This window comes from Halobellus sp. EA9, assembly GCF_051195055.1.
GTDB classification, from domain to species: Archaea; Halobacteriota; Halobacteria; order Halobacteriales; family Haloferacaceae; genus Haloquadratum; species Haloquadratum rubicundus.
The window spans coordinates 1-47,187 of record NZ_JBNTJW010000014.1 but is presented as its reverse complement, the minus strand read 5'-3'; the positions used below and the strand labels follow the sequence as shown (position 1 = coordinate 47,187).

Annotated in this window: 30 protein-coding genes and 4 pseudogenes; 21 read left to right on the top strand and 13 right to left on the bottom strand. The window is 56.8% G+C overall.

Annotated features, from left to right (window positions below):
• Nucleotides 1–104: 104 nt before the first annotated feature.
• Nucleotides 105–446: a hypothetical protein gene (locus tag ACQUQ0_RS15625; protein WP_435186463.1), complete on the bottom strand. Its 342-nt coding sequence runs from the start codon at nt 444–446 to the stop codon at nt 105–107.
• Nucleotides 447–1,853: 1,407 nt separating this feature from the next.
• Between ACQUQ0_RS15625 and ACQUQ0_RS15620 the strand changes: the two genes are divergently transcribed.
• Nucleotides 1,854–3,083, top strand: coding sequence for a glycosyltransferase family 2 protein (locus tag ACQUQ0_RS15620; protein ID WP_435186466.1), 1,230 nt, complete (start codon nt 1,854–1,856; stop codon nt 3,081–3,083).
• 137 nt (nt 3,084–3,220) lie between these two features.
• Here the strand turns inward: ACQUQ0_RS15620 and ACQUQ0_RS15615 are convergent.
• Nucleotides 3,221–3,409, bottom strand: a pseudogene (locus tag ACQUQ0_RS15615) (type II toxin-antitoxin system PemK/MazF family toxin); the annotation flags it as partial.
• A gap of 16 nt (nt 3,410–3,425) precedes the next feature.
• Here ACQUQ0_RS15615 and ACQUQ0_RS15610 point away from each other — a divergent pair.
• On the top strand, nt 3,426–4,667 hold the full coding sequence (locus ACQUQ0_RS15610; protein WP_435186461.1) for an RNA-guided endonuclease InsQ/TnpB family protein: 1,242 nt from the start codon (nt 3,426–3,428) through the stop codon (nt 4,665–4,667).
• A 191-nt stretch (nt 4,668–4,858) separates the two neighbouring features.
• Nucleotides 4,859–5,119: a hypothetical protein gene (locus ACQUQ0_RS15605; RefSeq protein ID WP_435186459.1), complete on the top strand. Its 261-nt coding sequence runs from the start codon at nt 4,859–4,861 to the stop codon at nt 5,117–5,119.
• A gap of 145 nt (nt 5,120–5,264) precedes the next feature.
• Here ACQUQ0_RS15605 and ACQUQ0_RS15600 read toward each other — a convergent pair whose 3' ends face one another.
• The 3 genes and pseudogenes from ACQUQ0_RS15600 to ACQUQ0_RS15590 form a co-directional block, all read right to left on the bottom strand.
• Nucleotides 5,265–5,612 (bottom strand): hypothetical protein, encoded by a 348-nt coding sequence (locus ACQUQ0_RS15600; RefSeq protein WP_435186458.1) that lies wholly within the window; start codon nt 5,610–5,612, stop codon nt 5,265–5,267.
• 96 nt (nt 5,613–5,708) lie between these two features.
• Nucleotides 5,709–6,275 (bottom strand): metal-dependent hydrolase, encoded by a 567-nt coding sequence (locus ACQUQ0_RS15595; RefSeq protein ID WP_435186456.1) that lies wholly within the window; start codon nt 6,273–6,275, stop codon nt 5,709–5,711.
• An 820-nt stretch (nt 6,276–7,095) separates the two neighbouring features.
• Nucleotides 7,096–8,121 (bottom strand): annotated as a pseudogene (locus ACQUQ0_RS15590) (DUF1616 domain-containing protein); the annotation flags it as partial.
• Nucleotides 8,122–8,213: 92 nt separating this feature from the next.
• On the opposite strand from ACQUQ0_RS15590, the gene ACQUQ0_RS15585 reads away from it, so the two are divergent.
• The 8 genes from ACQUQ0_RS15585 to ACQUQ0_RS15550 all read left to right on the top strand — a co-directional run bounded on the left by ACQUQ0_RS15585 (nt 8,214) and on the right by ACQUQ0_RS15550 (nt 17,802).
• Nucleotides 8,214–8,489 (top strand): hypothetical protein, encoded by a 276-nt coding sequence (locus ACQUQ0_RS15585; protein ID WP_435186454.1) that lies wholly within the window; start codon nt 8,214–8,216, stop codon nt 8,487–8,489.
• Complete coding sequence (locus ACQUQ0_RS15580; RefSeq protein ID WP_435186452.1) at nt 8,490–9,554, top strand: DUF4350 domain-containing protein; 1,065 nt, start codon at nt 8,490–8,492, stop codon at nt 9,552–9,554.
• Nucleotides 9,547–10,560 carry an AAA family ATPase gene (locus tag ACQUQ0_RS15575; protein ID WP_435186451.1) on the top strand — a complete coding sequence of 338 codons (1,014 nt, stop codon included), beginning with the start codon at nt 9,547–9,549 and terminating at the stop codon, nt 10,558–10,560. Before ACQUQ0_RS15580 ends, ACQUQ0_RS15575 begins: the two co-directional genes overlap by 8 nt.
• Before the next feature lie 319 nt (nt 10,561–10,879).
• Nucleotides 10,880–11,617, top strand: coding sequence for an ABC transporter ATP-binding protein (locus ACQUQ0_RS15570; RefSeq protein ID WP_435186464.1), 738 nt, complete (start codon nt 10,880–10,882; stop codon nt 11,615–11,617).
• A 122-nt stretch (nt 11,618–11,739) separates the two neighbouring features.
• Nucleotides 11,740–12,837 carry an FtsX-like permease family protein gene (locus tag ACQUQ0_RS15565; protein ID WP_435186450.1) on the top strand — a complete coding sequence of 366 codons (1,098 nt, stop codon included), beginning with the start codon at nt 11,740–11,742 and terminating at the stop codon, nt 12,835–12,837.
• A complete protein-coding gene (locus tag ACQUQ0_RS15560; protein ID WP_435186449.1) occupies nt 12,834–14,063 on the top strand; it encodes an ABC transporter permease in 1,230 nt (409 codons plus the stop codon). The genes ACQUQ0_RS15565 and ACQUQ0_RS15560 overlap by 4 nt, the downstream gene beginning before the upstream one ends.
• Before the next feature lie 172 nt (nt 14,064–14,235).
• Nucleotides 14,236–15,504, top strand: a complete 1,269-nt coding sequence (locus tag ACQUQ0_RS15555; RefSeq protein ID WP_435186448.1) for an RNA-guided endonuclease InsQ/TnpB family protein — start codon at nt 14,236–14,238, stop codon at nt 15,502–15,504.
• Nucleotides 15,505–15,963: 459 nt separating this feature from the next.
• Nucleotides 15,964–17,802 carry a PGF-pre-PGF domain-containing protein gene (locus ACQUQ0_RS15550; RefSeq protein WP_435186446.1) on the top strand — a complete coding sequence of 613 codons (1,839 nt, stop codon included), beginning with the start codon at nt 15,964–15,966 and terminating at the stop codon, nt 17,800–17,802.
• 212 nt (nt 17,803–18,014) lie between these two features.
• On the opposite strand, the gene ACQUQ0_RS15545 is transcribed toward ACQUQ0_RS15550, so the two are convergent.
• The gene (locus ACQUQ0_RS15545) at nt 18,015–20,000 is read right to left on the bottom strand and encodes a hypothetical protein (protein ID WP_435186445.1); all 1,986 of its coding nucleotides are present in this window, start codon (nt 19,998–20,000) and stop codon (nt 18,015–18,017) included.
• Between the two features lie 192 nt (nt 20,001–20,192).
• On the opposite strand from ACQUQ0_RS15545, the gene ACQUQ0_RS15540 reads away from it, so the two are divergent.
• From ACQUQ0_RS15540 to ACQUQ0_RS15525, 4 genes and pseudogenes are all read left to right on the top strand, one after another.
• Nucleotides 20,193–21,638, top strand: a complete 1,446-nt coding sequence (locus tag ACQUQ0_RS15540) for a DUF58 domain-containing protein (RefSeq protein ID WP_435186444.1) — start codon at nt 20,193–20,195, stop codon at nt 21,636–21,638.
• On the top strand, nt 21,635–22,213 hold the full coding sequence (locus ACQUQ0_RS15535; RefSeq protein WP_435186442.1) for a hypothetical protein: 579 nt from the start codon (nt 21,635–21,637) through the stop codon (nt 22,211–22,213). Before ACQUQ0_RS15540 ends, ACQUQ0_RS15535 begins: the two co-directional genes overlap by 4 nt.
• Nucleotides 22,206–23,069, top strand: coding sequence for a hypothetical protein (locus ACQUQ0_RS15530; RefSeq protein WP_435186441.1), 864 nt, complete (start codon nt 22,206–22,208; stop codon nt 23,067–23,069). Before ACQUQ0_RS15535 ends, ACQUQ0_RS15530 begins: the two co-directional genes overlap by 8 nt.
• 317 nt (nt 23,070–23,386) lie before the next feature.
• Nucleotides 23,387–23,521 (top strand): annotated as a pseudogene (locus ACQUQ0_RS15525) (IS630 family transposase); the annotation flags it as partial.
• Between the two features lie 136 nt (nt 23,522–23,657).
• Here ACQUQ0_RS15525 and ACQUQ0_RS15520 read toward each other — a convergent pair.
• Nucleotides 23,658–33,479: a choice-of-anchor D domain-containing protein gene (locus tag ACQUQ0_RS15520; protein WP_435186440.1), complete on the bottom strand. Its 9,822-nt coding sequence runs from the start codon at nt 33,477–33,479 to the stop codon at nt 23,658–23,660.
• A gap of 185 nt (nt 33,480–33,664) precedes the next feature.
• Nucleotides 33,665–33,874: pseudogene (locus ACQUQ0_RS15515) on the bottom strand (IS1595 family transposase); the annotation flags it as partial.
• Between the two features lie 142 nt (nt 33,875–34,016).
• Here ACQUQ0_RS15515 and ACQUQ0_RS15510 point away from each other — a divergent pair.
• Nucleotides 34,017–34,592 (top strand): metal-dependent hydrolase, encoded by a 576-nt coding sequence (locus ACQUQ0_RS15510; protein ID WP_435186438.1) that lies wholly within the window; start codon nt 34,017–34,019, stop codon nt 34,590–34,592.
• Nucleotides 34,593–35,056: 464 nt separating this feature from the next.
• On the opposite strand, the gene ACQUQ0_RS15505 is transcribed toward ACQUQ0_RS15510, so the two are convergent.
• The 3 genes from ACQUQ0_RS15505 to ACQUQ0_RS15495 form a co-directional block, all read right to left on the bottom strand.
• Nucleotides 35,057–36,340 (bottom strand): tyrosine-type recombinase/integrase, encoded by a 1,284-nt coding sequence (locus ACQUQ0_RS15505; protein ID WP_435186436.1) that lies wholly within the window; start codon nt 36,338–36,340, stop codon nt 35,057–35,059.
• Nucleotides 36,341–36,556: 216 nt separating this feature from the next.
• A complete protein-coding gene (locus ACQUQ0_RS15500) occupies nt 36,557–37,015 on the bottom strand; it encodes a type II toxin-antitoxin system VapC family toxin (protein ID WP_435186434.1) in 459 nt (152 codons plus the stop codon).
• Nucleotides 37,015–37,284 (bottom strand): AbrB/MazE/SpoVT family DNA-binding domain-containing protein, encoded by a 270-nt coding sequence (locus ACQUQ0_RS15495; protein WP_435186432.1) that lies wholly within the window; start codon nt 37,282–37,284, stop codon nt 37,015–37,017. The genes ACQUQ0_RS15500 and ACQUQ0_RS15495 overlap by 1 nt, the downstream gene beginning before the upstream one ends.
• Before the next feature lie 269 nt (nt 37,285–37,553).
• On the opposite strand from ACQUQ0_RS15495, the gene ACQUQ0_RS15490 reads away from it, so the two are divergent.
• Nucleotides 37,554–38,375 carry a DUF7504 family protein gene (locus ACQUQ0_RS15490; RefSeq protein ID WP_435186430.1) on the top strand — a complete coding sequence of 274 codons (822 nt, stop codon included), beginning with the start codon at nt 37,554–37,556 and terminating at the stop codon, nt 38,373–38,375.
• An 18-nt stretch (nt 38,376–38,393) separates the two neighbouring features.
• On the opposite strand, the gene ACQUQ0_RS15485 is transcribed toward ACQUQ0_RS15490, so the two are convergent.
• Nucleotides 38,394–39,644, bottom strand: a complete 1,251-nt coding sequence (locus ACQUQ0_RS15485) for a HEAT repeat domain-containing protein (RefSeq protein WP_435186429.1) — start codon at nt 39,642–39,644, stop codon at nt 38,394–38,396.
• Nucleotides 39,645–40,147: 503 nt separating this feature from the next.
• Here ACQUQ0_RS15485 and ACQUQ0_RS15480 point away from each other — a divergent pair.
• From ACQUQ0_RS15480 to ACQUQ0_RS15470, 3 genes are all read left to right on the top strand, one after another.
• A complete protein-coding gene (locus ACQUQ0_RS15480; RefSeq protein WP_435186428.1) occupies nt 40,148–41,005 on the top strand; it encodes a ParA family protein in 858 nt (285 codons plus the stop codon).
• A complete protein-coding gene (locus ACQUQ0_RS15475) occupies nt 41,005–41,460 on the top strand; it encodes a hypothetical protein (RefSeq protein ID WP_435186426.1) in 456 nt (151 codons plus the stop codon). Before ACQUQ0_RS15480 ends, ACQUQ0_RS15475 begins: the two co-directional genes overlap by 1 nt.
• A gap of 395 nt (nt 41,461–41,855) precedes the next feature.
• Entirely contained in the window at nt 41,856–43,154 is a 1,299-nt protein-coding gene (locus ACQUQ0_RS15470) for a Cdc6/Cdc18 family protein (protein ID WP_435186425.1), read from the top strand.
• 388 nt (nt 43,155–43,542) lie between these two features.
• Here the strand turns inward: ACQUQ0_RS15470 and ACQUQ0_RS15465 are convergent, their stop codons facing one another.
• Entirely contained in the window at nt 43,543–45,204 is a 1,662-nt protein-coding gene (locus ACQUQ0_RS15465; RefSeq protein ID WP_435186424.1) for a sensor histidine kinase, read from the bottom strand.
• Between the two features lie 800 nt (nt 45,205–46,004).
• Here ACQUQ0_RS15465 and ACQUQ0_RS15460 point away from each other — a divergent pair.
• On the top strand, nt 46,005–46,925 hold the full coding sequence (locus ACQUQ0_RS15460; protein ID WP_435186422.1) for a DUF7342 family protein: 921 nt from the start codon (nt 46,005–46,007) through the stop codon (nt 46,923–46,925).
• The last annotated feature ends 262 nt before the right edge of the window (nt 46,926–47,187 follow it).

Genomic DNA, 47,187 nt, shown 5'->3' with positions numbered 1-47,187 from the left:
TCCCCACGCGGTCTACCACGATAACTTCGTCAACAGAGCGCTGTCTGTCGGTTTCTCCGCTTAACCGAACACGGATGCATTCACCTCCTCTTCGTTCTCTGAGTTCAGGTAGCCGTCGGCTTGCGATTTATCCTCTTATCCGAATACGAATGGTGTCGAAGGTATTCGTCTGCGTGCTCGTGCGTGAGAGACGGGGTGTATCGGCCTTCTTCTTCCCAGACCCACCGATAGAACTGATCCATTCGATTCGCACGAGATTTCACAGTCGTCTTGGCATATCCTTCGGTCTTTTCGGGGTCTTTCCCGAAGTGGAGAAGCCGGTCGAGAAACTGCTCTCGTTCCGTGCTATAGTCGATGAGCTGGCGCTCGTTGAGGTATGCTTTCGCTTTTCCTGTGACAAGATTAATATTTTCGGGGGTGTTCGTTGCCTGGTCGCTGTTCTTCATTGCCACCCCTCCATACCGGTACCCCGCTTCGATGCCCGGGTATTCTGCTGATCGCAAGACGGCAGTGGATTTTCTCGTATCAATTGTGTTGCCGCTGCTGGCCCTTCGGGCCGCCGCAGTCTTGCGTTTTTTTTTCACCTGTCTGAACTTGCTTGCCTTCTCTCATTCGAATATTCACTCCATTCCACGACCGAAAACTAAGGGAATGCGTTGGGTTTCAACTAGATCAGCTTGCGATTTTCAGGGTCTACGGCATCGAGCAGGCAAACCATTATGTTGGAAGATCTGAGTATATCGCTGTAATGCTAACCTTTAATATAGTTTCTTTAAACACTTCTTACAGACAGTTACGATTGGGGGCTGCCACGGTCCCGGGTGGATGCGGTGCCGGGGCTGTGGGGGTCGTGATCGCTGGGTGTGAGAATGGATAAGGGATCTTCGAATCTGGGGCAGCATCGTGGTGGGCAACGGCCGCACAGAGAGGCGACGCCAGCTATTGGAATTGATGCAGTGACGTCTGATGAGCGTCCGGAGGCGGTTGTTGAGACTGTACAGCGGGTAACGGGATTGGAGACGGAGGTGCTTGTCGCTGTCTCCGAGGACGCTCCGGAGCTGCGGCGGCGGTTGGAGAAAACCGATGCAGTGTTGGTTGAGGTTACTCCTGGCAGTGCAGGTGCGCGGCACGCGATTGCGGTGGCAGGGAAGCAACGCGGTGTGCCGGGGGTCGTGATGCATCCGCAACCAGGAACAGACGCGCGACTCGAGTTCGATGAGAGCGTGGCGACGTACCGGTGGTCGGACGCGTACGTGGTGACCGGGCACGTCAGCGAAGCCGATGCGGCGACACGACACGTCGGGGTCGTAATACGGTCTGAACACGATGCTGGCACGATCAGTGCGTTGCGGAGTGATCTGCACCAGTATATTGATGAACTCGTTGTAGTGACTGACGCCGAGGCTGACGGGACTGTGCCGGCGGCGGTGCAGTCAGGGCCCGGGGTGCCAGTGGAAGTTGTTGAAGCCGAACGGGATCGGTCTGGTGTGGCGGCTGGACTGGCGTTCGTGACGCGGCAGTACCCGGGGTGTGAAGCGGTTGCGGTTCTCGGCCCGGACACGAATTCGGGTGGTGTGGCATCACTGCCGGCGATGTTTGCTAGTCTCTCAGAGCACGATGCTGACCTGGTTGTGGGGCGTGAGGTGACTGGGTCGGTGGGTGACGACGGTAGTTCGGGGTTCGGGGCGCGGTTGCGTGAGGCGTTCGGGACTGGTGATGAAGCGCCGCGGTCCGATACTGAACTCGACCACGAGATTCAAGTGGTGACGCCGGAGGCGGCGCGGACGATCGAACGACACAACACGGCGACCGCGACGCGGCTGGGCGTGATCGATGCAGCGATTCGCAGCGACTTGACGGTGCAAGTCCACGAGTACGCGGCAGACGCGGTGGACCAGTCGGACACTGCTGCGGCGCCGTCACAGCCGGACAGTGTGCTTGTCGGCCGGGACAGCGACGTGCCGCCGACGGTCAGCGTTGTGATGCCGACGATGAATGAGGAAGAAGGGATCCGGGAGTGTATTGAACGGGTGAAACGTGCGGTGTCTCAGTCGGGTTACCGGACGGAAGTGGTTATTAGCGATGATTCGGATGACCGGACGCCGGAGATCGCGCGGGAGCTCGGCGCGATCGTTGTCGAACCTGACCAACCCGGGTACGGGTACGCGTACCGGTACGCGTTCGAACGGTGCCGCGGGGAGTACATCGTGATCGGGGATGCCGATACAACGTACGATTTCGAGCAGTTCCCGAGGTTGCTCGACCCGGTGGTGAACGGGGAGGCGGATATGGTGATGGGGAGTCGGCTTGACGGAGAGATCAAAGACGGGGCGATGCCAGCCCTCCATCAGTACGTGGGGAATCCGGCGTTGACACGGTTTTTGAACGTGTTTTACGACGCCGGGGTGAGTGATGCGCATTCGGGGTACCGGGCGTTCCGCGCCGGGATACTTGATGAACTGGAATTGAAGACTGATGGGATGGAGTTTGCCTCGGAGATGATTATGGATGCGGGGGCGCGGGATCTCACAATCGAGGAAATCCCGATTACGTACCACGAGCGGGAAGGGGAGGCGACGTTGGAGAGTTTCCGGGACGGGTGGCGGCACGTCCGGTTTATGCTGGTGAACGCGCCGGGGTACTTGTTCACCGGGCCCGGGATCGGGATGAGCGCGGTCGGCGTAGTCGTGATGCTGGCGGTGTTTGCTGGCGTAACTGTGAGTGGTGTGTCGTTCGGGATTCACACGTCGATCGCCGGGGCGTTACTCACGATCGTCGGGTATCAGGTGGCGAATCTCGGGGCGTTTGCGACGGTGGCGAGTGACCCGATTCAACGGTCCGAGGACGTGCTGACGACGACGCTGATCGACCGGTTGAATTTAGAGCGTATGGCGACGATCGGTGCCGGCGTGTGGCTGGCTGGCGTGGCGTACGCCGGGTGGCTCGTCGTCCAGTGGGCCGCGACCGGGTTCACGCAGTTACCGATGCGGACTGGTGACGTCATCGCGTTCACCGCCATCGTCATCGGGCTGCAAACCGTGTTCAACGCGTTCTTTCTTAGCACCGTGAGTCACAATCGGTAACACTCCGACTCGTCACCGCGGGACGAGTCAAGCGTCACCGTCGAGTAACTCGCAAGTGGATAGTCGGTGCAGACTATTCATCCCCCCTCTCGCTTCGATCCGTTCAGTTCAGGCGATACACTGACCGAACTTTTCGCTCAAATGCCGAGGCTATTTTTGATTGCCGAGTCGATTTGCACCATATCTGATGGCGGGACAGATCCAATGTTCTTTGTTACACGTTCGTCGATGTCGACAACCCGGATTTGACTGAGATCTGCCACCGAATCGTGATCGAGAGCGGTATCCGAAGCTAGTACTTCTACCTCGAACGGGTAGGTGTCTCCAGACGTGTATTGCTTTGTGAATGTCGACGTGCCCGAAGAGCGTCGTGGCGACCTCCATCAAACCAAAACCCAATTCCTGCACTGCGCCAACCGTACCAGCGAGTGGGCGTGGCGCTACGACGACCTCTGTATCACCAGCAAGAGCAAGGCCGAAAACGCTCTATATGACGAGTTGCGCGATGAAACCGACCTCACCGCCAACCTCGTCCAGAAAGGCATCCGCCGAGCAATCGAAGCCGTCGATGCAGGAGTCGAGAAACTGAAGCACGGCGAACAGACGAGTCAACCCGAGTTCGATTCGTGGAGCGTCGTGTACGACAAACGCTCTGCGACGTTCAATGACGACCACGCTACGCTCTCCACACCGAACGGCAGAGTCACTACTGAATACGTTCTTCCGCCCGAGGACGAACGAGAAAACAACCCGTTCGGCAGGTACTACGAGAACGAGGCGTGGGATGCCTCAAGCGCCACGCTCCAATACGACGAGCAGGATGACACGTTCTCCCTGCACGTCACGCTGAAAACCCCCGACTACGAGGGTGACGGAACGGAACGCCAAGAAGCCGAGTCACGTGATGACGCCACCGAGAACGGAGTGGTTCTCGGTGTTGATTTAAACGTGACTGGCGCGTTCGCCGTCACCTCCACGGGAGCGTTCATCGGCAGTGCGGACTACCTCACCCACAAGCGCAACCAATACGAACAACGCCGCGCCAAACTGCAACAGGCAGGCACTCGTTCCGCGCACCTCACGATTCAGTCCATCGGCAGTCGCTTGTCGGATTGGTCGCTGGACTGGTTGCACAACAGAGCGAACGACCTCATCGCAGAAGCCCAAGACGCGGATGTAGACGGCATTATTTTCGAGAACCTTGACCACATCTGCGAGAACATCGCCAACGGGTCGAAGTTCCAGCAGTGGGCCTACGCGAAGTTCGTGGAACTCGTCGAGTACAAACTCGAATCCACTGAGTTGTTCGTGGATACGGTGAACCCGGCGTACACGAGTCAGCGGTGTTCTCACTGTGGGTTTACCCACGAGAATAATCGTGACGACAAGGAGTTCAAGTGTCTGGATTGTGGGTATGAGGTGAACGCGGATTACAACGCGGCGAAGAACATCGCCAACCGGTACTGCGGGTATATCCATCGCGGGCAGACGTCTCGCGGTGGATGGGTCACCAGTCAACTGGCCCTCAAGTCAGGGGCGTTGAACGTGAATGGCGAGTACACGCCTGCCGAGTTACTCGGTTAGAACGGGAGTCAACTGACAAGCCTCGGGGCTTGACCCCGAGGCAGTTGACATTACCTGGAAACACGGGCGTCGGCCGGGCAGGTGGTGCTGGGTACACTGCCGGGTTCGTGGCGACGGCGACGCGACACCCGGCGCTTGACCATAGCAACCCCACCCTCAGGAAACACCAGCCAGTACGCCGGGTGCTTTCGATGCCGGATACCGACGAGTACCGAGACATCCTCCTTACGCACGTCGACGCAGCGTTCACCTCCGACGGGATTACTGACACTGCTGTTGACGCGGTCCACGAGTACTGCGCCGGGGTCGAACACATCGGTACTGCACTGGATATCCTTCGCCGGGCAGGCGAAACCGCGGCCGCAGCCGGTGCTGACACGGTTACGGAAGCGCACGTTCAAGCGCAACTGGATGATTCTTCTCGCCCCGTCGACCTACCAAGTGACGCGTGACGACAGCAGCACAGTGATCGAGCGCCGTGCAGCAACGGCGCCGCGCTACTCTGGAAGGCTGTACACACTCGACGCGTCGACACACCGCATCGCTCACTGTGTACTTAGCAAGGCGAGTGCCTCGGAGCGTTGGCTCTGAGACGGCTCACAGCACAAGCCAGTCTTGACCCTGCGCCCAAGTCAACACGGCTGGGTCACCTTGAGTTTCCATTGCGCTGGCCCGGCACATCGCGTGCTCATCACTGTTTTCCTCGAAATCAGGTATCGCTTCCAACGTGTCGCACACGAGGACACCGACGTCAGCGACGCTCTTCTGATGATTCTCGTCGTCGGCAGCCCGCCACAGCATCCGAGTGAGGAGAGCCGACAGGTTGCCTTCGTGCCGCGGGATCGACTCGTTGATGTCCTCAACCGTCTCCGGATCGTGTTCAAGAGACGCCAAATAGGTGCCCTGTTGAATGGCGGTGATCGGGGTCCTTTCTGTTTTAACCAACGTGTGCCGCGTAACTGTCTAACTGTTGGTTAATACTGGGAGTAGTTTCGCCGTGGCTTCCTCCGCGGGCCCGTTGGACCACATTTCCGGTCTTAGCTACCGCTCCAACCGTGGTTTTACCGACGCCCAGATTCGAATCCCGAGGAAGACAACGACGGCGAAAATAATGAGCCCAAACTGCGGATGCGTGTCCAGATATTGATAGATTCGGAGTAATCGCAGCCACGGTGGAATATCGTCTGCCGGACTCTCGGGCAGCGGGTACAGCGGGTATAGCAGAAACCGCGCGTCAACGAATCGCCCTGCAAGGAGTGCGGTGTACGAATCGCCGAGCAAATGACTCGTGTAGCCGATTCCGAATGCCGCTGGGGTCACCACTCGCAGGCGGTCCTGCCAACTTCCAGGGTCCCAGTAATCTCGCGCGTAGTGGAAACTGCCCCAGATGAGCGCGATGACGAGCCCGCACGTGAATACTGAATGTGCGAGTGAGCGGCCGTACGGGACGAGGTTCCAGTACGCGAGTGGTTTATCGATCAGATCCGGGAACTGGCTGCCGAGTGCGAGTGGGAAGAGTGCGAGGCGTGCTGGGAGTCGCCGACTGGTCACCACGGCGTACACAGCGTAGCAGAGATACGCGGTTGCAGCGTGGCCGAACGGGAGCACAGACTGCGTGTCACGCCTCGCGTACAAGTGTCTGTCCACATCCTCGGTTCGACGGTGGTGTCGAACCGCACATCCGTGCTGTACTGGGCGTTGGGCAGTAGTGGCTCACGGTCTGAGGCACGGCGGTTCGGCGCCTAGAGGGAGAGAGGCGAAATCCACAGCCACTGAGATTTGAGCGAGGGGCGAACATCTCATATGATGCAGATTTCCATATGGGCCCCTGAGCACAAGGTGGAATTATATAATTAGATTGCGTGAAAGGTCATGTATGGCCGCGTTAGGGATACAGTCCACAGGAGCTGATCGGCGGTTCGCACTCGGGTGGGTTGGAATGGCACTCGTGATGTCGGTAGCTGTCGCAACGATCGATTTTCTTCCACTGCCGTTAGAAACAGTGTACGTGTTCGCTGCTGGGGTGACGCTTCGGGAGACACTCGGCCTACTGTACTGGATGCTGCAAAAATAGGAGCGGATCGCGTTCGGCTCTGACATCAGATCTACTGGGGACCCGGGAGAAGACAGAGAGTACCATCTGCAATCCACAGTTGGGAGATAAGTCCGGCAAACAGCCTTTGACCGCCGGGTAGCGCGCCGGTCGTTGCTGATAGATCCGTCCGTGCACGCCGAATAACAGAGACAACCGACAGCGAGATCACTCTACGGCCCCACTATTATCAGGGGATCTAGAACTAGCAGAACCGACCGACCGGGACTGGAATTTGCTTTCGACTGTCGAAAGAGTAGAGGACGCCGCACTCTGGGGTGGCGGCAGGTTCTCTTGAGTGCGCAATTGGCTGGCCGTATTCCCGGACGAGGCTGCACTGACGTTCACCCACAAGTGGAGTTCTCGGTAGGCCGCAGACCGATTCAACGGAGTAGAGGGCTCGTCGCGGTACAATAAGTATTGCAGTCGGAGCCGGTCGCCTGTGAGGCGTGGGGCGACAGTATGCTGCCGATGCCACGTCTCGTTCGGCCCCACACGAGTCTCGAACCGGCGTAATTGCTGCGCATCTCGCACTACGGTGTCATTTTCAACGATATCGACACGTTGGATTTCGACGATTACGGTGTAAGTGACGGGGCGATGTTCGTGGTTCCCGATCCCTACGACGAGTGACTGAGGCTCGCCAGCCACGAACTCGGTCGGGTAGCCATCGGCGACTAGCTCTCCGGTCTCGTTTTCGGTGAGCAGGTAGAATTCGGTGAATGCTTCGCCTTGTTGCGGAACAGCGACAGCGTACCCGACACTCCCGACAGCCAGCAAGATCGAGACGACAAGCAATACGTTTAACGCGAGGTCGGTGCGTGTGTCTGGCTCAAGCAGCTCAGTCTGTGCGGTATCGAGCCATTGGTGATATGGGACGGTGAATCGGTCCTCGTCAGGTACGTCCCATCGCCGGCGTGCAGCCACGATAGTCGTCACGATGACGAAGGCACTGAGGGCTGTGAGAATTGGGACGAGACGGATTCCCCACGGTGTGAAATTCAGTACGAGTCCGATGAGCGGGACGATTGCGATACTGAGCCCGAATGATAAGGCGACGCGTTCGATTCCATCGATCCCAGATCGCTCTTCAGATTCGACGCGTTCCTCCGAGCCCGATTCACTTTCGGTGTCGTCGTGTGGAGACTCACCAGCTTCCGGGAACAAGGCGGCGATGAACGCGTATCCAGGGATGAAAAGCACAAATGGGAGCCCGACGATGACGCGGAGCGGAGAGTCGCTAACGAGAGGAAGGAACACCGCAAGGTTCGTTACAACCACCGAAATGAGAACCGCCGTGAGGTCCGCTGGGAGGGAACGAAGATACGGGGGGATGCGAACCGGAATAGCCCAGCGATCCATTACACGGGGCCACGAGGTTAGTGAGTAAAAGCCCGGCGGTCCCGGTGCCGTGAGGCGGTAGGTACAAATGCGTTCGTTGGCAGGATACGGTAATGGTGACACGTCGCCGTCAACGCTTCATCGCCGGGACGTTGGCGTGGCAGCTCGGGACAGTGCTTGTGTTGGCACTCCTCGGAGCTCTTTCATTCGAACTCGTGTTCGTCGTGTCGCTGATCGGTCTGCTCGTCGTGACGGAATTGACAGCACCGTTCGCCGTGACGCCGGCGTGGCGACGCCGTCTTATGTGGGTGATCGGCATCGGGTTACTCGTATTCGGGTACATCGTGATTCGCCGAATCCTCGCCATCCTGCCACCGGGGGTGATCTAAGTGGCGTGGGACCGTCCGTCGTATCCACAGTTGCTGCTCTATGCGCTTGCCGTCGTACTGGGCGTGACGATAATGGTGAGCGCGGGGACGTCGACAGCGGCATTCGGCGCGTACAATCCGGCGTGGGATGGGACCTCGGAAGTGCGAAAAACAGCAACTACACTGGGCGCGGACCCGGTCGTCGTCCAGAACACGACGCGATATCAGGAGGTGCCTCCGGAATCATCGGTCGCGGTGGTGTTCTCACCGACAGAGTCGTATACTGATCGGGAAGCAGCGAGGCTCCGAGAGTTTGTGCGAGCAGGCGGGACCCTCCTCATTGCGGATGATTTCCGGGAACACAGTAATCCGTTGTTAGCGGAGATCGGCGCGAACGCACGGATTGACCCGGTGCCACTCCGTGATGAACGTCGGGCCGGGCCGAGTCCCGCATTCCCTCGCGCCACAGCAGTAGCAAACCACACATACACACAGAACGCCAGCGCGATTATGCTGAACCACGGCGGGACGGTGCGTCCGAGCGGCGCAACCGTCCTCTTCGCGTCCTCGGAGTTCAGTTACCGGGATCTGAATCGTGATGAGACGCTAAACAGCGACGAACAACTGAGTCGGCATCCGGTCGTCACTGTGGAGTCAGTCGGGGACGGAGACGTCATCGTAGCGAGCGATGCGAGTTTGTTCCTGAATGCGATGGTAGAACGAGCGGATAATGGGGCGTTCCTGCGGTCAGTTGTGGCGCCGCACGATGCCGTTTTAGTAGACGTGTCTCATACGGTCGGAGTGCCACCACTGGTCGCGTTCCAGTTATTGTTGCAGCGATCCGGCTGGATTGCGTTCCTAGTTGGGACGGCATCCGTGATCGGAGTTGTTGGGCTGCCGTATGTGCCCCTGCTTGTTCGGCGACTCCGCACGAGACGGGAGGCGGAGATGTCTGACGTCCCGCGGACTGCCGATGAGATTGCAGCTGGGATCCGTGAACGACATCCGGAGTGGGATGCGGACCGAATAGAGCGCGTAACGGACAGTTTGATGAGACGGCGTCAGCAACCGGATACTGATGACTGATCCGGCGACGCTGGCTGAAGAGATTCGAGGAGAGGTTGGGAGGGTGCTAGTCGACCTGGATGAGGAAACGGATTCTCTCACGATCGCGTTACTGACTCGGGGGCACGTCCTGCTGGAAGGCGTGCCAGGGGTAGCGAAAACGACACTCGCACACGCGTTTGCGAACGCCAGCGGCTTGTCGTACAATCGAATTCAGATGACGCCGGATATTCTGCCAGCAGATATCACGGGGACAAACGTCTACCGTGAATCGACTGGTGAATTCGAGCTGCAGAGAGGCCCGGTGTTCGTGAACGTCGTTGTGGCCGACGAAATCAACCGTGCGACGCCGAAAACCCAATCGGCGCTTTTGGAAGCAATGGCGGAAGAACACGTCTCGATCGAAGGGGAGACGCTATCGCTCCCGTCGCCGTTCTTCGTGATTGCGACGCAGAACCCGATCGAGATGGAAGGAACGTTCGATTTACCTGAAGCGCAACGTGATCGCTTCCAACTCAAGCTCACCGTAGATCTTCCGTCAGCGGACGCCGAACAGGAGTTACTCGCACAGTTCGATGGGAATCCGACGATGGATGCCGACGACATAGAGGCGGTCATCGATACGGACGACATCAATGCAGCACGTGAGGCTGTCGCTGCTGTATACGTGTCCGAAGCCGTCCAGCAGTATATTCTTGATGTCGTGGCAGCATCCCGAGAGCATCCGGACGTGGCCCACGGTGCGTCACCGCGGGGGTCGCTGGCGTTGCTTCAAACGGCGAAAGCCTGTGCAGCGATCGACGACCGGGACTACGTCATCCCTGATGACGTGAAATCAATGCTCGTCCCGGTGTTGCGACACCGACTTGTTCTCACAACGGATGCGGAACTAGGTGACGTCGCCCCGCTCGAAATCGTCGAAGATATTGCCTCATCAGTGTCACCTCCTGAAAGTGAAGGGATTAGTGAACCGCCAGTCGATGAGGCCGTTCCAGACGCGTCCGAATCGGATGTCGCACACGATTGACTCTGGGCCACCCCTGGGACCGAGGCGGTTGCGACTGAGACGCAAGAGCTACTGTCTCAAACGCTCTCGTGTCAACTGCCTCGGGGTCAAGCCCCGAGGCTTGTCAGTGGACTCCCGTTCTAACCGAGCAATGGCGAAACTACCTCCAGTATTAACCAACATTATGGGTAGTTCCTGGCCGGCTGTTGGTTAACTCGGGGCAGCCTGTAGTCCTGTTGCGGTGGAAGGTGTGTCCGAGGCCGCAGACGCGGGCGGCGACAGCGAGCGCAACGGTTATTTCGGCGGGTGTCAGAAGTGAGGACAGTTGATGGTCCCCGAGATGGATGACGCGCCGGGTGGCGAGACGACTCCGGTTGTATCGGCGGTGGATGTCACTCGGACGTACACCCGGGGAGACACCGGGATGTTTGGCCGTGGCTCCGCACCGAGTGTCCAGGCGCTCGACGGAGTTTCGATGTCGATTCAGCCCGGTGAAGTCGTCGGAATCGAGGGGCCGAGCGGCAGCGGGAAATCTACGTTGTTGCACTTACTGGCGGCGCTGGATATCCCGACAAGTGGGACGGTCTCGTTGGCTGGGACGGCGACGGATCAGTACTCAGGACGCGAACGGACGAAACTCAGATTGGAGTATGTCGGGATCGTCTTCCAACGCTTCCACTTGCTGCCGTCGCTGACGGCGCGGTCGAACGTTGCGCTCCCGTTAGTTGAGGCTGGCTGGTCGAAATCCGCCCGTCGGGATCGTGCGACGGAGTTGCTCTCTGACGTTGGGTTAGATACGCGGACCACGCACCGTCCTGGCGAGTTATCGGGGGGCGAACAGCAACGCGTGGCGATCGCGCGAGCGTTGGCGACCGAGCCGGCGCTCGTAATAGCTGATGAACCCACAGGAGAACTGGATTCTCAAGCAAGCACCCGCGTGCTGGAGTTACTACGTCGCATCACGGACGAAGACCGTGCTGTCGTATTAGCGTCACACGACCCGCAGGCAATCGAGGCCTGTGACCGCGTCGTGCGACTCCACGACGGGCAAGTGCGAGAACGCACCGCACCGCAATGAGTCGCGTGCAACGGCTCTGGTCGCTACTCGGTGTGGCCGCAGCCCGTGTGGTTGGTCGCGTGCGTGTCGCGCCACATCGCGTCGTGTTAAGCGTACTCGGGGTTGCGTTAGCGATCGGGTTGATGGTATCAGTAACGGGGATTGCAGCAGGCTTAGCCTCGCAAGCGGTGATCGAGAGTGAAGATGTCGATTACTGGATTGTGCCGGAAGAGTCCTCGACGGAATCCGTGGTCGTCGGAGCGGGCGGGTTGAATCTCGGTGACGTGCACGCGACCGCCGAGTCGCTGAATCAGGACGAGCGAATTGACTATGCGACACCGGTGCGGTTGACGTTGATCCCGTTTCAAGACACCGTCACGGGAGAACAAACGTACGTGTTAACAGTCGGGATCATTCCTCGTACTGGAGTAGAGGTGTTTGGGCTATCGACAGCCCCAATGACTCCAGGAGATCCGTATTACGCGAACGGGACGTACAACGGGACGTGGACCGGCGAGCTCGTCGTGAACGACGCTGCTAGCACTTTGCTGAACGCGTCGTCGGGAATGACGCTGTCGTCCTCGCGCGCACCGGACCGACGGTTCACCGTGACGAACGTATCGACGAGTCAAGCCCCGTCGATTGGCGGGACGATCCCGATTGCTGTGATGCATTTAAGTGAGTTACAGTCGATGAGCGGGGCGCAAACCGGTGATCAAGCGGATCAAATCCTTGTCAGCACGAATAGCCGTATTCGAGAGGAACTCGCCGCACAGTATCCGCGTACGACAGTAGTGACGCGCAGTGGCTTAGCTGCACAAGAGGTGTCAACATCGAGCCTCCCGTTAGCGATCGCGCTGGCAGCGCTTGTGGCCGCCGTCGTCGTTGGAGTGTTGTTCGTCACGACGCTGATGGGATTAGAGGTCAACGCATCACGGCAAGAACTCGGGATGCTCGCCGCAATGGGATTTTCCCGCCGATCTCGCTCACTCATCATCGCCGCTGAAACGGTCGTGATCGCCCTTCTCGGCGGGCTAGTCGGGATCGGGGTTGGTGCTGTCGGTATCGCAGGTGTAAACGCGTTCGGTACCGCAACACTCGGTATTGACGCTGTGGCTCGGTTTGATCCGCGAGTGATTCTGTACGCGCTCGGTGTCGCCGTGTTAATCGGTGGTGTCGGTGCAGTGTACCCGGTTGTGTTGAGTCTCCGGACAACGCAACTGGAGGTGCTTTCGGAGTGAGTCGCTTCACCCGATGGCGAGGGTTGATCGGCGTTGCTGTATCGATCCTACGACACGAGCGCACACGGACTGTCCTAGCTGTTGTCGGCGTAGCGATGGCAGTACTCGCCTCCGTGCTATTGGTGAGCGTCGGGATCGGCGTCGTCGAAACCGGGCAACAAAAGTTCGACCAAGCGGGTCGAGACTTGTGGATCAGCGGCGGCCCGATCGAGATTCAACCAGGTAGTGTTGGTGCGTTCGAGAACTCAATCGTCGGCGCACACCAACTTGAAGCCCAACTCAATGCGCGAGAAGACGTCGCTACAGCGGACCCGTTCGTATTCCAAGCCGTGTATATCAGTCAAAACGGGTCACAGTTTGATTCGGTGATTGGCGTTGGCGCCGCATCGACACCAAACGCCATTCCAGTAAGTAAGGGCCGAGCCATCAAACGCGGCGACATTCACTACGGCGACGGAAACTACAACGGCCCGATGGTGCACGAAGTCATTATCGGTCAACGTGTTGCTGATCGATACAACGTGTCAGTCGGCGACACGCTGTATATTGGTGCGACAGCATCCGTGGCACGACAAAACGAATTCACCGTTGTTGGGATCTCAAATATGTACTCCAGCACAGTCGGTGCGGCAACGGTCGTGATGCCACCGAGTGAACTCCAGGAAATTGCCGGATTGACTGCGAGCGACCGAGCAGCGATGATCACAGTGAAACTGAAGGACGGCGCAAGCGTCACTGAAACAAAAGCCGAACTTGAACGAGCGTACCCTGAATACACGATTCGAACAAATCAAGAACAGTTGCGAGCGACGTTAGCTGATCAAGCGATCGTGATTGCTAGCGGGGCAAGCCTCGTATTGTTAGCGATAATCGCTGGCGTATTGTTACTAATGAACCTCCAACTGTCGTTCGTTGCTCGGTACCGGGAAACGTTCGGCGCGTTAACTGCACTCGGTACGTCGCAGTCGTCTCTCGTGCTCGTGATCGTTACGAACACACTCTGTATCGGACTTCTCGGTGGACTCCTCGGGGTAGCGCTTGCATGGCCCGGTGTCTGGGCACTCAATCAAGTGACGGTCGCTATCACCGGGTTCGAGAACGTCGTATCGCTGTCAGACCGTATCCTGCTCGGGGGTGTCGCTGTCTCAATCGGGATCAGTCTAATTGGGGGCATCGCCGCGACGCTATATCTCGGTCGGGTCCACCCATTGGAACATCTCCGATGACAGGGCGAAAACTTCTTTATGAAAGTTGCAAGGCTAAAACCCCGCCCTTCAGGGCGGGGATACAGCCGACAATTCCTACACAACCCACCGCCGATGACACTGCCGGATATTCCACGCCCCGGTCGTTACTTTTAATACCTAATTCTTCATAAGTGCTTATGAACACAGTCCGATGCTGGAGACAACCCGCACATATCGAGCGAAAATCGTCAATCACTCTCAGGTGAGTGACGACCTCGATGACTGCGGACACTCAGCATCCAAACTGTGGAACGTCGCTCGCTACCACATCCAGCAAGAATGGGATGATACCGGCGAGATTCCGTCCGAAGCCGACCTCAAACGCGAGCTAAAAGACCACGAACGATACAGTGACCTCCATTCTCAGTCAAGTCAGCGCGTTCTCGAAGAACTCGCTGAGTCGTTCACCGGCTGGTTCAAAAAGCGCAAGAACGGTGACACAGACGCGAATCCACCCGGTTACAGAAAGCGGGGCGACAATCATCCACGCTCCACCGTGACGTGGAAGCAAAACGGCATCAAGCACGACTCCAAGCACAACCAACTCCGTCTGAGCAAGGGCTTCAACCTGAAGAACCACCGCTCAGACTTCATCCTCGCAGAGTACGAGACACGCCCGGACGTGACCGTAGAGAACATCCAGCAAGTGCGAGCCGTGTGGAACGGCGACCGATGGGAACTCCACCTCGTCTGTAAGGTCGAGATTCCTGTCGAGGACGCACCCGGCGACAACACGGCGGGTATCGACCTCGGCATCAAGAATTACCTCGCCATCGCTTACGACGATGGTGACGCCGAGTTGTACCCGGGGAACGTGTTGAAACAGGACAAACACTACTTCACCCGTGACGAGTACGATACAGAGGGTGAGAACGGCCCATCACGTCGTGCCCTTCGTACCCGTCAGAAGTTGTCTCGTCGGAAAGACCACTTCCTGCACGCGCTCGCCAAGCACATCGTTGAGCAGTGTATCGACCACGAGGTTGGTCGCATCGCCATCGGGGAGTTGAGTGACATTCGTGAGGACGAGAACGGTGTGTCTCGGAACTGGAGGAAGCGTGGGAACAAGAAACTCCACGGATGGGAGTTCGACCGCTTTACTACGTTGCTCGAATACAAGGCCGAAGAACACGGTATCGTCGTTGACCGCGTTTCAGAGCGAGATACGAGCAAGACGTGTTCGTGTTGTGGTCGGAAGCGTGATGCGAATCGTGTAGAGCGTGGCTTGTACGTCTGTGAGTCGTGCGGGACGACGATGAATGCAGACGTGAACGGTGCGGTGAACATTCGCAGAAAGATAACTCAGAATCCTCCCACGGAGGATATGAGTAACGGTCGTTTGGCACGGCCAGCAGTCCACCTGTTCAACCAAACCTCTGGGTCGTTCCACCCGAGGGAACAGGTGGGTTGCAAACCCTAATATCCCAACGCTCGGGAATCCTCGCCCTTCAGGGCGGGGAGGATGTCAATAGTATGACGTCATCCGCCTTCGTCCGTGACAGCGTTTCGAGGAGAGAGCCCACGGCTTCAGCCCTATCTCTTGCCCACAACTTGAGTCGATAGCATGAACTGTCCCAGTGGCGAGACAAGACAAATATCTATGATTCTACGGTTTCACCGGGCGTAGGGCGCGATTCCTGCTGTATACCCAGGGTAGTTTGAACACCCCCGTGGCCGGGAGCTGATCACGTTTCGTCTCACCAGTGTGTCTCTTCTAGTCTCAGATCGCTACCGAGAGCAGCCGAAATGCTGTTCTAGTACACCCCGGACTTATGGGTAAGAGACAGGGCTTTAGCCGTGGGAGGATGTCAGTACCGATCAACCTCGACTTTCGGTGAGACACAAGTCTGATATCAGCGGGTAGAGAATGAGGTGGTATATGGATCGTCGGTTAGTCGTGCTGTGTTTATTTGTTGGGTTGCTATTCATCCCACTTGGCTCGGCTGCGACGTACGATATCTCGACCAACCAGATGCTTGATGTTCCGGACCGTGAACGGTCAGGATTCGAGGTCACCCACGTAACTCGCGTCGAGCAAGGAGAAACCCTGGTCGTCGATACGGAAGGGCCTGAGGCCGGGTACGATGTACTGCTGAAGAACCCTCGCGGCACCACTGTTCGGGCTAAGCGAGATGTGGAAGGCGATGCAACGGTCGAGTTCGAGCTTTCGGGAGCACCTGGATCGTGGGCCGTAACGATCACAGATCCCGGATTAGTAGCTGTGCATCCTGTCGTGGTAAAGGGGTATACGGTTGAGACGAACCCGGAGACGACAACAGTCACGCAGGGCGATAAAGTGCAGGTGAATCTCACTGTGACAGAGATCAGTGGAGTAAATGAACAGAAAGACATTAATCGCGTTGAAGCGGTTTTAGCAACTGATTCTGAAGAGGTTCGGGTGACTGCCGACCAGGTTGACGGCAAGGAAAACAAATACGAAGCGACGCTATCTACCGAGGAGTTGTCGTCCGGTGAGTACAAGCTATTCGGAGTAGTGCGCGGGAATCAAGAAATCCCCCGTACTGACCGAGATGAACTTCTCGGGATCAGTGACATAACTGAAGTGACGATTGAGACTGACACGACGGATTCCGATAATTCGAACAACGGCGGGAACACGGGAGGCGGGAATGCTGGCGGGGCTGGCGGAGCTCCGAGCACGAATCCGACAGCCATCAAAACGCCGGAGAGCACGGCCACGTCAACGCCGACAGGCGGGCCGACCGGAACGACACCGGGTGCATCCCTGGCAACAGTAACGACACAACGGCTCACGAATGCATCAGTCGCAGCCGATGTACGTATCAACCAGTCAGATGCTGATACAGAGACGGACGAATCAGCAGTAGCAATCATCAGGACAGATGCGACATCAGACAGCGGGTCACTAACAGCAAACACGGTGCGGATTGAATCTCAGAACGTCGCGCAGTATACAGCGAATATTTCTGTCCGAGACACAGCCCAGAAAACAGCACCGGGTGAGCAAGCAGTCGGGACTGTAACGGTGGATCACAGTCTCGCCGATGACAATGTAGTACAGGCAGCATTCAACCTATCTGTTAAACAGTCCCGGTTGAAAGACTCGAATTTGAGTGCTAATGCCGTCGCTGTGTACCGGGAACACGACGGTGAGTGGACGCGGCTGGACACGGACGTAGTCAGCACGGCCGGACCATCAGTCACGCTGCACGCAGAAACACCGGGGTTATCATCGTTCGTGATCGCTGAGAGAACCGCACAAGCTCCGGCAGTCGTTGACGTGGGGATTAACAACCCGAATATTTCGACGGGAACACCAGCGACAGTCACAGCGACTGTACAGAATCAGAACACGTCATCGAACGACTATGCGGTAGAGTTTATGATTGGTGACCGCCGGACCACGCGGACAGTTACGATCGCTGCCGGCAACACGACAACCGTTACACACACAGTGCGGGAATTGTCGGGAACACAGCGTGCAGCAGTGTACGTGAACGGCGTCTACGCTGGGTTACTTACCGGATCAGGTGAAACCGCGACAAACGACGAGAATGACCCCGCAGGGGAGAGGTCTACAACTCGAAGCGCCACGGCGACAACGACACCTTCGTCAGTCATCACACCAACTGAGACAACAACTCCCACCAGTACAAATACTGGAACACCTGGATTCACTGCTTTGCTGTTCATAATTGCACTTGCAGGATTCCTTATCACGGTCAGTCGGAATTGACCTCCTTCCATAGCGAAGGGCAACGTGGAAGCAGGAAGCCCCACCCTCAAGGAACGAGCCGCGTCAGCGGCGAGTGAGTAGTGGGGCTTCAGCCATCATCTGCTAAATTTGAGCGAGAGACGCCGTGGGAGATGAATCTAGCAGGTCAAGACTGAAGCCGCAGTAGGGTAGTTTACGGAAAATTCGAGCACGGGGAGGATGTCAAGAAATGCTCACTTGACTAGTGTTTTCGCGGCTTGAACGACATCGTCCGCGCGTGCAGAATCAAGTTGTGCGAACGTGGTTTGTTCGTATCCCTGGATCACAGTTTCAAGCGCAGATTCGTCCTCCAAGTCCAGATGGGTAGCACACGCCGTACGAAATTCGCGGTGAGTAAGAGAGTCCGCATTTTCAATTTGGTCTGCGAACGCGGCACGGATCGCCGCATAAGCCGCAGTCACGGCGCGATTAGGGTGATGGTTCGGTCCCGTTGTTAGTCGGTCCTGTGCGAGCGTTAACCACTGATTTGCCGCATCGGACGTTGCACCGGTTGATGCGATGTCAGGAGCATCCAGATCATCACCTCCAGTAGCCATTGGAGTACTCGCACGTCGACGTCGCCACATTAAAACGGCGAGCAACACTGTAAGCAGGATCCCAGCGAGGAGGCCAGTGAGTGTTTCAAGCGACCAGTCGATAACACCGGGATCAACTTCGGGTTGTGAGAGCGACGCCATAGTTGTGGCCTCAGTTGGTGCTAGATTCGTTCCTTGACCGTCGAACCGTCCTGTGATCGGGATCATCGACGCGTTCTCCGTGACTGTGGTCGCGTTCACAGTACGACGGAACCACCCAGTCTCGTTGGTTGTCGCTGTTACCACCGCGTCACCGATGGTGAGACTCACTGGTTGTGCTGAAACGCCATTTCCTGTAGTTGTTGTTAACCGTCCACGAACCATAATCTGCTTCGCAGCAGTCGTTGCTGTGACGGTGAGGTCTGTCTGTGTCTCTGTCACCGTGATAGATGTCGTTGTTGTCGCCGGTGCGACTGCCAAGCCCTCGCGGGCGTGCGTGAGAGTCAAAGATCGATTGCCGACCGAAAGTGACGCCGGAATCTGTTGTTTCAGAGTGACGGTTCCACGCCGAGTCGTTCGGTTCACGGTCTGCCCGGCAAGTGTGGCTGTCACGGGCACTGATGGGACAGGTTGTCCGGAAACGGTGACACGAACCGTTACTATGGCCGTGTCGCCGTACTGCACTGACGGAGTCTGAACAATCGGTGTGAGTGATGGCGTGACTTGCTGGACCGCTACAGGGAACGTCGTGGTCGTTCCGAGATACGGTGCTGTCGGACGCGGCGCATACGCGATTGTAGTTGTTGTAGCAGTTACTGGGAGTGCAACCGGACGGTACCAGACAGCGAACGACCCGTCCGATGCGGTTGTCGTAGTGTACTGCCGTTGGAAGATTCGAATTTCGATCGATTGATTGGCGACTGGTGTGCCGTTCGTCGTCGTCAACTGTCCAGTCACCCGAAGCGGATCAGTAAACGAGACCGTGGTTTGATTCACCGAAACCCGCAGCCGGGTTTCCACAAACGTTTGAGACTGTATTTGAGCTTGTTGAGCGGCGATAGTGGTAGTTACGTTCGAGATGGCGGCCGGAGTTTGTCCGACCGTGACCCCAGAGGCAGTCAGATCCTCGTACGTCTCGGTTAGTGACTGGTTCAACGCAGTAATCTGCGCGGACTGGTTTTGTAGAGTTCGTGCGTACTGCCGTGCAGCTGTCGTATTTCCGTTTGCGCGCGCCTGTTGGTATCGTTCGTACGTTTCCTCGTACGTCTCGACAGCCTCAGCGAAAGATCGTTGTTGGGTGGTCGCGTCGCGGATTCGCTCGGCGATTTGATCATCGGTCGGGTCGTTGGTTTCGCCCGCCACGTCGACGTACTGTTCTAACCGAGACGTGAATTCAGACCCGAGGAGGGCTTTGCCTCGTTGATACTCGCGTTGAGAGATCGCTACCGCACTTTCGTTCAACCGCGTTAACAGCCGGCTGGAAAGCCATTGTCGGAGCGCCTCTGTGTTCCCATCCTCACTAACATCGCTCGGGCGCTCGTGTTGTACCGTCGTATTATTCGCTGCAACTGGTGTGGTCGAAACTTGCAACGGCGGTTGATCGCCCGGTTGTGGGCGGTCAGCAGCTACTGGAACTCCGCTCACCAGCAGAAGCACTGTGATAATCACTACACTGGTGGTCGCTCTGTCCCACGCCGAATTAGCCCCACGCGTCACACTGAATTGAAAATGGCGCCGTGGGAAAAGAGTATCTGTCAAGTAATGGCTTTTGCTAAGCGAACGTATTGCGGGACACTGCCTGCCAAAAGACCAATATATTAAGGACCACGGTACGCGATGAGCGACCGGATGCAGATCACAGACCGGTTCGTGATCCTCGGCGGCGTGTGTGCGGTCCTGGTTGCGTGGGGCGTGATCCTGAGTGCGCCGGTGGTATTCGTCGGCGCGGCGATGATCGGCGCGTGGCTCCTCGCCGCACAGTACCGCTTCGTGACGAACGTCCGCGCGACAACAGCGGCACTCACTGTTACACAAACACTTGACCGGACACGAGTAACAGCCGAGGAAACGACACTGGTACAGGTCGAAGTCGCAACGACAACGCCGGCACCAGTATCAATCACGGTCAGCCCAGATCCACCGATCAGCGGCGAGGCATCGCCCTCGCCCTGTAATATTACGATCGGAGAGGCAGCCGCGCGCGAATCCTTCGACATCACGTGGCCGGTCGCTGGACAGTTCGAATTGAACTCTGCCACAATCACGTTCACCGACCGGTTCGACCTGTTTCGCCACACTGTCAAGCGTGGAACAACCCCGACCGTGACAGTCGAACCACGGGCCCCTCAAGCGATTCACATCGGCGAAGGTGGTGAACGCATTGCCTCCGGGTTCGGCGAACACGATACAGGCCGCACAGGTAGCGGGCTCAAGCCAGCAGAACTCCGACAATACACGCCGGGTGACGCAGCTCAACAGATCGATTGGAAAGCGACCGCACGGCTCGCAGAACCGTACGTACGGGAATTCGAAGCTCAAACCGATCTTGAAACCGTTTTACTCGTCGATCACAGCCACACAATGGATGACGGCCCACAAGGGGCGACGAAACTCGCGTTCGCACGACAAGTTGCGTTAGGGATTGTCGCCAGTGCACAGCACCTCGGCGATCCACTCGGCTGTTATACTGTCGGCAATGCAGGGTTGACGAACACGACCACGCCGAGTACGACACCGGACCAGTATCAAACGGTGATACAACAACTGCAAGCCTTGACCCCCACGCGTCCCGACGAGTCTACACTGGATGGGGACGTGACTCCCCCGGCACGAGCCCGGGAGGCTGCTGCGCGACTCCCCACGGATACAGTATTCGGTGATCAACTCCGCCCGTTCTTCGAAGCGACCGATGCGTACATCCAACGCGTGGCAGACCGACCATTGTTTCACGCAGCACGGCTCGCTACGGCTCGAAACACTGGAGCGACGAGAACCATCATCATTACTGACGATGAGAACCGCGCAGCGCTGCGTGAAGCCGTGAAAGTCGCCCAGCGCGGAGACGGCCAGGTCCTCGTGTACCTCACTCCAACCACGCTGTTCAGCGACGGCACTCTTCGTAATCTCGACGCTACGTACCGTCGCTACACGCAGTTTGAGGAGTTCCGACGAAGTCTCACCTCGTTACCTCGGGTGAAAGCGTTTGAAGTCGGTCCAAACGACCGGTTAGCACGCATCCTGACAGCCGGTCGTACTCTCCGCGATCGGAGGGCTGAATCGTGAGCCACCAGTCCCCTAACTCGGCTGATCGAACACGGCTGTCTGCCGCCCTCACGACTGTCCGGAAACGGCTTGGAGTCCACGACTGGGCTCCGTCGCTCGTCCCCCGAGATGCGATCGTGCTCGTGCTCGTGTTGAGTGTGTGCTGGTTGCTGTTCGGTCCACAAGGAGTTCTGGTCTGGATCGCCGTGACGATTGTGTGGGCCGTGTTGCCTGCCGTGATCGCGGTAGCAATCGGTGTCGTAGCCATTGGAGGACTAGCCGTGTCTGCGGACACTCCACTACTCATCGCTATGTTCGCGCTTCTCATCGGCATCCTAGTACGCGATAGCTTGAAATCCGGCTGGGAACCCAGAGTATTAGGTGTATACTTCACTCTGACCGGGGGCCTGACAGTGATCGTATACATTCTAACGCTACGCACGACTCCCCTTATCACAGGCCTCGTGTTCCTGAGTCTCCTCATAGGTGGGGTAGTCGGGCTGGCTCGCTTCGTTCCGGAGGATAAAAGCCAACACGTGACGTCATCCAACGACGTGCAAGACCTCTCAACAGGTTCCAGCACAAGTGATGAGTGATACCGCATCGTTGACCGAGGAGGATACCCCATCACGGGAGGAGCTACTCACGCAGGTAGAATTGCTTGAAGAGGAAAATCAAGCGTTGTACGAGTCGTATACTCGTGCGAAACAAACCCAGTACCGACGGACTGCAATCGGACTTGTCGGCATTGCGGTTGTCGCCACGGTTGCTGGACTGGCGATACCACCGGCGCGAACGATTCTGCTGTCACTCGCTGGGATCGGGTTCTTCGGCGGAGTATTGACGCTGTATCTTACTCCGGAGCAGTTTATCGCCTCGGATACTGGGCGTGACGTGTACACTGCACTCGCTGAAAACGAACAAGCAATCGTCACTGAACTCGGGTTAACAGAGGAACGTGTATATATCCCCACGCCCGATACGGACGATCCTGCGAAATTGTTTGTCCCGCAACGCGACGAGTACGCACTTCCGGACTCCTCATCGCTCGCAAATACGATCATCGCCTCGGAAAATCCACCCGAGAATGGAGTTGCGTTTGTCCCGAGCGGCACTCGGTTATTTGAATCGTTCACCCGTGCACTCTCTGGATCGCTTGGAGACACTCCATCAGCGCTCGGCACACAGCTTACCGACGCACTTACTGCCCAGTTCGAATTAGTCGAAACCGCCCGCGCAGAAGTCGATACCACGACTGACGCCATTACCATCACTGTGAGCGGCTCCGCATATGGTCCCCTCACGCGATTCAATCATCCGGTCGTTTCATTCATCGCTGTCGGACTCGCAACCGGCCTCGACCGCGCAGTAACAGCTACCGTCTCTGACACCGGCATCGAAAACGGTGACTATCGGATCCGATATTATGTGGATACTAACTCAGGTCGATAGTATACCTGATTTGAGACACCAGTAGTGTAGTATTCTCCACCGGTTTGAGCTACCCACGACTGAAGTCCTGTCTCTTACCCACAACTTGAGTCGATAGCATGAACTGTCCCAGTGGCGAGACAAGACAAATATCTATAATTCTACGGTTTCACCCGCCGTAGGGCGCGATTCCTGCGGTATACCCAGAGTAGTTTGAACACCCCTGTGGCCGGGAGCCGATCGCGTTTCGTCTCACCGGTTCTTCTAGTCTCAGATCGCTGCCGAGAGCAGCCGAAATGCTGTTCTAGTACACCCCGGACTTGTGGGTAAGAGACAGGCCTCTAATCGTGGAGGGCGCGGCCGAATACCGCGCCCTCCTCGATAGCATCTTCACGAAGTTGACCGACCAGCTGAGTTTCGCAGGCTCGTGGATCGAAAATCACCTCGACGGATTCATTCAGAAGTTTCGTTAGTCGCTATAGCCGTGGGGGGATGTCAGTCCAAGAATACGCCTCAAATCGCCCCGGTTCCAGATGCTCGCGGTAGCAAGATAGCAGCGAACTGGCAGGGCCAAAACGGATCTACTTCACGCGAAAGAAGAGGACGTGGTTAGTTGTTCTGCTGGTACCAGTACGCGCCGACCGCGATAAGGGCGACAATGACAAGGATGACGATCAGGATGCCAGTGAAGCCACCATCATCGTCCGGCTGCGGCGTCGGTGATTCAACGTCTGGTTCAGGCGTCGCCGTATCGGGTTCCGGCGTCGCCGTATCAGGCTCGGGCGTTGCCGTGCCTGGCTCAGGCGTCGCGGTCTGCTGTTGGTACGTCACGGCGAACGGTGAGAAGCTGTCGGTCTGAGCTTCTAAGACGATCTCACCGTTGCTCGAGACGACTGTTGTTTCGAGATCTCGCCACGCACCGTTAGTGTAGTGCGAGATGGTTAGCTCCTCGGGACTAACACCGTCGGGAAGTGCTGCAGACCGCAGCGAGATTTGGACTGTGGCAGTCCCGTCGGTGGGGTTCGGTGCCGAGATGTCAACGGTTGCAAGGCGCTGTTGTGCTGGTTCCGGTACGCCGTCTGGCAGGTCGGTGATTTCTTCGACAGTCACATCTCCGCTTGCGCCGGGGATCGTCAGCTGCACTCGGCTGATGCCAGCACCGTCCGTCAGGTCAGCGGTCGCGGAGCCGTCGGCTCCGAGCTGCGTAGTGACGCGGGCGGGCGCGCTCGGTGAGCTCACACGACGGTCATCGTCGTCATCTCCAGTGGAGCCACTGGGTCCAGACGGTCCAGAGGGACTGTTGATGTCGATCGTCACGTCCTGACTCGTTCCACCGAGTTTGACTGTGAGCGTCCGGCTTCCAGGCCCGGTCAGGGTCACAGTCAGCGATTCCGTCGTTGTTCCGCTTGCAGCAAGGTTGACGGTCGTACTGTTCAACGTCGCCCCGGTGCTGTTGACGACCTGCAGCGTGCTGGAGCCGCTGATCGTCCCCGTGTTCTGCACATCAGCGGTGATGGTCACGTCGGTCGAATCACCGCTTGCGAGCGTGCTCGGTACATTGCTTGCCGAGGCGGTCCCGCTCACGAGCCCGAGTCGGGCTTGGCCAGCACCGATCGCTAAGTCGTTGAAGCTATCGATCGTCGCGGAGTACGCGTACGCCGATGCGGTGTCGCGGCTGGGGGCACGAGAGGTAGTGAGTGCCTCGTAACCCGTCCCGTTGTACTGGTACAGTGCAATCCCACTCTTCGTGGTCCCCAGCGATTTGATCGTGGCTTTCTCCACGCGGAACTGAACCGTTGTCTCGTTGTGCTGTGACGGATCCAGGTTGTCCGTGGCGATATCGAGGTACTTGACCGGCTTGATCGGTCTACTACTTGCGATAGTCGTTCCAGCGGCTGCAGCACGTTGACTGAACGTCATATTGAAGTCAGTCACCACTGAGTTGAGCCGTGGATCTATTCCAGCGATACCGGTCTTCGGATCACTACTGGGCTTGTACTTCGGATCCAGACTGGTTACACCGTTGTAATCGAACGTGACGCTGCCGTACCGGATGATCACGACGGTGCGGCTGTTTGTTAGTGAAACAGACTCTCTGGACTGGCGCGGATCGTTCGTCGTCACCAGCAGTGACGCAGTCTTCACACCACCTGTTGTCGGTGAGGCTGTGATCCGGATCGTACTGGAGTCACCTGGCTCGAGGGTCGAACTCCCAAGGGTAGTGACGCTGAACTCGTTTGCGTTCGGCCCGAGGAGCGTCAGCGAATCCAAGCTAATGTCGGCCGTCGCACTCGGTTGGTTCGTCACTTCGAGCGTCTGGGAGGTGGATTGCCCGACACGGAGCGTTCCGAACCGGACGACGTTGGCGATCTCCAGATCCGGCGTTTTACTCCGCGCGGTCATACTGACGTCAACACTCGTCTGATCCGTATCGTTAGTGCGGACGGTGAGGGTGGCAGACCGCTGGGTCCCTTGCTTCGCGGCAGTAACGTTGGATGCCGGTGTGTACGTGATGCTCACGGTCCGACTGCCTTTCGCCGGGATGACAGCGTTCTCAGTATTGACTGAGAACTGGCCAGAGTTACTGGCGAGGAGGATATCACGGACGTTCAGCGGAACGTTACCGGTGTTCCGGATCTCGACAGTTTCACTGCTTGAGGTACCGATCCGCGTTCGGTCGAACGTGATCTGTTCACGCGAGAGTTCGACGTTCGGCTCGACACCGGTTGCGCCTAGTGAAATGTTCACGTCCGAGGTGCTCTGTCCTGTGCTGATCCGGAGTTGCGCTGTGAGGCTCCGTGCGACGGTTGGTGAGGCGCTCACGTTGAAACTTTTACTGGCGCCTGGCGCGAGGCTCGGCGTCCCGAGTCCAGTCACATCGAATGCGGACGAATCTCCACCGCTGATAGTGACCTGCGTCACGTTCAACTGGGCGTTCCCGTCGTTCGTGAGCGTCAGTTCTTGCTCTTCTGTCGTGTCGACCTCCACTGCGGCGAAATCAACGGTGGACTGGGAGATGCTTGCGGTTGCTGTAGCGCCGTCACCAGTGAGTGAGCGGGTGATCGTTCCCTGTCCAGCATCGTTCGTGTCGAACGATAAGGTCCCGCTGAATGATTCTACCGCAGTCGGGCTGAACACGACGCCAAGCGTCGTGGATTCCCCGGCTCCGATGCTCTGGGTTTGCTGCCCGCCGAGGATCTGGAACGCATCCCCGGATGCGGAGATGTTATCCAGAACGAGCGTTGCTTCCCCGTCGTTCTGTATGGTGATTGTTTGGGTCGCTGAGCTACTCGTGCCGACTTCTCCGAAGTCTCCGGAGAGATCGCTCGCTATTGTGACCGACGGAGCCACTCCGCTAGCCTCAAGCGTCACCGGATCGACATCATCGGTCCTGTTGGTCGTGATATTCAGCGTTGTGGTGAGCGTGCCAGTGCTCGTCGGCGTCGCCCGCACCGAAACCGTTGCGGTTTCACCGGGCACTAGCGTCCCTGTGAAGCCAGTGAGGTTGAACTGAGCGGCGCTATCCAGTGACGTACTCGTCACGTTCACCGGTGCACCGCCCTCGTTCGTGATCTGGACGGTCTCGGTGGCTGACGTCGTTCCGGTTCTGACGTCGCCGAAGGTGACCGTCGAACGGTTCACGGTTGCGTCCGGCGCGGTTGCCGTCCCGACAAGGGAGACGTCAACTGACGGATCATCCGGATCGTTCGATTCAATCGTCAGCGTGGCTGTGACTGTGCCGCTGTCACTCGTATCCGGATTGAACTCGACGACTGCGTCTTCCCCAGCTCCTCCGGGCGTACTGCTGAGGGTGAAGGCATCATTACCGCTGATCGTCACGTTTGTGATGTTCAGGGTCGTCGAGGCGAGCCCGGTGTTCTCGATGGTTGTGCTCGCGGTTGTGGTAGCGTCAGTTTGATTGTTGACGTAGCCGAACGCCAGCGACCGATCGGTCACGCGAATGTTCGGCGGGACAGCGTCACCTTGTAATGCTGCGGTGAAGCTACTCGTTCCACCTTGGTTATTGGTGGCATCGATTGAGAGTGTGGCTGTGTGGCTGGCTGCCGCACTCGGCGTGTACTGCACTGAGATCGTGGTGTTGGCGTCTGCTTGCAGCGAGCTCGGGACTCCACTCACGTTGAACTGACTATCGTCAGTTCCGCTCACACTCACCTGGTTGATGTTGAGACGAGTGTTTCCATCGTTCGTCAGCGAGATGGTTCGATTAACGGTCGAATTAACGCCGGTCGTTCCGAACGCTACCTCTGAGTTGTTTCCGACTAAGTTCGTCTCGATCCCGTCACCGTCGAGTTCCACGGTTTTCGTCGTGGTACCGGACACAGACGGGTCGTTCCATTCGAAGGTCAGGTTGGAACGGTTCTTGGGACCCTTTGTCTGCGGGTTGAACTGCACCGGGATCCCCCGACGATTACCAGCGTCAACGACTAGTGACGAGATGGTCGGCGAATACGGCGTTCCGAGAGGACCTGAGATCCCGATGTTGGTGAGTCGGAGAGGCGCGTCGCCCTTGTTCGTCACCGTGACGAACTCTGTGGACGTGCCTGCGGTCGGAACCCCACCGAAGAAGAGGTCAGGCGAGCCCCCTAACGACGGGGTGACGCTCAGCCCGGGAGCGGTCGGCGTCGCACTGACTGTTAGCGTCTGATTGTCAGCGCCGCCATCAGGGACGAACGTCAGGTTCGCTGACGAGGAGGCAGCGGTCTGTGTCTGGTTCACTTCGACCGTGACCAGCGTCTGGGCACCAGGTGCCAGAGTAGCAACTTCTGTCTTGTTGCTCGGGGCGTCAAAGTGCAGGCCGTTCGTCGAGCTGTTGTACGTCGCATTCACCGTGATCGATTTCGTCCCGGTGTTTGTGAGGACGACGTCCACGGTGGTAGTGTTATCGACAGCTAACTCGCCAACGTCCACGTTCGTTGCGCTGAGCCGCAGTTCACCTTGACTGACCGTCCCGGCGAGGCTAATGCCGACAGTCCGCTCGAACGTGTCGTTTGTCCGTAGCTGCAATACGTCCCCGAAGCTCGCCGGGAGCGCACTTGTCGCCGGCTCGAACGTGACTTTGTATAGTTCACTCTCTCCGGGTTGGACTATTGTCGTCCCGGTCTTGTTCACGGTGAAGGCATCTTCAACGCTCTGCGGTGTCACTTCCAGCGGATCGTTTCCGTTGTTCGTGACGTTCACCGTCTTGTTCACCGGGAGGTCCCCTTCTTGCAGGGAGGTTCCGAAGGAGATCGCCGTCGGTTTTACTGTTACGTCTGGCGCCACGCCTTTCCCACCGAGATCAACCGTCCGGACCGGGGTCCCGGGGGTATCGGTTCTGAATCGCAGGGTTGCACTCGTTGAATCCCTGACCGTCGGCTCGAAAGTCACGGTTACTGTCTCTTCACCACCTGCCGGCACCGATGCCGGCAGACTCGATGTGATCGAGTACTGGTCAGCGTCAAGCCCCGTGAATCCGAAGCTACTCAGCGCGATCGCGCGCCCACCCGTGTTGTTGATAGTCACTGTCCGTGACTGCGAGGCGGTGATTGGCCGCGCATCGCCCGTCGCCGGGTGAGCTGTCACGTTCCCGAAGGCGTTCGTCAGCGTGACGTTAATCGGGTCCGTGACGTTCACCGGTTCAGAGTCCTTCTTGAACGCGGTCGCGGTCGTCCCCGTCTTAGTGGCTGTTGCCGTGAAGTTCCCCGAGACCGGAATCGTCGTCTGCACTTCACCGTTCGATCCCGTGTTGAGGGTCTGCCCAGCCACTGTTACTGTCGCGTCCGCGGGGCCGCCGTCGCTGCGCGTCACGTTGAACGTTACCGTATTCCCGATCTTGACCTCAGCCGGCGATGGTGACGTCGTCAGATTCAGACTCACCGTGGTGTCCGACACAGTCACTGTACCGAGCTGCACCGGCGTCTGCGTGTCATCGGTTTCGTACGTGACGTCGTACGTGCCGGTCTCTGTGATATTGAACGTGAAGCTCTTCGTTGTTGTATTCCCGTCAACGGGGATTTTCTGTGACTTTGGCTCCTGATCCTCTACGCTGACGGTTACGTTCTTCTCCCCGGCTTCCCCATCCGAGACACGGTCTGTTACCGTCACGTCCACGGAGAACTGATCGGACGCGTTGACCGCACTGGGTACGTTCGTATCGGTGATCGCAACTGCGTCGGCGACAAACACCGTCCCGGCTTCGGTGCCATTCACCGAGAGGATGCGGACGCCAGTTACATTCAGTTCTGGTGTGAAGGTGATCGTCTTCCGTTCACCGGGGGCTAGCGTGCTCGTCTCAATGGTCGCTAACGTTTCACCAGTATCAGTATCGTTGAGAGAGAATGTCGCGTTCCCGCTACTGCCACCAACGTTCACGATGGTCGCGTTAACCGCAACTGACTGCCCGGCGAATGCTCGACTCGTGTTAACGGTCGCGCTCGAAACGACGAGGTCTGCCGGTTCAGTGATTTGGACGAACTCACTGTCCCGCGTGAAGTACGTCGTCGTGTTCGGTTCTTTCACAGCCGTGACGGTTCCAATCAGGGACGAATCGAAGGTTGTCGTCTCCTCTCCGTTTTCGACGGTCAACGCAGGCCGGTCTGGGAATCGAACTATCGCATCGACAGGCTCGCCGGAGGCCGTCGTGACGTTGAACGTCACTGGCTCGCCGATAGTCAGGGTACCTCGCACGTCGAGGTTAAGATCAGCACGCCGACGGGTCACGATGATCTCGCCGCCATCAGTATCGTCGACAGCGACCGTCCGAGTCCCCGGGTCGTTGAACGTGAACGAACCGAACGAGATCGTATGCTGCTCACCTGCAGTGTAGTTGAACTTTTGATTGTCACCGAATGCGGACGTGCTGCGGGCTATCGACGTCCCGGAGCCACCGATGCTGAGATTCAGTATCCGTGTGATACTATCGGTATAGTTCAATTGCACCGTCCCCGTGTTTTCGACAGTCGCATTGACCGTAACACTGCTACCGACTTTGGGCGACCGATCAGTAACGGTGATATCGACAACTTGCAGCGCCGACGTCACCTGCACTGTCCCAGCTGTCACCGGATCTCCAGACGCTTCTGTGACCTCAAGTGTTCGAGACCCGGTCGTCGTGAAGCTGGTGTTTAGCTGGTAAGTCTGTCGCTCGCCGCCGTCGAGATCCACGGTTTGATTCGCACCGGGGTTTTCCCGGCCGATAATCGATATGTTTTCTGTCGCCGGGGTTTCGCCGGTGTTCGCCGCGAGGACTTCCACGACCGCATCTTCGGTGCGGCCCACCTCTGACGTCAATACCGACGCATCCAGTATCTGGATGTCACCAGGTTCCTGCACGTTGATTCGGACTCGACCGGGATCAGCGATCGCGTCCGTAACTCCCGTCAGGTCGTGGTTTGTTGTCGTGACATTGTAAGTTCCTGCCGTATCGAACGTGTAAGTTGCCTGTCCGTTTGTCGTGTCTACGGTGGTAACTTGCCCATCCGGCGCCGTAATTTCCAGTGTCGCTTCCAAGTCACCGGTCTCGCCCGGTGCAGTAGCAGTGAATTGAACTGCATCTCCGGCTGTTACCGTCGTATTATTGGCTGCTAGGTTGACGTTATAGACCGGGGTGTTCGTGACGTTGATGACGTTCGTTCGGTTCTCGTCGAGAGCGGTTTCTCTGTCAATCTCGAGATCATACAAGCCTGTGTCTCCAAGTCCAGTGAAATTGAACGTCTTACGTTCTGTTTCACCCGGGCTTGGTGAGAAGGTTTTAGACCCAGTGCTTTGGTTCGTACTTCCGTTTCTCAGTATCAACTGGATGCTGTCACTGTCATAAGCGTCACTCAACTCCTGAGACCCGGTGTTAGTTATGCCGATAGTGATGTTGATCGGCTCATTGGTGTTGACAAGACGTGCTTCCGGCGAGATTTCTGTAATCTGTAACGCCGGCTGCACTTCCACCGTGCCGAGCGTGATATTGTCCGTACTGTTGGCGCGCTGAACTGTGAGAGACCGTATTTCCGGCAGCACGGGGTCAATTCCTTGGATCGTTCCGGCAAGTGTCACCGATCTCGAACCGCCACCCGAGACCGTAACGGTCCGATTGGCGACCACGACTGGACTGCCGTCCGAATCATTTGCCAGCAGTCGAACAGTCTCGGTGCTGTCAACCCCTCCTGTATTTTCGATCGTCGTGTACGCGACCACCTCTTGGCTTGTGATTACGCTGTCGAACGGTGTAGACGCACTCGCAAGCGACACGTTCGCCGGTTTTAGCACCGTGAACTGTTCAGTATCGTTCTCAAAGCTAACCGCGTCTGTGTCGCTCTTTGTGGCTGTGACTGTGTACGTTCCGGCTTGTTGACCGCTGAAGTTGTAGGTTCCCGGTTGATTGAGGCTGATCGTATCTGAATCGACTTGCAGCGTTGCATCTACTTTAGCTCCCGTGTCCTGACGCCTGACGGTGAACGTCACGTTGTCACCGGGCGCCACCTCACGTGGACGAATGCGGAGGTCCAGTGCCACTGTTTTGGGTGCAACATCAATTTCTTTTGTCTGTCCCCCAAGAGTGACCGACCTCGTCCCTTCACTATCGTAACTAAACGGCCCGAAGCTTACACTGTCATCATACGACTCACCACTGACAGTGACATTCTCCGTATTGTCGAAGTCATCGGGCAGCCCGGTGATGTTCACTTCGATCGTCCGCGTACTCCGCCGGTTGTTCGTGACGTTGACGTTTACGAACAGTTCCTGACCGACTGCCGCGGTTTGGTCTGAGATCGTAAAGGAGAATTCGGTTGGTTCACGGACATCGACACTGGTCGTTTTTGAAGCGGCTGTATCCCCCGTAACGGTGAGTGTCTTCGTACCTGTATTCTCAAATGACGCTTGAAGCTGTAGGAGCCCTTGCTCTCCTGGGTCAAGCGTAAGACTTCCACTATCTTCTGTTTCGTTTGCGCTTTTGAGCGTTAGTCCTTCCTCGATCGTACGGTCAGTCGGGTTATTCACCCTTACGTCTACCGTGACCGATTCGCCAGGTGTGATTACTGAATCGTTTACCGAGACCCCAGTAATTTCCGCGCCTGTCTGTTCGGCTAAGTCAATGGTCCCGGTGTTCGTGCTGATTGAGGATGCGTTGTTCGCTGGCTTGGAGAGGACGATGTACTGATACGTCCCATTTTCGAACCCGGATTGTGTTTCAACGGTAACGGTCGCGCTTCTGTCTTCATTTGTCACGCCGGTGACTGATGCGTTGATCGTTGTCGAATCACTCGCGTTCAAAGGATCAGTCGCCGGGGATGTCGTTTCTAAGTCTTCGGCCAGACGATCGATAATAGCTGGCAGTCCGACGGATCTCGTGACGCGTCCGTTGGATAGTTCGACACCGTTGATCGTGATGCCATCCTCAACATCAGCGACGCCCGCTGCGTTCACGATCGTGTGCTCGATTTGGCTGTCTTCATTCAAATCGAACTGCGGGCCGAGTTCGCTTTCGTTGACGACGAGATAGAACCGGGAGTTCTCGAACGTGTCTTTCTTGTACACCGCGACAACGTGCGTCATCTGGCCGTCTTGGCTCGCGTCGTACGATCCTGACGTGTCAATTTGGAAGGTCAGGTTCTCGCCGGCGGTCGGGGTACTCGGTGGGGTTACTGTCGCTGGTCCTTGCTGGACGGACACCATATCAGCGCCGACGAGCGCGACTGTTCCGTCGACACTTGTGATGTTTCCGTCCCCGCCGATTTGGAACCCGTCTTGTGTCCCGTTGTTCGCAACGGCGTACACGACGTACTGCCCCGGTTCGTCGAAATTATATGATTGATTGAACGTACCCCCGTCCAGCGAGACGTTATTAGCGATTACTTCGAACGTCGCGTTCTCGTTTGCAGCGTCGATACTGCCGAACAGGGTCACGGCGTCACCGTAATCTTCGGGGAACCCGTTGCCGCTCCCCGTTAGTCGAGCGGCGATGAAATCCACGTTGTCTTCGCCGGCGATCGTGTCGCTCACGCCGCTTCGGGCGGCATCATACGAAATCCTAATATTTCCGGTGTTGTGAACGCCAGCCGGATTTCGCTCGCTGTCGAAGGTCGTAACTAGAGGGGCACCACCAACCCCATCGTCCTTGTCAGAAAATTGTTTGCCTTCTCCCAGCGTCTGCAGTTCGAGAATATTCGGCAGCGGGACTTTCGTTGCTGCGTCTGTGTCGTTGCTTCGTAAGGGGAGGAATGCGCGCTTCCAGACGACGACTTGTCCATCTTCGGTTCCTTTGAACAGTGAGTCATCACTCAGGGTCTGTGTTGGGTTTTCGAGCGGAGCAGAGTCTCCCCCAGAAGTGGTTGTTTCCTGGGCCGCGGCCATCCCGACGGCTCCGAGTGGTAGACTGCCTAGTACTACGAAGAGTGTCACCAGCAATACGGTGATCCGGTGGTGACCGCGTCTTATCATACGGCTACCATAAACCCCCCACTATGTCAAAGTTCGGGTCTCCAACACCTCCGCGGTAAGAGCTTCCTACTCAAGAATCGAGTGATAGAGATACGAGCGCATACCCCCGCCTTCCCGTGAGTGACGAGTGTTCCGACGCGGCCGTGGAGGAGGTCACAAATTGATAACACCCTTCTCTGGAACGCTCATCCCGACACATCGTAACATAACAGTTTCTCGAACCAGCCCCATAGTGAGTTGAGTTTCAGGGCAAGGAAGTTGAGATACTTCTATAGGTGATGCTTCGAGACGCCACGGAACTTCGCCAGCCACTGCCGAAGGAAGCTGTGGCAGTTCTCGCACGTGTTTGTGTGAGCATCGCCGATGACGTAGGTATCGGAGTGGGTGACGGCCACAAGCTTCTCCGCGACGCCGAAGACGAACACAGGATTCGGCGTCTCGGGTTCGTGAAGAATCTCTACCGAGGCGACACGATTGCGGAAGCTGCCGACCGTGAACCAGCACATTATTGATGAGAGAGTCCTGTGAGAGTTTTGAATGCTTCCGTGGGCCCACGCAGCCACCGGGTATATCCTCTATGCGCTGTACACCCGACGGCGGTACGGACACCACCCGGTTGGCTTCGCAGTGCTCGCTGCAGGGTTCGGCACGCAGATTCCGGATCTGATCGACAAGCCGTTGACGTGGACGCTACCAGTACTGCCGTATGGGCGAAGCCTCGCCCACTCAGCTATCACGCTCGTCGTCGTGCTCACCGTCTTGTGGATCAAATTCTCATACGCAGACCAACGACAATTGACGGTCGCGTTCGGACTCGGTTACGCCTCGCACCTGTTCGGTGACGCAGTCGGCCCAGTTCTTAATGGAGACTGGCTCGCGTTAGGGTACCTCCTGTGGCCAGTCACACCGGTTCCGGAACCGCACACCGAGAGTTTCCTCTCGTTTCTTACCGCCTTGGACCCAACACCACTGATGCTCGCCGGTTCCATCACCACAGTTGCAGGGATCAGTCTCTGGGCGTCCCACGGATACCCAGGTGTCGCTGACCTCCTCAGAGACCCACACCCCGACCCGGAGACTGGAACCGAGACAGACCCAGGTCGTGTCAAGTAGTATATTGATCGGTCGACAGAGTCATACCAACTAAGTACTACTATGAGAAATTGTGTCTAAGTTGATGCGACTCACGCAACCAACTGATTTCTTGATTTTGGAGGCGCTTTCCGATGGTAAACGGAATACAGCACCGAACATCGCTCATCAAATCAGTAAGAAACGCGCATACGTGAATACACGGTTACCCCATCTCTGCGATCATCGATTAGTCTCAAAAGTTGGGGTAAATCCAAACTCCGGGTTATATAGAATCACGCCACTCGGAGTTGCAGCCGTCGAAAACCGTTCACTCTACGACTCTGATAGAAGCGAGTTCGAATCGGCCGTCGACGACCTCGCAGACCGCATTACGATAACAGGACCAGTAGTCACAATCGATTAACAAACAGTTGGCTATCAATATGACAAGTCAATAGTATTTATATTGTCGGTGGCAGCCAATACCCCATTCCACCGCGGGCTCACTTCTTCCCAACCCGCTGATCAGTGTGTGAAAGCGCCTCAGTCGCCATGTCTGCCCGCTCGGCGGCTTCGATATGTTGGTATGCCTGGCGCACCTGTTCTTCCGAATTATCGAGGAACCGCGCCGCGGCCGCGTATCCGAACTCTCGGACGAGGACCTCGCCCATCCCCCGACGGCCACCGTGAGGTGCAAGGTAGTTGTGGCGGTCGTCGTCGACGTCGATTCCCGCCTGGTCGGTAAGCCGTTTCAACATTCGCCGAGCTCCATCAGTCGTCAACGCCGGCGGGGCATCAAGATCATACTCGGCGGCGGCCAGCAGATCTGACCACGTATCGCGTACTGCCTCGATCTCGTCGGCGCTGAGGCTGGCGTCCGTGAGCGCCTTTTGCACGTGCCGTGAAAGCGTCGGTCGGTGCAGCGTCGTGAACACTGGCCAGTCCGTTGGCGGGCCGAGCAGCTGCTTGTAACGCCGGAGAGGCCCGATTACGGGTTCGGGGAGCGAGGCTTCCTTCCATTGCTGGTTTTTTCGGTAGACAGTGGCGCTGTGGTCCGTGAAAGAGACGTCCTCCCAACGCAGACCGTCACGACCCGCGCGATCGTCGTTCGGATCTCGGAGAAATTCCGCCGCGCGTAATCCCGTGTAGGCGAGTAAATACGCGAGCGCACGCTCACGACAGCGTTTGATCGCCTCGAAGCGAGCAGCGACTTTCTGTTGCCACAGCTCGCTATCAGGATCCTCGAACTCGTCGTAAGGCACCTCGATGTCGCCGAAGGTGTCGATGGCGGCGCTGGCTTGTTCGTCGACGAAGCGAGTGAGCAGATCTCGATCAGCACTATCCCACGCTTGTTGATCGCCAGGTCGGCGGTCTGTGCCCTCTGGAAGTGGGTCTTCGGCGTCTGATTCCCGGGCGTAGTGCCGTGAGATATACCCTTGCCCGTGGGCCCACCCGCACCACGAGGCCACATACGCGTAGTAGGTCTGAGTCGTCGAGTGCGAGAATCCCGACCCGCGCAGGTAACGAGCATAGTCGCCGAAGACGGTCGCGTCCAGATCGGCAAAGGTGACAGGGTCATTCTCGACGATCCCCTTCCAGGAACTCGGTGGATCTGCGTTCGAAGGGTCGGCAGTGTTCCCCAGCGCCCAGCTGTGAAAGCGGTCGAGTTCGCGCTCAGCGTTGCGTCGGTAGTTTCCACTCTCACCGCCGTCGCCTTTCCCCTTGTCCGTGAGGAATTTCTGGAAGGTGTCGTGGATCGGCGTGTCGGCGCTCCGACGTCCACTCATCGGCAGAGGTATGGTTCGCGCATCGTTTCTGATCTGGTTCGTTCGGGGGTACGGGGAGCTCTCTGAAAAACTTACTCGTGATTACTGAGGTAAGCAGTAGTAATAGATATAGACGAATTCTGAGCTTTCTCAGGCCAGCAGGTCCGTATATAGTGCTCTGAGAGCCTAACTCCGGGATAGGTAGATAAATAAATCATATATCGCTATATGTAATTTTCACCCACCTATTCGAGATTGAGGTCTGCTAACCGTTAGTTCTTCATCAGCGGTATCCAGCCGCGTGATCCAATCGAGACTATCGAAGTCGTCATCAAACGAGTAGAGATACTCGACACCGGTACGGCGCATATACGCGGCGATTGTCGCATCCCCGAACGACAGGCCCTCGTAGGTCTCGAAGAGTTCGACAGCGCTGGGGAAATCTTTCTGGGGTGCGTTCAGTATCTCGAACCCGGCAGATTGGTTTAACCGTTCATACGTCTCTACAGCCTTTTGGTGGCGTTTGCGGTCGTGTATCCAGTTGAGGGCTTCAAGGACGATGTAGTTCGTCACTCGTCCGGTCGGGAGCTCTCCGTGGTCCATCCCTCGGACGATCTCCATAGCAACGTCGTGGTGTTCATCATCGATGTCGGCCATCCCGATCAAAACGCCTGTATCGACGACTGCAACCGCCATCAGTAGTTTTCCGAGAACGCGAAGTCATCCTCGTGTCCGGCGAGATCGTGGGTTTCCGACCCGCCGCCACCCATCGAAACCGGTTCAAAGTCGTCGAACGCGCCGTAGCGCTGTTTGACGACCTCAACCGAGAGATTCCCCTCTTCGTCTGTCTTCCACCGGAGCTTGTCGCCCGGCTCGATGTCGAGCCGTTGGCGGAGATCAGCCGGGATCGTGACCATACCCCGGTCGCTGACTTTCGTTTCCTGGGGCGTTTCTTCAGCTGCCATAGAGAGACGTACAGTACGCTCTCGTATACATATTGACCTCCTCCCGCGCCTAAACAGTAGTTGCTGAAGTGGGAAAGGGGACAGCCTCGGTTGATTCTCTTACTGTCTCTAAACTGCGTGCACTTGGTGTACGGAATTCTAATTCGCGCCCGTTCCATCGTCGCACCGCTATTGTACGTGATTCAGCAACTATTGTTCAGCCGTGGGAAATGTCAACAATTATATACAGAAGTCAAATCCCTTATATCAACGCAGTTGGACAACCGCGTATGGTCTATCGCTGGCGGTGTCGACACTGTGGGTTCTCCTTATGGGCAGCCGGCCGGGAGCAAGCGGCCGGATCAGTGAAAGCCCATCTATTCACCCACACTAAAGACAATATCAGACAACAGGATTTCAGTTACAGGTGGTCGTGTCCATACTGCTCGGCAGAGGGGGACAAGCACGAACGAGAGGAGGCGGTCGTCGAATTCAAAACCCACCTGTTTGACCACGCCGAACCCCAACTCCAATCCGGTGTCCACCTCGCTGACGATATCGACAGAACGGGGAGTATCTTGATCAAAGCGCCTCTTGAGAGTACGGGAGCCAACGGTGCCCGAATCCACCTGCTCACGCCAGCGAAAGTGTATATCTTCATCACAAACGAGCCCCAAAAGCGGGTCGAACTCATTCGAAATGAGTTCACTGAGTGGCCAGCCTCAACGATCATCATCACGACGAAATCACAACCACTCTCGGACGTGGAGGGCATCAATCTCGAATCACTCCCGTTGGAGGTCGTCCATCTAAACAAGCGCCTCGGCCTTGATAACCTGGGTGAGACCGTCTCGCGCGTGCTCAGCGAACACGAATCAGCGGGCAAGATCTCCCTGGAGTTCGATATCCTCTCGGAGATCGTCACGAAGTTCGACGTACAGGATGCGCTGCGATTCCTCCAAGGGTTTACGTCACGATGTGAGCGGTCGAACGTCCTCACACACTATTATGTTAATCCGGCCGCACAGTCGGAATCAGTAATGAATTTGCTCGAACAGCTCTTCGATATCCAAGTTGAGGCATCGGGGTTAGTATTCGAGTCACCCAGGTAAGGTGTACCGACCCGCGGATCAGTCGTTCTCGTGTCGTTTCTGTCGGGTGTAGTCTGCGGGATCCTGAACGTAGGTATATTCGACGGACGTCCGGACGTTCTCGTCGACTCGTTCCGTGTCGATCCGATCAAGCAGTGCTTCGGCGCGTCGTTTCGCCTCCGGTGAGGGGGTTTGTCGCTGAACGAACGTGAGAAGTCGGTCCTCCAGCGTCGTACTTTCCAGTTCGGCGAGACTCGCTTCAGCCTTGTCGGCGAGCGGTTCGACATCGAGGACATCCAGTAAGATACTGTGAACCGTGTCGATATTGTCGGCCTCGGGTGAAATTCCACGTCCCAAGATCCAGATAACGGTGCGCTTGACCGCCATCCGTGTCGTGTCGGAATAGATCTCCAAAAGCCGCTGGGTCAGTTCGGTATCGTCGATCGTGGTCACCTGACGCGTCACAGACTGCCGGATGTCGTCGTCTGCAGCCGTATCTGCGATCAACAGTTCGATCACCGACAGCAGAGCCGCCTGTCGGACCTCCGCCGAGTCATCTGTGAGTGCCGCACCGAGAGCGTCGAGCGGTTTTGCGTTTTTGAGTTGGCCGAGTTCAGAAACGGCGATTGCCCGGACCTGTTTGTCGTCCGCTCGAGCGGCTGGAATCAGTCGCTCAATGGCTGCAGTTGTCCCGATCATCGCCAGTGTATCCGCCGCCGCCCGCTGGACGATCCGCTCGCTGTCGGTGAGTCGAGCCGCAATCGGGTCGATCGCTCGTCGGTCGCCGATATGTCCGCACGCAGTGATCGCCCGCGCACGGACCCGCGGATCCAAATGGTCGAATGCATCAACCAGGTACGGGACCGCGTGTTCGTCACCGATACGGCCGAGGGCTGAGGCGGCGACCAACTGAAATTCGACGGCGTCAGACTGCAGCCACTCCACGAGCTTCTTCCGCGTTAGCCAGTCCGGTGTCTGCTCAGCGTCAAACTCGTCGATTTCGCTGATCAGTTGGTCGATTGCCTCCCGACCGTGTCGGTCCAGTGAACTGATCGCCCGTGTACGGACCGCCTGGTGGTCGTCTTCAAGCACAGCGGTAACGAGCGCGTCGATAATTCGGGTTTGCGTGCTGCCCTCGGACCGCTCTGCCAAGTCACCGAGTGCTTCCGCCGCATTTCCTCTGGTTTCTGGATTCTCCGAGTGTTCCAAGTAGCGAATGAGCTTAGTGACTTCGCCATCTCGGACAAGCTCGTAGAGACTCAGGACCTCGTCATCGGGGTACTCACCCATAATCTATCTTAGTGAAATCAAGAAACCGTGACAGTATAGATGTTATCCCTACTCATCCCACGATGTCGTCGCCCCCGTGTGACAGCGCCCCAGTATTGCTCAGAGCACGAACGCACCAACAACCCACCCACGACGGTCTCAACGAACACCGCCCGGACGACCGCAACGGCGAAGGGGGTGGGTTGCTGGGCCGGAGACCCGAACAGGAACACCCGCTCGGCAGTTCAGAGTCGCTTGAGGGAGCTATGCCACCACCCCTCACGCGGTATACGTGCTCCGTAAGTTGTACGATGAAGAGCGTATTCCCTAGCGGCCGGCTAGCGACGGGCACGTGACCTCAGCGGCCCCAAAATCGGATATAGCCAATGATTATAGCTATGAAATATAGTTGATCGGTATAGCTGTACAAAATAGCTATAATTAATAAGTGGGTAGAATACCTATAGTGAATAGTCAGGGTGTCTGACTTAGATTTATATTCATAGCATCGGACTATGACATATATGCTAACGTATGCACCGGTGTCAGAGGCTGGCGGCGTTGGGAAAACGACGACGGCTGCGACGCTGGCAGTAAGTCACGCTCGGGCCGGGCACGATGTGTTGGCGATTGATATGGACACGCAGAATGGGAGTCTCACGTATTTGTTTGGACCGGAGTATGACCGGGGTGACCCGGATATAGATAACTTGGTGCGTCACTTGGTAGGGCGGCCGAAAGGGTCGTTTCACGAACTCACGCACGAAGTTGAAGCGGGTGTAGAGCTGATTCCGTCACACAATATGTTGGAAGATCTACACGAGTTCCTATTGAACGAGAAACAGCAAGCGGGGAAGCTCGGTGAATCGTACAGTATGTATCATCAGCTCCATCGAGTGTTGCGGGATGCGAACGTGCGCGATGAGTACGACGTGCTGATCGTTGATTCTGCGGGGAAGGCAGGCCCGATTCTCTACAACGCACTCGTCGCGGTGCGGAATGTTGTAATCCCGTTTGAAGCGACAGCAAAAGGCCAAGAGTCGATCGATGGGCTTGACGACCTCGTAGATGGGCTGGAGGCAAACATAGGGGTGGATGTTGGTGTGTTGGCTATTGTCCCACTCGGCTACAAGAACACGCGGGATCAACGCGAGGTCCTCGGCGGGCTGCGTGATCAGGGGTTCCCGGTCCCGGTCGTCATCGGTGAGCGGAGTTCGCTGATGGAAGGCTGCTGGAAGCAACAGTGTAGCCCGTACGCGTACGTTGAGAAGCACCGTGATCGGAAACGGGAGTATGAGTTGGATACGCTCGATCAGTTTGATGAGCTGGCTCGTCACTTAGAACACGAGGTTGGGCTAGAACCAGCGGAGGTGACCGCGTAATGGGGCTTAAATCCGGGTCTCGGGACGCCGGGTTAGATGAGTCAGATGGTTCTGATGAAAAAGAGGACGTGGTCTCAGCTGAACCCACGGAAGGAAATGATGACGACGTGGGGAGCGAGTCCCAGCGTGAATCTAGCTCGGACCACGGTGACGGCGAGATGGACAGGAGTGGTGAGGGAACGAAAACGGATTCGACCGATCGGCCGACGATGCAATCGATTCCGTACAAACAACGTCGTGAGAAAGTGAACGAGGGGCGAGAGCAAGTCCCGTTCTTCCTCCGTGCAGACGTTATTGAAAAAGAAAGTGAATTACAAGACACACTAGAAGATTCGCTCGGGGAGAATGTCTACAAGTCGGATTACCGTGAGGCCGCAATGGTCGTCGCTCAACGTAACCCCGAGCTTGTTGCAGAAGTCCTCCGTGAATGGGGGTACGATCTCAACTCAGTTTAACCAACACTCGTCCTGTGTTGGTTAGTAGTGAGAGAAAAAGAATCGAGACGAGAGAACTAGCATCTCCCCCACCCCTCGTTCAGAGTGAAAAGGGATATCTACGGAGGACTCTAAACTTCGATAACACCCCTTATTCAGAGTGATAACTACGGGTTTTAGCGTTAGTAAAGCCTGAATTAAGACTAGATTGCCGATTTAGTATATATAAAAACAGCTAGTTTGAAAGGTCGGTTCCCGTCGTTGCTGCCCTAAAAGTACAACTATGCAGGGGGAGAATAGGTTTTCACTCTGAACGAGGGGTGGGGGAGTAGCCAGTGCTACCAGGGTTTCTGGATTCGTTTTCACTCTGATTGAGCCCCCGTAACCTTATTACGAGTGAGTGTTACTGGATGGATATGGGCCAGGAGGGGGAGGACACCGCGACTGATCCGTTATTCGCAGACCAAGACCCGATTTTCACGCGGAAAGAACTCCTTCACGTCGGGCACGTACCGGACGAAGACCGGATCGTCGGTCGTGACAACGAGATCGAATCCGTCGCTGAAGAAACCGGGGCGATTGTCCGCGGAGATCCCCCAAATAACGTGATGATATACGGGAAAACCGGGACAGGGAAGAGCCTCGTATCACGGCACGTTGCCTCACGTGCACAAACCGCTGCAGAATCCAACGGCGTTTCGTGTGACGTTGTCTATATTGACTGTTCTGAAGCGGATACTGAAACCCGTGCCACGCGGCAAATCGCTATCACACTCAAACGGCAAACGTCGTACGAACAGCACATTCCGACCCGCGGCGTTGGGACGATGGAATACTACCAGCATATTTGGCGGATTCTCGATGCACATCTCGATGCGGTTATTGTAATCCTCGACGAGATCGATAAGCTCGACAACCCGAATCTACTGATGCAGCTCTCAAGAGCCCGTGAAGCGCAAAAAACTGAGTGTTACATCGGGATCATCGGGATTAGTAACAAAATCCAATACAAAGAGAAGCTGGACGAACGGATTGATTCTAGTTTTGGGCATCGTGAGTTGTTCTTCCATCCGTACGACGCGACGCAACTCCAGGAAATAATGCGGAACCGGAGCGACGCGTTCCAGCCTGGCGTGTTAGCATCCGGAACAATCGAGTTGTGCGCCGCGTTAGCGGCGAAAAAACACGGTGATGCCCGGAAAGCTATTGATATTCTGAAAGAGGCCGGTGAGTTAGCGCGGCGGAACGGTGACTCGAAGATCACAGATGACCACATTCACCGCGCGCAGAACGTCGCCGAAATCAACCGGATCGAAGAACTCACCAGCGGCGGCACGGTCCACGCGAAACTCGCTTTGTACGCGTTGGCCAGTCACGTCATTACTGGGTCGAAAGATCAGTACACGACCCGTGAAATCTACGAACGGTACGAACAAATGTGCGAGTTAGCCGGGTACGACCCGGTGACCGAGAACGGTCTTTACAAGCAACTCAAAGAACAAGCGTTCCTCGGCGTAATCGAATCCACTAAAACCGGTGGCGGACGCTCGCAAGGCAGTTACCTCCTCCATAGACTCGTCACCGATCCGAAGCACATCGTGAAAGCTGTTCGGCGCGACTCAAGCTTAACTATCCTCCCGTCGCTGGATGCGCTTGAAGATCTCGCAGCAGTCAGTACTGATGACACCCAGAAAACTCTCGACACAATCTCGTGACCCCAGTAACTCTTCGCTGACGAGGTAACTTGTCAGCTGATACAGTCTGAACGAGGGGTGACGTAGCCTCGTCGATAATCATATATTTCACTGTATCGACACGAACTTTTTGTCAGTCAATACAGTCTGAACGAGGGGTGGGGTGATCTTGTCAACGAATACAGTTTGAATCCGGAGTGGGGCGTTTTTGTCAGTCAATACAGTCTGAACGAGGGGTGGGGTGATCTTGTCAACAGATGCAGTTTGAATCCGGGTTGAGGCGTTTTTTGTCAGTCAATACAGTCTGAATTAGGGGTGGGGATGGTCTTGTCAACGAATACAGTTTGAATCCGGGGTGGGTGGACCCCGACTTGGAAGTCCCGGCCGCCCACTTACGACCAGTTCAGCGTCAACTTGCGGTGACCGAATCCACGCCGCGAATTTCCAGGCGTGTCCCGCCAGTCGCGCTATCTGTGACAATCACTTCCCAATCGTGAGCGTCAGCGACGTCGTGGATGATCGCCATTCCAAGTCCAGTCCCGTCGGTGGTTGTCGAGAACCCTGGCTCGAAGACTTGCTCACGTTCTGCCTGTGGGATCCCTGGTCCGTCGTCTTCGATGAACAGCCCGGTCTGATTGGGGAGATCACCGATTTTAACGGAAACGTCAGATCCTCCGTGCTCTATCGCGTTCCGGAACGCGTTCACAACGAGTTGCTGAAACTGGCTTTGATCAGCTTTGATTACCTGATCTGTGTCGAATGTGAGTTCTGCTTCGGGAGTCTTGACTGTATTCCAGCACATTCGAGCGACCTCGTCGACGGACACGGCTTCAAGCTCGGTTATCTCTTTGCCAGCTCTGGCCAGGGTTAGTAACTCATCGATCAATTCTTCCATTCGGTCGTGTGCGGACGCGACTTTCTCGATGTGTGGGCTCTCATAGTTGTCTCTCACCAGTTCCAAATACCCGTCCGCCGAGTTCAGGGGATTCCGCAGATCGTGCGAAATAACTGAGGCGAACTGGTCTAACCGCTCATTTTGCTGTTCGAGGCGTTCTCGTTGTCGCTCACGGACTGTCACGTCTGACACGGCGATGATCAGCCCGCCTCCTTGCATTGGTATCTCCGCCAATTGTGTCACCTCGACACTGTAGTACCGGGATTCCTCGCTTGCGGACGACGTGACTGTAACAACCTCTCTCCCAACAGGATTTATTCCGACGAACGCAGCGATTTCTTGCGGGACGACGTCGTCAAACTCCCTCCCGACCACGTTACCTTCTATATCGAACAACTCTCGACCCGCTGAGTTCAACTCGACGATACGCCGCCGATCATCTAAGACGAACATTCCGTGGTTGATGTTCTCGAACACGGTGCGGAGAGTGACTGGTGTGACCTCTGTGAAGCGGTACCGAAACATAGCTACCCACAGCGCTCCGGTCGTGCCTGCCAATGCAACCGGGGTGAGATCTGCTGTCATCAGCTGCAAGGCGTGCGGGATGTTCGCTGCCCACGGCGCAGCCACAGCCAAGAGAATTAGGATGATTTGATTCCGGTACAAGTCTTGAGTCGCCCGCGCATACCGAATTAGTAACCCGGAGCCGATAAGTAATAACGTGTACGTGAACACGACGAAACCCCAGAACCCTGGTCCGGGTGTCGTTGCGATGTCGGCGACGACAGGTGCGTCGTACTGAATCCTGGCCCAGTATAAATTATGCAGCGGGTTCGTCCACACGAGTGCTAAAAATAGCCCGCCAAGTGTTAGCAGTCCACCTTTCACGACAGACGGGACACTACGAGCGGTTGTGTACTCGACAGCAAGATAGACGAACGTGATCGGTGCCGCAACCATCCCGATATAGGAGAGTTGAAGCCATCGCAACTCAGCGAGTGGCGTGGTTGCAAGCACAAGGCCGATCGTTCCGAATGACCATACGATTGTTGCGACAGCCATCCCGGCCAGCGGAAGAGCTCCTTTCACCGACCGGTTCATCGTCGCTCGGTACGCGACCGTTGCACTCAGCGCACACACCCCAGTCAGCACAGCCACATACGTCACTTGTAGCATCCAACAATCAGTTTGTATTGTTTCGGATGAAACACTTATTATGTTTCTGAACGGGCATCATATATGAGAATTAGATATCAACTACCACCCTCACTTCGTCTGACGAATTTGCTCGTTGGTGCCTCGAAGTCTTGGCTAGAGATAGCGGGATGTGCCTCCGAGCCACTGAGAACCCTATGTTGGCAGATAGTCTAAGATATGCACTGATCCTATGCTCACACCCTGTTCAACATATAGTTTAATATATCCCGAAGCGATCTCCGACCCCCTCTTATGAGGGTGGGTGTTCAATTGTCGATATTCTGTTGAGTGAGCGGGCTTCCAAAGTCACCACCCTTCTGGTGGCTCAAAATATATTACCATAATCCAGATGGGGACTGTCCGACTCCTGACCTTCTCAATAAGTCCTGAGCAATATCCTTAGTGTACCACTCTTGGTGCTTCATAAGGGAGTCAGCGTCGTCACCGACCTTCTCTCCTTCTACCTTCACAGAAATACGAGGAGGAAGCCCACCGCTTGAGCCGTGGGAGGAATCCGACCTCGCTTGAACGCGAGCTTGAAGTGCTCTCTTTGGTTTTCAGGTATTTGTCTCTAAGCGGGAACAGGCGGGTGTCTCGGGACTTGACCCCGAGGCGATTCACAAGAATGAACACAAATTCATCCAGTCTATCTCTCCGCTGAGACGGCCGATTTCTGTCAGAGACCAGCATCAAATCATCCGCTCCACTCTTCATTCTTCACTAAACACGAGCCTCGTCGCGTGGGGTGCTCTTAACCGGCTTCAGACCGTGCTCGGTGTATGACCAGCGGGGACGATCACTCGGACGCCGACCGCATCGCCCTCGGTCTTGCGCCACTCCAAGGCGAACGGCTGTACGACCTCGGTGACCTACGGCGCGTTCTCGACCGGCTGGGACACGACACGGACGATGACATCCCAACGACCTTCTGGGACTACGTGGAATGGCCGTGCCCGATGGACGACTGCGATGGCGGCCTCCGACCAGTCAATACTGGCGTGTGGGGGCTTCCAGCTGACCCGAACGACCTCGACGAAAGCGTAGACTGCGACGATCCAGAACAGTATATTCGACTGAGTGAGGCCCAGAAATCGACGGTCCCGGTAGTTGTCTGCTATGACTGCGGCTCGGTGTTCAAGGCCAACTTCCGGCGGTTGCGCGACTCCGAGGAGGACGCCGCAACAAGCCTCTCGGATACGAATGAGCGCGTTGCATCCGAGTGGGGTACTGAGACAACGCCGTTCGACAGGATTCTGACTGTGGTGAAGGGAACGTATGAGGCCCAGCCGGTTGATGAGATAGCTGATCGAGCCCGCACTACACCCACGATGGCGCGGAATCACCTGAACCGACTCGCGGACCTTGGCTACGTTGAGGCGGTCACCACTGAGCAGACTGATACACTGTATCGGTGTTCGTCGGAGGCCGTTGCTTTCCACGAGGCCTGTCGTATCTCATCGGAAACTGATTCCGAGACGCTTGATAAGCGCATTGCGGAGCTGCAGGAAGAGCTCCAGCTGTATCAGGAGCGGTTCGGCACGGAGTCACCCGAGGAGGCGGCGACTATGGACGCTGACGTGAACTGCGAGGCGCTCCGCGAGTGGCGAACGACGCGTCGGGATCTCAGGGTTACGCAGGTCGCACTCGCGCTCGGTAAGGCGGCGGAGGTGGTCCATCCCGAGAGCGATGATTTCTACTAGACCGCAACAGCGAACCACGAGGATTGGACGGGTACCACGCCGACCGACGTAGGCGAATCTTCCTCCGGCAGCGACTCTATTGACGACTGATAAATCGACCGACGAACGGCGCGTTCAGTCCGCGTTTTGTTCGTTTTTAGTGAACAGAGATCGAAAGTTAATTTTTGCTCAGTATTATTAAATATCTCAGTCAGCGAGATCGAGCTCGACTCGTTTGGCCGCGCTGAGGACGAGTCCGGGGAGGTCCTCTTCGAGGCGCTTG

Bases quoted from the DNA above. Each gene is read 5' to 3' on its own strand.
- ACQUQ0_RS15625 (WP_435186463.1), bottom strand. From the start codon at position 446: ATGAAGAACAGCGACCAGGCAACGAACACCCCCGAAAATATTAATCTT.
- ACQUQ0_RS15605 (WP_435186459.1), top strand. From the start codon at position 4,859: ATGCCGGATACCGACGAGTACCGAGACATCCTCCTTACGCACGTCGAC.
- ACQUQ0_RS15585 (WP_435186454.1), top strand. From the start codon at position 8,214: ATGGTGACACGTCGCCGTCAACGCTTCATCGCCGGGACGTTGGCGTGG.
- ACQUQ0_RS15575 (WP_435186451.1), top strand. From the start codon at position 9,547: ATGACTGATCCGGCGACGCTGGCTGAAGAGATTCGAGGAGAGGTTGGG.
- ACQUQ0_RS15570 (WP_435186464.1), top strand. From the start codon at position 10,880: ATGGATGACGCGCCGGGTGGCGAGACGACTCCGGTTGTATCGGCGGTG.
- ACQUQ0_RS15565 (WP_435186450.1), top strand. From the start codon at position 11,740: ATGGTATCAGTAACGGGGATTGCAGCAGGCTTAGCCTCGCAAGCGGTG.
- ACQUQ0_RS15555 (WP_435186448.1), top strand. From the start codon at position 14,236: ATGCTGGAGACAACCCGCACATATCGAGCGAAAATCGTCAATCACTCT.
- ACQUQ0_RS15550 (WP_435186446.1), top strand. From the start codon at position 15,964: ATGGATCGTCGGTTAGTCGTGCTGTGTTTATTTGTTGGGTTGCTATTC.
- ACQUQ0_RS15540 (WP_435186444.1), top strand. From the start codon at position 20,193: ATGAGCGACCGGATGCAGATCACAGACCGGTTCGTGATCCTCGGCGGC.
- ACQUQ0_RS15530 (WP_435186441.1), top strand. From the start codon at position 22,206: ATGAGTGATACCGCATCGTTGACCGAGGAGGATACCCCATCACGGGAG.
- ACQUQ0_RS15520 (WP_435186440.1), bottom strand. From the start codon at position 33,479: ATGATAAGACGCGGTCACCACCGGATCACCGTATTGCTGGTGACACTC.
- ACQUQ0_RS15510 (WP_435186438.1), top strand. From the start codon at position 34,017: ATGCTTCCGTGGGCCCACGCAGCCACCGGGTATATCCTCTATGCGCTG.
- ACQUQ0_RS15505 (WP_435186436.1), bottom strand. From the start codon at position 36,340: ATGAGTGGACGTCGGAGCGCCGACACGCCGATCCACGACACCTTCCAG.
- ACQUQ0_RS15500 (WP_435186434.1), bottom strand. From the start codon at position 37,015: ATGGCGGTTGCAGTCGTCGATACAGGCGTTTTGATCGGGATGGCCGAC.
- ACQUQ0_RS15495 (WP_435186432.1), bottom strand. From the start codon at position 37,284: ATGGCAGCTGAAGAAACGCCCCAGGAAACGAAAGTCAGCGACCGGGGT.
- ACQUQ0_RS15490 (WP_435186430.1), top strand. From the start codon at position 37,554: ATGGTCTATCGCTGGCGGTGTCGACACTGTGGGTTCTCCTTATGGGCA.
- ACQUQ0_RS15485 (WP_435186429.1), bottom strand. From the start codon at position 39,644: ATGGGTGAGTACCCCGATGACGAGGTCCTGAGTCTCTACGAGCTTGTC.
- ACQUQ0_RS15480 (WP_435186428.1), top strand. From the start codon at position 40,148: ATGCTAACGTATGCACCGGTGTCAGAGGCTGGCGGCGTTGGGAAAACG.
- ACQUQ0_RS15475 (WP_435186426.1), top strand. From the start codon at position 41,005: ATGGGGCTTAAATCCGGGTCTCGGGACGCCGGGTTAGATGAGTCAGAT.
- ACQUQ0_RS15470 (WP_435186425.1), top strand. From the start codon at position 41,856: ATGGGCCAGGAGGGGGAGGACACCGCGACTGATCCGTTATTCGCAGAC.
- ACQUQ0_RS15465 (WP_435186424.1), bottom strand. From the start codon at position 45,204: ATGCTACAAGTGACGTATGTGGCTGTGCTGACTGGGGTGTGTGCGCTG.
- ACQUQ0_RS15460 (WP_435186422.1), top strand. From the start codon at position 46,005: ATGACCAGCGGGGACGATCACTCGGACGCCGACCGCATCGCCCTCGGT.